This window comes from Pseudophaeobacter leonis (genome assembly GCF_002087335.1).
GTDB classification, from domain to species: Bacteria; Pseudomonadota; Alphaproteobacteria; order Rhodobacterales; family Rhodobacteraceae; genus Pseudophaeobacter; species Pseudophaeobacter leonis.
This window is the reverse complement of sequence record NZ_MWVJ01000113.1, coordinates 57,672-102,902: the sequence shown is the minus strand read 5'-3', so window position 1 is coordinate 102,902 and position 45,231 is coordinate 57,672. Positions and strand designations below refer to the sequence as shown.

33 protein-coding genes and 9 pseudogenes (1 of these 42 cut by a window edge) are annotated in these 45,231 nt (G+C 58.9%); 22 read left to right on the top strand and 20 right to left on the bottom strand.

Annotated elements, in window-relative coordinates:
* Window positions 1-1,296 (bottom strand): DEAD/DEAH box helicase (locus B4968_RS21280; protein WP_083101226.1); only part of this gene is annotated, 1,296 nt, incomplete at its 3' end.
* A gap of 390 nt (window positions 1,297-1,686) precedes the next feature.
* Between B4968_RS21280 and B4968_RS21275 the strand changes: the two are divergent.
* The 3 genes and pseudogenes from B4968_RS21275 to eno all read left to right on the top strand — a co-directional run bounded on the left by B4968_RS21275 (window position 1,687) and on the right by eno (window position 4,764).
* Window positions 1,687-2,156: pseudogene (locus B4968_RS21275) on the top strand (Fur family transcriptional regulator).
* Between the two features lie 211 nt (window positions 2,157-2,367).
* A pseudogene (locus B4968_RS21270) lies at window positions 2,368-3,252 on the top strand (DMT family transporter).
* Between the two features lie 234 nt (window positions 3,253-3,486).
* Window positions 3,487-4,764, top strand: a complete 1,278-nt coding sequence (gene eno, locus B4968_RS21265) for a phosphopyruvate hydratase (RefSeq protein ID WP_083101218.1) — start codon at window positions 3,487-3,489, stop codon at window positions 4,762-4,764.
* Window positions 4,765-4,991: 227 nt separating this feature from the next.
* Here eno and B4968_RS21260 read toward each other — a convergent pair whose 3' ends face one another.
* The 3 genes from B4968_RS21260 to mazG form a co-directional block, all read right to left on the bottom strand.
* Entirely contained in the window at window positions 4,992-5,441 is a 450-nt protein-coding gene (locus tag B4968_RS21260; RefSeq protein WP_083101217.1) for a GNAT family N-acetyltransferase, read from the bottom strand.
* Window positions 5,438-6,388 (bottom strand): nucleoside hydrolase, encoded by a 951-nt coding sequence (locus tag B4968_RS21255; protein ID WP_083101216.1) that lies wholly within the window; start codon window positions 6,386-6,388, stop codon window positions 5,438-5,440. Before B4968_RS21255 ends, B4968_RS21260 begins: the two co-directional genes overlap by 4 nt.
* Window positions 6,389-6,503: 115 nt before the next feature.
* Window positions 6,504-7,349: a nucleoside triphosphate pyrophosphohydrolase gene (gene mazG, locus B4968_RS21250; protein ID WP_083101215.1), complete on the bottom strand. Its 846-nt coding sequence runs from the start codon at window positions 7,347-7,349 to the stop codon at window positions 6,504-6,506.
* Between the two features lie 63 nt (window positions 7,350-7,412).
* On the opposite strand from mazG, the pseudogene B4968_RS21245 reads away from it, so the two are divergent.
* From B4968_RS21245 to B4968_RS21230, 4 genes and pseudogenes are all read left to right on the top strand, one after another.
* Window positions 7,413-8,576, top strand: a pseudogene (locus B4968_RS21245) (M20 aminoacylase family protein).
* A gap of 150 nt (window positions 8,577-8,726) precedes the next feature.
* Window positions 8,727-9,695 (top strand): agmatinase, encoded by a 969-nt coding sequence (gene speB / locus B4968_RS21240; protein ID WP_083101214.1) that lies wholly within the window; start codon window positions 8,727-8,729, stop codon window positions 9,693-9,695.
* Window positions 9,688-10,631 (top strand): annotated as a pseudogene (gene speB / locus B4968_RS21235) (agmatinase). The gene speB (B4968_RS21240) and the pseudogene speB (B4968_RS21235) overlap by 8 nt, the downstream one beginning before the upstream one ends.
* Window positions 10,632-10,693: 62 nt before the next feature.
* On the top strand, window positions 10,694-11,116 hold the full coding sequence (locus tag B4968_RS21230) for a DUF1499 domain-containing protein (RefSeq protein ID WP_083101213.1): 423 nt from the start codon (window positions 10,694-10,696) through the stop codon (window positions 11,114-11,116).
* Between the two features lie 113 nt (window positions 11,117-11,229).
* On the opposite strand, the gene B4968_RS21225 is transcribed toward B4968_RS21230, so the two are convergent.
* On the bottom strand, window positions 11,230-11,547 hold the full coding sequence (locus tag B4968_RS21225) for a hypothetical protein (RefSeq protein WP_139792959.1): 318 nt from the start codon (window positions 11,545-11,547) through the stop codon (window positions 11,230-11,232).
* Between the two features lie 72 nt (window positions 11,548-11,619).
* On the opposite strand from B4968_RS21225, the gene prfA reads away from it, so the two are divergent.
* The 3 genes from prfA (at window position 11,620) to B4968_RS21210 (ending at window position 14,573) form a co-directional block, all read left to right on the top strand.
* A complete protein-coding gene (gene prfA / locus B4968_RS21220; RefSeq protein WP_083101211.1) occupies window positions 11,620-12,675 on the top strand; it encodes a peptide chain release factor 1 in 1,056 nt (351 codons plus the stop codon).
* Between the two features lie 44 nt (window positions 12,676-12,719).
* A complete protein-coding gene (gene prmC / locus B4968_RS21215; RefSeq protein WP_173907561.1) occupies window positions 12,720-13,535 on the top strand; it encodes a peptide chain release factor N(5)-glutamine methyltransferase in 816 nt (271 codons plus the stop codon).
* 237 nt (window positions 13,536-13,772) lie between these two features.
* Window positions 13,773-14,573: a DUF4167 domain-containing protein gene (locus B4968_RS21210; RefSeq protein WP_083101209.1), complete on the top strand. Its 801-nt coding sequence runs from the start codon at window positions 13,773-13,775 to the stop codon at window positions 14,571-14,573.
* A 176-nt stretch (window positions 14,574-14,749) separates the two neighbouring features.
* Here the strand turns inward: B4968_RS21210 and rsmA are convergent, their stop codons facing one another.
* The 6 genes and pseudogenes from rsmA to lptF form a co-directional block, all read right to left on the bottom strand.
* Window positions 14,750-15,595, bottom strand: a complete 846-nt coding sequence (gene rsmA / locus B4968_RS21205) for a 16S rRNA (adenine(1518)-N(6)/adenine(1519)-N(6))-dimethyltransferase RsmA (RefSeq protein ID WP_083101208.1) — start codon at window positions 15,593-15,595, stop codon at window positions 14,750-14,752.
* An 84-nt stretch (window positions 15,596-15,679) separates the two neighbouring features.
* Window positions 15,680-16,677 (bottom strand): annotated as a pseudogene (gene pdxA / locus B4968_RS21200) (4-hydroxythreonine-4-phosphate dehydrogenase PdxA).
* Entirely contained in the window at window positions 16,674-17,933 is a 1,260-nt protein-coding gene (locus tag B4968_RS21195) for a peptidylprolyl isomerase (protein WP_083101207.1), read from the bottom strand. The pseudogene pdxA and the gene B4968_RS21195 overlap by 4 nt, the downstream one beginning before the upstream one ends.
* Window positions 17,918-20,080 (bottom strand): annotated as a pseudogene (locus B4968_RS21190) (LPS-assembly protein LptD). Before B4968_RS21190 ends, B4968_RS21195 begins: the two are co-directional and overlap by 16 nt.
* Before the next feature lies 1 nt (window position 20,081).
* Entirely contained in the window at window positions 20,082-21,185 is a 1,104-nt protein-coding gene (lptG, locus tag B4968_RS21185) for an LPS export ABC transporter permease LptG (RefSeq protein ID WP_083101206.1), read from the bottom strand.
* Entirely contained in the window at window positions 21,182-22,333 is a 1,152-nt protein-coding gene (lptF, locus tag B4968_RS21180) for an LPS export ABC transporter permease LptF (protein WP_083101205.1), read from the bottom strand. The genes lptG and lptF overlap by 4 nt, the downstream gene beginning before the upstream one ends.
* A gap of 214 nt (window positions 22,334-22,547) precedes the next feature.
* On the opposite strand from lptF, the gene B4968_RS21175 reads away from it, so the two are divergent.
* Window positions 22,548-24,023: a leucyl aminopeptidase gene (locus B4968_RS21175; RefSeq protein WP_083101204.1), complete on the top strand. Its 1,476-nt coding sequence runs from the start codon at window positions 22,548-22,550 to the stop codon at window positions 24,021-24,023.
* A gap of 7 nt (window positions 24,024-24,030) precedes the next feature.
* Window positions 24,031-24,489, top strand: a complete 459-nt coding sequence (locus tag B4968_RS21170; protein WP_083101203.1) for a DNA polymerase III subunit chi — start codon at window positions 24,031-24,033, stop codon at window positions 24,487-24,489.
* A gap of 100 nt (window positions 24,490-24,589) precedes the next feature.
* On the opposite strand, the gene B4968_RS21165 is transcribed toward B4968_RS21170, so the two are convergent.
* From B4968_RS21165 to B4968_RS21155, 3 genes are read right to left on the bottom strand one after another with little or no spacing between them, the layout of a single operon-like run.
* On the bottom strand, window positions 24,590-25,171 hold the full coding sequence (locus B4968_RS21165; RefSeq protein ID WP_083101202.1) for a retropepsin-like aspartic protease family protein: 582 nt from the start codon (window positions 25,169-25,171) through the stop codon (window positions 24,590-24,592).
* Between the two features lie 45 nt (window positions 25,172-25,216).
* The gene (locus B4968_RS21160; protein ID WP_083101201.1) at window positions 25,217-25,840 is read right to left on the bottom strand and encodes a MarC family protein; all 624 of its coding nucleotides are present in this window, start codon (window positions 25,838-25,840) and stop codon (window positions 25,217-25,219) included.
* Window positions 25,837-27,699, bottom strand: coding sequence for an ABC-F family ATP-binding cassette domain-containing protein (locus tag B4968_RS21155; protein ID WP_083101200.1), 1,863 nt, complete (start codon window positions 27,697-27,699; stop codon window positions 25,837-25,839). The genes B4968_RS21160 and B4968_RS21155 overlap by 4 nt, the downstream gene beginning before the upstream one ends.
* A 263-nt stretch (window positions 27,700-27,962) precedes the next feature.
* Between B4968_RS21155 and B4968_RS21150 the strand changes: the two genes are divergently transcribed.
* On the top strand, window positions 27,963-29,162 hold the full coding sequence (locus tag B4968_RS21150) for a Bcr/CflA family efflux MFS transporter (protein ID WP_083101199.1): 1,200 nt from the start codon (window positions 27,963-27,965) through the stop codon (window positions 29,160-29,162).
* A gap of 135 nt (window positions 29,163-29,297) precedes the next feature.
* Window positions 29,298-29,720 carry a nucleoside-diphosphate kinase gene (gene ndk, locus B4968_RS21145; protein WP_009812004.1) on the top strand — a complete coding sequence of 141 codons (423 nt, stop codon included), beginning with the start codon at window positions 29,298-29,300 and terminating at the stop codon, window positions 29,718-29,720.
* A 145-nt stretch (window positions 29,721-29,865) separates the two neighbouring features.
* Here ndk and B4968_RS21140 read toward each other — a convergent pair whose 3' ends face one another.
* Complete coding sequence (locus B4968_RS21140) at window positions 29,866-30,204, bottom strand: TfoX/Sxy family protein (protein ID WP_083101225.1); 339 nt, start codon at window positions 30,202-30,204, stop codon at window positions 29,866-29,868.
* A gap of 134 nt (window positions 30,205-30,338) precedes the next feature.
* Here B4968_RS21140 and B4968_RS21135 point away from each other — a divergent pair.
* Window positions 30,339-31,601 (top strand): annotated as a pseudogene (locus B4968_RS21135) (cytochrome P450).
* 88 nt (window positions 31,602-31,689) lie between these two features.
* Here the strand turns inward: B4968_RS21135 and B4968_RS21130 are convergent.
* A pseudogene (locus B4968_RS21130) lies at window positions 31,690-32,303 on the bottom strand (response regulator transcription factor).
* Window positions 32,304-32,681: 378 nt separating this feature from the next.
* Here B4968_RS21130 and B4968_RS21125 point away from each other — a divergent pair.
* The 5 genes and pseudogenes from B4968_RS21125 to rpsU all read left to right on the top strand — a co-directional run bounded on the left by B4968_RS21125 (window position 32,682) and on the right by rpsU (window position 36,256).
* Window positions 32,682-33,233, top strand: a complete 552-nt coding sequence (locus B4968_RS21125; RefSeq protein ID WP_241525907.1) for a putative pterin-binding protein — start codon at window positions 32,682-32,684, stop codon at window positions 33,231-33,233.
* Window positions 33,230-34,852: pseudogene (locus B4968_RS25945) on the top strand (PAS domain S-box protein); the annotation flags it as partial. The gene B4968_RS21125 and the pseudogene B4968_RS25945, both read left to right, overlap by 4 nt.
* Before the next feature lie 68 nt (window positions 34,853-34,920).
* Entirely contained in the window at window positions 34,921-35,409 is a 489-nt protein-coding gene (locus B4968_RS25425) for a response regulator (protein WP_338153326.1), read from the top strand.
* Window positions 35,298-35,837, top strand: coding sequence for a response regulator (locus B4968_RS24945; protein WP_241525906.1), 540 nt, complete (start codon window positions 35,298-35,300; stop codon window positions 35,835-35,837). Before B4968_RS25425 ends, B4968_RS24945 begins: the two co-directional genes overlap by 112 nt.
* Window positions 35,838-36,055: 218 nt before the next feature.
* Window positions 36,056-36,256: a 30S ribosomal protein S21 gene (gene rpsU, locus B4968_RS21115; protein WP_083101223.1), complete on the top strand. Its 201-nt coding sequence runs from the start codon at window positions 36,056-36,058 to the stop codon at window positions 36,254-36,256.
* A 254-nt stretch (window positions 36,257-36,510) separates the two neighbouring features.
* Here rpsU and B4968_RS21110 read toward each other — a convergent pair whose 3' ends face one another.
* Both B4968_RS21110 and B4968_RS21105 read right to left on the bottom strand, forming a co-directional pair.
* Window positions 36,511-37,206 carry a YoaK family protein gene (locus B4968_RS21110; RefSeq protein WP_083101198.1) on the bottom strand — a complete coding sequence of 232 codons (696 nt, stop codon included), beginning with the start codon at window positions 37,204-37,206 and terminating at the stop codon, window positions 36,511-36,513.
* A 266-nt stretch (window positions 37,207-37,472) separates the two neighbouring features.
* Window positions 37,473-38,444 (bottom strand): zinc transporter ZntB, encoded by a 972-nt coding sequence (locus tag B4968_RS21105; protein WP_083101197.1) that lies wholly within the window; start codon window positions 38,442-38,444, stop codon window positions 37,473-37,475.
* Between the two features lie 387 nt (window positions 38,445-38,831).
* Here B4968_RS21105 and B4968_RS21100 point away from each other — a divergent pair, with 387 nt between their 5' ends.
* Entirely contained in the window at window positions 38,832-39,566 is a 735-nt protein-coding gene (locus B4968_RS21100; RefSeq protein ID WP_083101222.1) for an NYN domain-containing protein, read from the top strand.
* A 361-nt stretch (window positions 39,567-39,927) separates the two neighbouring features.
* Entirely contained in the window at window positions 39,928-40,449 is a 522-nt protein-coding gene (locus B4968_RS21095) for a hypothetical protein (RefSeq protein WP_083101196.1), read from the top strand.
* Between the two features lie 295 nt (window positions 40,450-40,744).
* Here the strand turns inward: B4968_RS21095 and B4968_RS21090 are convergent, their stop codons facing one another.
* A complete protein-coding gene (locus B4968_RS21090; RefSeq protein WP_083101195.1) occupies window positions 40,745-41,989 on the bottom strand; it encodes a class I SAM-dependent methyltransferase in 1,245 nt (414 codons plus the stop codon).
* A gap of 1,094 nt (window positions 41,990-43,083) precedes the next feature.
* Window positions 43,084-45,231: the 3' portion of a cadherin-like domain-containing protein gene (locus B4968_RS21075; protein WP_083101193.1), read on the bottom strand. It continues 612 nt past the right edge of the window; 2,148 of the gene's 2,760 nt are visible here — the last part of the coding sequence; the start codon falls outside the window, past its right edge — the gene reads right to left on this strand; its stop codon occupies window positions 43,084-43,086.

Genomic DNA, 45,231 nt, shown 5'->3' with positions numbered 1-45,231 from the left:
ACGCTGGCCACCGCCGGGTTTGCCGCCCGAACGCGCGCCGCCGCCACCCTGTGACTGGCCACGACCCCCACCGCCGCCGCCACGACGCCGGTTGCCACCACCGGGCTTGCCGCCAGGTTTGCCACCAGGTCGTCCACCGCGTGGTGCACTTGCGCCGGGCATTGGCTCCCAGGGCGTGCCCGAGGCTGTTGGAATAGTGATCTTCATCACCTTCTGGATCGCCTTCAGCTCGTCCATCTCGTCTGGTGCGCAAAAGGCCACGGCCTGGCCTTCTTTCCCGGCGCGGGCCGTCCGGCCGATCCGGTGCACATAGGCATCCGCCACATTGGGCAGCTCGTAGTTGTAGACGTATTTCACATCCGGGATATCCAGGCCACGGGCCGCAACATCCGTTGCCACCAGAACCTTGATCTGACCGGATTTGAAGGCCGCAAGGGCGCGTTCGCGCTGTCCCTGGCTTTTGTTGCCATGGATCGCTGCGGCGGCAAAACCGGATTTCTCCAGCACCTTCATCAGCTTTTCCATACCGTGTTTGGTACGGCCAAAGACCAGCGTGCGCTCGTCTTTATGGGCGCCCAAAAGCTCTTTCAGCAGGCTCAGCTTTTCGCCTTTGGCGATGAAATGCACCGACTGCGTCACCTTGGCGGCGGGCTTGCCCGGAGGGGTCACTTCAATACGCACAGGGCGTTTGAGGTAGGAGTTGGCGATTTCGTTCATCTGCTTTGGCATCGTCGCCGAGAACAGCATGGTCTGGCGCTCAACGGGCAGCAGGGCGGAAATCTTGCGCAGGGCATGGATAAAGCCGAGGTCCAGCATCTGGTCGGCCTCATCCAGCACCAGAAAGTCGCAGGAGCCAAGATCGAGCGCGTTGCGGTCCAGAATGTCGAGCAGACGGCCAGGGGTGGCCACCAGAATATCGGTGCCGCGCGAGATCCGCTGGATCTGCGGGTTGATCGACACACCCCCAACCACCAGACCGATTTTCATCGGGGTGCTTTCGGTCAGATCCTTTAGGGTCGCTGCGATCTGGTTGGCCAGCTCGCGGGTTGGGGCCAGAACCAGACCCCGCACAGTATGCGCCGCAGGCTTGCGGCCATACTCCAGCATACGGGCGATCAGAGGCACGCCAAAGGCGGCCGTTTTACCGGTGCCGGTCTGGGCCAGACCCAGTACATCTTCGCCGTTCAGGGCGTGGGGAATGGCGCGCGCCTGGATTGGGGTTGGGTCATTGAGACCCATATCAGCCAAACGGGCCAGCAAAATTTCGGGCAGGCCCATTGTTGAAAATTCAGTCACGTATCGTCCTTTCGCGGCTCTGTGCCAGAGGCAAAAGCCGTGTGAGCCAGTCGCACAACGCGCTGGCTTTTGGTGGGGCAAAGCCCTCAAACGGGCGCTGGCGAATGCCAGGCCGCTGGGTTTTGCGAGTGCCCCACGCGTGATTTTGGGAACCTTGGCACTTCACTAGACATCGGAGTGTATCGCACGATCATGGTGCGTCCGGGCTGTCTCTGCTCACGCGGCAGGGAAGTATGCCTAGCCTTCACATGGGGGTAACTTTGCCTAAAGTCAATGAGCAGATCGCGGCGAATTTTGGTTTTCGTCGGCGGTTTGTTTGATTACACAGGGAACCCAGACCAGTGAACCCAGACCGGTGAATCCAGGCCAGTGAACGGAAAGCAAAACGCAATGACGATTATCGCCCGATGTGAGGCCAAGGGCCTGCGGATGACCGGCCAGCGCCGGGTGATTGCCCGTGCTCTGCAGGACAGCGCTGATCCCCCTGACGTCGAAGAGCTCTATGCCCGCGCCAGCGCGCTGGATGCCGGGATCTCGCTTGCTACCGTCTATCGTACGGTTAAGCTGTTTGAAGAAGCCGGCATACTGGAAAGGCTGGAGTTTGGCGATGGTCGGGCCCGCTATGAGGATGCGGATCGCGATCACCATGATCACCTGATTGATATCAATACCGGTGAGGTGATCGAGTTCTGCGACCCCGATATCGAGGCGCTCCAGGAACGAATTGCCGCAAAACTTGCTATCAGCTCAAGGGGCATAAGCTGGAACTCTACGGTGTGCCGCTGAACAAGAAGGCTCCTGTGGATAAGGAACTAGTGGATGAGGATCCCGCCGATAAGGCTCCGGTCGAGAAGGGCTAGCTGCGCGCATGTGTCGCTAAGGGGGGCAGCACCGGGGTGTTTGGCATAGGCGCTGCCCCCACCCATCAATTTCCGTGATGTTTAAGCGAACAAGTTGTGGTGTGCTGTGTCGCAAAGAGACTTGCAGCACGGCGAGCAAGGTCGCATCCCGTAGACAAGGCTTCCCTTTGTCACTGAAGGCAACAGGGGCATTTTTGCTGGAGGCACGCGCGTGAACAATCTCAATGGAATTCTCTTTGTTATCGTGTCGATGGCGGCCTTCACCCTGGAAGACATGTTCATCAAGCGCCTGTCGGGGGAGATGCCGGTTGGGCAAATTCTGATTCTGTTGGGCATTGGCTCCGGGGCGGTGTTTGCCGCGGTGGCGCTCTACAGGGGCGACAAACTCTTTGCACCAGCCGCCTGGCGCGGTGTGGTCTTGCTGCGCACGGTGGCCGAAGGCCTGGCGGCTATGGCCTTTGCCACGGCGCTGTCACTGGTGGATATTTCGACTGTGGCGGCGGTATTTCAGGCGTTGCCGCTGGTGATCACAATGGGGGCGGCTCTGTTTCTGGGCGAGCAGGTTGGCTGGCGGCGCTGGAGCGCGATCTGCGTGGGTTTTGTTGGGGTTTGCTGATTGTGCGCCCCGGTTTTGAAGGCTTTGACCCGTCGGTATTTCTGGTCCTCTTTGCGGTTCTCATGGTGGCGGCGCGTGATCTTTTGACCCGGCTGGTTGATACGGCAGTCTCCTCGGCGGTGGTCAGTTTTCAGGCCTTTGCCTCGATGATTGTGGCCGGGGCACTGTTGCTGGTCTTTACCTCGGGTGAGGCCACGGCCGTGGATCGGTCGCAGGCGCTGATGATGCTGGGGGGCATCGTTTTCGGCGTCGTGGGGTACTATGCCATCGTGCTGGCAACCCGTATTGGCGATGCTGCGGCGATCACACCCTTTCGCTACAGCCGCTTGCTGTTTTCCATCCTGGTCGGGGTCCTGGTCTTTGGCGAGCGGCCGGATGCGCTGACACTCGGAGGGGCTGCGCTGATTATTGGCTCTGGTCTTTTACACCTTTGTGCGCGAACGCCGCCTGGCCCGCCTGGAAATGCCGTCTTGCGCATGAGGCCAAAGGCCTGGGGGCAGAAGCCTGCTAACCCAACAGCGGCTTGGGGTGGTTGTGGGCAGCCTGGGGGCGGCCTGGGGGCGGATTTCGGCATCGATACCGTTGGCGCAAACAGTGAAATGTTAGCCCTAACCGTTGTGAAATATGTGCTGTTAGCGATAACAAGGCCTGTTTACATTTCGCCCTTGGCTGCTATGACGCAGACATCTTTTGTTACAGTCAGGGACCGTCCAAATGAGCACGATAATCGACATTCACGCCCGCGAAATCCTCGACAGCCGGGGCAACCCGACGGTTGAGGTCGACGTGATCCTTGAAGACGGCACCATGGGCCGCGCTGCTGTGCCCTCTGGTGCCTCTACCGGTGCCCATGAGGCGGTGGAGCGCCGCGATGGCGACAAGGACCGCTACCTTGGCAAGGGCGTGCTGGAAGCCGTGGCCGCCGTAAACGGCGAGATCGCCGAAGAGCTGGTGGGTTTTGACGCCACCGAGCAGGTTGCCATTGATGGCGCCATGATCGAGCTGGACGGAACGCCAAACAAGGCCCGTCTTGGGGCAAACGCGATTCTGGGTGTGTCGCTGGCGGTGGCCAAGGCGGCTGCCGATTTCACCACGCAGCCGCTGTTTCGCTATGTGGGCGGCACCTCGGCGCGCATGCTGCCAGTGCCGATGATGAACATCATCAATGGCGGTGAGCACGCAGATAACCCCATCGACATCCAGGAATTCATGATCATGCCGGTCGCGGCTGACAATATTCGTGATGCGGTCCGCATGGGTGCTGAGGTCTTCCACACGCTGAAAAAAGAGCTCTCGGCGGCAGGTTTGTCTACTGGTATTGGCGACGAAGGCGGCTTTGCGCCCAACATTGCCTCGACCCGCGAAGCGCTTGATTTCATTCTGAAGTCGATTGAAAAGGCAGGCTATCGCCCCGGCGAGGAAATCTATCTGGCGCTGGATTGCGCCGCGACCGAATACTACAAGGACGGCAAATATGTGCTTTCAGGCGAGGGTAAGGTTCTGTCGTCTGGCGAGAATGTCGACTATCTCGCCGCGCTGGTGAACGACTACCCGATCATCTCGATCGAGGACGGCATGGGCGAAGACGACTGGGACGGCTGGAAGGCGCTGACCGACGCCATCGGCGACAAGGTGCAGCTGGTGGGCGATGATCTCTTTGTCACCAACCCGGCGCGTCTGGCCGAAGGCATCAAGCGCGGCAGTGCCAACTCTATGCTGGTGAAAGTGAACCAGATCGGCACCCTGACCGAGACGCTGCAAGCGGTTGATATGGCGCATCGCGCCGGTTTCACCAATGTGATGTCGCACCGCTCGGGCGAGACCGAGGATGCTACCATTGCCGATCTCGCGGTTGCGACCAACTGCGGTCAGATCAAAACCGGCTCTCTGGCGCGCTCTGACCGTCTGGCGAAATACAACCAACTGATCCGTATCGAAGAAGTGCTTGGTGAAGTGGCGGAATACGCCGGCCGCTCTATCCTCAAGGGATAAGAGAGCAGGCATAAAGAATTTTGCAAGGGGGCAGTCCAGCGCGGGCTGCCCCTGTTTTTTTGTGCTGTGGCTGCGCAGCCAGATGTTTTTTGGGCGAGGCGGGTTTCTTGAAATCAGCCGCCTTTGAAATCAGCCCCCTTTGAAATCAGCCTGCTGTAAAACCAGCCCCCCGTAAAATCAGACACAGGGGCGGCCTTTGCTGCTTTGCGCTGAGAAAACTCAGCTGCCTACAGGTTCTTCGTCATCAGCATATATCTGTCGCGGGGCTCAAACCGCGCCCGCTGGTACAGCCTTTGCGCCTGCGCATTGTCGCGGTCGACCTCGAGATGCAGTGCCTTGATGCCAGCCTGGGCTGGGGTCTTTGGCAGCTCGATCAAGACTTCGGAGGCAAGGCCGCGGCCCCGGACGGGGGGACGGATGTAGATCTCATCCACAAAGCCATCCATGCCGCCAAATTCCACGGACCAGCCAAAGGTCACCACGATATAGCCAATTGGTGCCCGTGTCGGGCCAATGATATAGACCGCGCCATAGGGGATGCCCTGCAGCAGCGGCTCTATTCCGGCACGGCGATGCTCAGCGCTGGTCTCCAGGCCTTGCTCTAGGTGAAAGGCCTCAACCAGGGTGAGCAGCTTGTCCAGATGCTCGGGGCGGGCCAGATGCAGGGCAGCTGTCATAGCCGGGCCAGACGTTGGGTGATGAGGGTGAAGAAACCATCAGCGTCAATATCTGCCATAAACAGCGCATTTGCCGCCCGGTCGGTGACCCCCCACCAATCGGCCACGGTCATGCCAAGGGTCAGCTCAGACCGGGTCTCTACCTCGACGTTGATATGGCGCCCCGCGAACAGCTCGGGCTGGATCAGATAGGCGATGACACAGGGGTCATGCAGGGGGCCGCCGTCGGAGCCATATTTCGCCATGTCAAAGCGCTCAAAGAAATCGAGCATCTCGGCAGTGAAAGGTCCGGCACGGTTGTTCAGCGCCCGCAAGGCCTCGATGCGCGGTCTGGTGGTCAGCGCCTTATGGGTGACATCCAGCGGCATCATGGTGATTTTGATACCGGATTTCAGTACAATATCAGCGGCTTCCGGATCAACGTAGATGTTGAACTCGGCAGCGGGTGTGATGTTGCCGACCTCAAAATAGGCGCCCCCCATTAAAACGATCTCTTGCACCCGTTCTATGATATCAGGGGCGGCCTGAAAGGCAGCGGCGATATTGCTAAGGGGGCCTAGCGGGCACAGGGTGACGGTGCCGGGTGCTTCAGTGCGCAGAGTGTCGATGATGAAATCAACACCGTTTTGCGGCTGTAGCAGTATTGCGGGCTCAAACAATTCCGGCCCGTCCAGCCCGGTCTTGCCATGGACCTGTTCGGCCGTAACCAGAGCGCGCGACAGGGGCGCGGCGCGGCCGGCAAAGACTTTGACATCGTTTCGGCCTGCGACCTCGCAGATGATGCGGGCGTTTGCCTCGGTGCGCGACAGCGGCACGTTGCCGGCCACGCAGGTGATCCCCAGCAGGTCGATCTCTTCCGGGCTGGCCAGCGCCAGCAGGATGGCGACGGCATCATCCTGGCCGGGGTCGGTGTCGATGATCACTTTGCGGGCAGTCGGGTAGGTCATTGGGCGTCCTAAAGTTTCAAGAGACAAGCCTTGCAGTCTCGTCAGGGATTGTCCAGCAGGCGAGGCGCGCCGTGTTGAGATCCGGCATGAGCGGGCAAGGGGGGAGAGCTGGCGGCTAGCTCTGGCCGCGCTCGTCGCGTTTGACCTCATCCCAAAGCGCATCCATCTCGGCGAGATCACTGTCTTGTGGACGTTTTCCCCGCGCACCCAGCTTGGCCTCAACGCCTTCAAAGCGGCGGATGAATTTTGCATTGGCCTGACGCAGGGCGGCTTCGGGCTCAATCCCCAGATGGCGGCCGAGATTGGCCATGACAAACATCAGATCGCCAAATTCCTCCTCGACCTCAACCTGGGTCAGCGTGTTGCGGGCCTCGACCAGCTCGGCACTTTCCTCGGCGATCTTGGCAATGACCTCGTCAACCACTGGCCAATCAAAGCCAACGCGGGCGGCGCGCTTTTGCAATTTATAAGCGCGCAACAGCGCGGGCAAGCCAACCGCCACGCCATCCAGCGTGCCTGTTTCCTGTTTATCTGCGCGTTCGGCGGCCTTGATCGCCTCCCAATCTGCGGTCTGCTGCTCAGAACTTTTGTTGCGGCTCTCATCGCCAAAAACATGGGGATGACGCGAGACCATCTTGTTGGACATGGTGGTGACCACATCCTGAAAGGTGAAATGCCCGGCCTCGGCCGCCATCTGAGCGTGAAAGACCGACTGAAACAGCAGATCCCCCAGCTCGCCTTTTAACTCGTCCCAGGCGTGGCGCTCAATGGCATCGGCGACCTCATAGGCCTCTTCAATGGTATAGGGCGCGATGGTGCTGAAATCCTGTTCGATATCCCAGGGGCAGCCGTGTTCCGGATCCCGCAGGGCTTGCATGATCTCCAAAAGGCGTTCAATTCCAGCGTGTTCATCATGGATCAGCGCAGGGTTAAAAGGGGGCGTCGGGGGTGTGTCAGGCATTGCAGCGGCTCTTGTTCCAGTGTCAGATGCATCAATCCCGAGTCTGATACAGGAGTCCACCCCATGCCGGTTGTGAACCGCATTACTGATTACGCCACCGAGATGAAGACCTGGCGTCAGCATCTGCACCAAATCCCCGAACTGGCGCTCGATCTGCCCAAGACATCCGCCTATGTGGCGGAGCGCCTGCGCGAGATGGGTGTTGATGAGCTGCACGAAGGCATTGCCACCAGCGGCATGGTTGCGATCATCAACGGGCAGGCCGAGGGGCCAACCATAGGGCTGCGCGCCGATATGGATGCGCTGCCAATTCCCGAAGAAACCGGCGTCGACTATGCCTCGCAACATGCGGGGAACATGCATGCCTGCGGCCATGACGGCCACACCACAATGTTGCTGGGGGCGGCGAAATACCTGGCAGAGACGCGCAATTTCTCGGGTCGGGTGGCGTTGATCTTTCAGCCCGCCGAAGAGGCGATAGGTGGTGCGCGCATCATGGTCGAAGAGGGGATCATGGAGCAGTTTGATCTCTCGCAGGTCTATGCGCTGCACAACTCACCGGGCCTGCCGGTTGGCGCCTTTTTGACCTCTCCGGGGGCATTGATGGCGGCTGTGGATACGTTTCACATTCATATTCAGGGGGTTGGCGGGCATGGCGCGATGCCGCATGCGACCCGTGATCCGGTGATGGCCGCCTGTGGCATTGCCCAGGCGATCCAGACCATCATCAGCCGCAACCACCACACGCTCGAAGATCTGGTGGTCCCGGTGACGCAGATCCACACCGGCACGGGGGACAATGTGATCCCGGAGACCGCCTATATCAACGGCACGGTGCGCACCTTTAATCCTGAGGTGCAGGCCATGGTGATGCGCCGGATGCAAGAGATCATAGCGGGGCAGGCGGCCAGCTATGGCGTCACCGCAAATCTTGACTATGAGATCGGGCTATCCTGCAACCATCAATGACGCAGAGAATCTGGGTTTGCGGTTGATGTGGCGGGTGAGATTTCGGGACCAGAAAATGTTGAGGCAGATGGCGGGCGTGAAATGGGCGCCGAAGATTTCTCTTATATGCTGAACGCGCGTCCCGGTGCCTATCTGTTTTTGGGGCAGGGCGAGAGCGCCGGGCTGCATCACCCAAAATACAATTTCAACGATGACATCTCTCCCATTGGTGCCTCGTTTTTTGCCCGCCTCGTGGAACGGGCGCAGCCGCTGGCCTAAAGGAAGGTGACAAGAGGCCTCAGTAGGGTCTATTCCCTGCGGCAATAATATGATCATATTGTCAGATTGGTGGCCCGGCGATGGGCCGCCACACATGTAAAGCCGGGCGTTGATACAAGCGCGGCTTGGGCAAAAGGGAAAGAGGCTAGCATGGCACTGGAAGACGCAAAAACGCAGGTCGATCACGCCTTCACGCGAAAGGATCTTACGGGGCACAGTTTTGAAAATACCTTTGGCGGTGCGATGTCCTTTTTGCGTCGGCGCTATAGTAAAGACCTGACACATGCAGATATTGCCGGCACCGGCGTGCGCTTTGATCAGGCTGTCACCAACCGACCCGGCACCCGTCTTGGGCCACGGGCCATCCGCGAGGCCTCAGCTCTGCAAAGCCCCGACGCCCCCTATGGCTGGGGATATGACCCCTTGAGCGAGCTGGCGATCGTGGATTACGGCGACCTGGCCTTTGACTATGCCAATATCCCGGCCTTTCCCGACACACTTCGTGATCATATTCGCGGCATTCTGGCCACGGACACGGCCTCGGTCACGCTGGGTGGTGACCACTATATCAGCTTTCCGATCCTCAAGGCCTATGCCGAAAAATACGGCCCGATTTCGCTTCTGCAGTTTGATGCCCATACGGATACCTGGCAGGATGACGACTTTAGCCGCGTTGATCACGGCACCATGTTCTATAAGGCGGTGAAGTCGGGTATTGTTGACCCTGCCACCTCGGTGCAGGTCGGCATTCGCACCAGCAATGACGACACGCTGGGCGTCAATATCATTGATGCCGCCACCGTGCATGAAATCGGCGCAGCCGAGACCGCGCGGCGCATCACATCAATCCTGGGAGATCGCCCCACCTACCTCACCTTTGACATCGACGGATTGGACCCGGCCTACGCACCCGGAACCGGCACACCGGTCTGGGGCGGGCTCACCTCAGCGCAGGCCGCTCGCATCTTGCGCGACATCAAAGGTATCAATATCAAGGGCGGTGACGTGGTGGAGGTATCGCCTCCCTTTGACACCACAGGTGCAACCGCAATTGCAGGCGCGCATGTGGCAATGGAAATTATCTGCCTTCTGGGCTGGAATATGAGAGACAATGGCTGAGTTCAATCAACCGATTAGTGGCAATGATCTGGCCCGGTTTTCCGGCCCAAACACTTTTATGCGCCTGCCGCAGGCAACCTCCCTTGAGGGGCTGGATGTGGCCCTTGGCATACCGATGGATATCGGCACATCCTGGCGTTCGGGCACGCGTTTTGGCCCGAAACAGATCCGGTCCGAAAGCGCCATGCTGCGGCCGTATAATATGGCAACCGGAGCGGCGCCGTTTGACAGCCTGAATGCCGGCGATATTGGTGATCTGGCGATCAACACCTTTTCGCTCAAGGAATCACTGCGCATTATCGAGGAGAGCTATCAGGCGATCCTGTCGGGTGGCGTGATCCCTATGGCGATGGGCGGGGACCATTCGATCACCCTGCCGATCCTGCGCGCAATCGCCGCCAAATACGGCCCGGTCGCACTGGTTCATGTGGATGCGCATGCGGATGTGAATGACGACATGTTTGGCGAAAAAGAAACACGGGGCACCGTGTTTCGTCGCGCCTATGAAGAGGGTCTGCTGGTCGCCGACAAGACCTATCAGGTTGGCATTCGCGGCACCGGCTACGGGGCTGATGATTTCACCGAGGCCCAGGGCTGGGGCTTTCAGCATTTCCCTGCACAGGAACTCTGGGGACGGTCTCTGCACAATATGGGCGCTGAAATCCGCCGCGATATCGGCAACCGGCCGGTCTATATTTCCTATGATATCGACAGTCTGGACCCAGCCTATGCGCCCGGTACTGGCACGGCAGAGATTGGCGGGCTTACCACACCGCAGGCGCTGGAGTTGATCCGTGCATGAAGGGGCTGAATATCGTCGGATGTGATCTCGTCGAGGTGTCTCCGCCTTATGACACCTCAGGCAACACCGCCCTGACTGCGGCTGATTTACTATATGAGATGTTGTGCGTTCTTCCCGGCGTTAAGTCACGCTAAGCTCATGTTAGGGGGCATCCGGCAGGCTGGCCCCATCTGAGCAGGCAGAGGGCAGATCAAAAATGGGGAAAGTCATGGTTTTTGTTTGGGTCCTGCTGGCCGCATGTGTTGTTGTTGTTGGCTTTATCAGACTGGCGCCTGTGGATCCCTTTGACTGGAACACCCAGCCAGAACTGTCCGAGGACAAAGCGTTCCGCGGCGGCGTGTTCAAAGTTGTGCGCGCGGGGCCGGAGGCGCTGCGCCAGGTTGACCAGATTGCCACCTCCGCGCCGCGTACCAAGCTGCTGGCCGGCTCCGTTGAGGATGGCATGGCGACCTATGTGACCCGGACCAAGGTGGTTGGCTTTCCCGACTACACCACTGCGCGTCAGGATGGCGATCTGCTAAAGGTCTATGCGCGGCTGCGCTTTGGCCGCTCTGATCTTGGCGTCAACAAGGCGCGTATTGACCGCTGGCTGTCGCAGATGCCCAAAGCGCCTGAATAATGCCTGCGTGCCTGAGCCACAGGCGCAATGGCTGGCATTGGCCTCCAGGTCTGACCACTGTTCACGTCACCTAAAGTACGCTCGCCAGAGATCTGCGGGGAGATGGGGGGGCGTCAGAGCGCAGGGAGTTGCAGTGGGGCCTCTGTGAGGTCAAGGCTGGCTGACAGGCAATTCGCCTGCACCTCGCGCCACATCGGCACGTTGAGCGACATTTGGCACTGTGCCATGAACTGTCGCCCATCAACGTCCAGGCAGCGCAGCTCTCCCAGCTCGACCCGTGTGCCGGTTTTGTCGGTGCAGTAGCAATCAATCACCTTACCGCCAGGGCCGACCACATCGGCCAGGGCAGTCCAGCCCGTACTGCTGGCTGTGGCGACCAACACGAATGTGATAAGGGCTCTGGCTTGTCTAAGGACTCTGGCATGTTGCATAGAGCTAGCATATCACAGACGCAATGAGCTGCCAAAGCGGCAGAGTGACACCCTAAAACCGATGAGGCACTGATGATCCCCGAAGAGCGGTTAGAACAGATCCTGCAGCGTTTCCAGTATCTTGAAGCTGCAATGGCTGAGGGGGTAAGCGGTGGTGAGATCGCCGATCTGGCGCGGGAATATTCCGAGATCAAACCTGTCGCTGACCAGATCAGCGCCTACAGGCAGTTGTTGCGCGACCTTGCGGAAGCCGAGGCGCTGCTGGCGGACCCGGATATGAAAGAGCTGGCAGAGGAAGAAATCCCGGCCTTGAAGGCGGCTTTACCAGAGGCTGAACAGGCGCTGCAACTGGCGCTTTTGCCCAAGGATGCCGCTGATACCCGTCCCGCAATTCTTGAGATCCGCCCCGGCACCGGTGGCGATGAGGCGGCTTTGTTTGCTGGTGATCTGTTGCGGATGTATCAGCGCTATGCCGAGGCGCGCGGCTGGAAATTCGAGATCATCGAAGAGCAGGCAACCGAGCTTGGCGGCATCAAGGAAGTGGTCGCCCATATCAAGGGCGACAACGTCTTTGCCCGCATGAAATATGAGAGCGGTGTGCACCGGGTGCAGCGGGTTCCCGTCACCGAGAGCGGCGGGCGTATTCACACATCGGCCGCCACCGTGGCGGTTCTTCCCGAAGCGCAGGACGTGGATATCAAGATCGACCCCTCAGATATTCGCATTGATACCATGCGCGCCTCAGGCGCTGGTGGCCAGCACGTGAACACCACAGATTCGGCGGTGCGCATCACCCATATTCCCACCGGGGTCATGGTGGTCAGTGCTGAGAAATCGCAGCACCGCAACCGAGAAATCGCCATGCAGGTTCTGCGCAGCCGGCTGTATGATCTTGAACGTCAGCGCATTGATGGCGAGCGCTCGGCTGATCGCGCCAGTCAGGTGGGCTCTGGGGATCGCTCGGAACGCATCCGCACTTACAACTTTCCGCAGGGCAGGATGTCGGATCACCGGATAAACCTGACGCTCTATAAGCTGGATCAAATTCTGCAAGGCGATCTGGATGAGACCATCGACGCGCTGACTGCGGACAACCAGGCCCGGCTGTTGGCCGAGATGGGACAATGAGCCAGGGCCCTGTCAGCCCCCCAGCGGGGACTGCGGCAATGGCCATGGCCTCAGCAGCGGCGCGGCTGCGGGCCGCCGGTGTTGCCGATCCCGCCCGGGACGCCCGTGTTCTGCTGGCGCATGCTGCTCGCATCGAGGCCAGTCGCGTCACGCTGATAGCCCCCGAGGATCTGGAGCCGGAGGTGGCTGAGCGCTATGAACAACTGATCTCCCTGCGCTCGGTTCGGGTGCCGGTGTCACATCTGATCGGAGAGCGGGAGTTTTATGGCCGCCGTTTTAAAGTGTCCAAAGATGTGCTGGATCCCCGCCCGGAAACAGAAACCCTGATCGAGGCCGCCCTGTCGCAGCCCTTTGAGCGCGTTCTGGATCTTGGCCTTGGCTCCGGCTGCATTTTGGTAACCCTGCTGGCAGAGACGCCAAATGCCACGGGGCTGGGCGTCGATCTGAGCGAGGCTGCCTGCCTGCAGGCCAGTGCCAATGCGGTTTTGCACCGGGTCGAGGCCCGCATCGATATTCAGAAATCCGACTGGTTTTCAAACGTCACGGGACAATTTGATCTGATCACGGCCAACCCTCCCTATATTGCCCTGGCGGAAATGCAGGGGCTGGCCCCTGAGGTGCGCAGCCATGAGCCGAGCATGGCGCTGACCGATGGTGCAGATGGCCTAAGCGCATATCGCGCAATTGCCGCCGGGGGCGCGGCGCCTTTGCGGCCGCAGGGGCGCCTGTGCCTTGAGATCGGCCCGACGCAGGGGCAGGCGGTGAGCGCGCTGCTGCAGGAGGCGGGACTGAAAGACATTCGTGTTTTGCAGGACCTTGATGGTCGTGATCGCGTTGTTTTGGCCCATTCCCTATCCTGAAAGATCAAAATGAAGCCAGATTCTGGCAAATATTTTTGTTTTTGAAAGAAAAAATGGCAAATATGAAATGTGCCCCTTGTCTGGGGGCATAGAAAATGGTTACTCAAAAGGGTCGCTCACGACAGGCGAGGTTTCTCTACCTCCCAGCGACATTAAGCCCAAAATAGTCGATCATCCGGCGCAAGGATGCGCTGAATTGGATCCATGACACATGAAATTAAGGCTGACGTTAGGCATATGAGATCGTCAAAATCACGTTCGCGTTCCAAGTCGAACCGGAACCGCCCCAATGGGGTCAATGTTGTTAATCGCGCGTTCGATAGCTCCGGCCCAGAGGGCAAGGTGCGCGGCACGCCGCAACAAATCATTGATAAATATAACCAGCTGACGCGAGATGCGCAGCTGAGCAATGACCGTGTGGCTGCGGAAAACTTCCAGCAGCACGCTGAGCATTATCTGCGGTTGCTGAACGAAGCACAGCGCGAAATCGATGCGCGCCGTGAGGATCAGGAACGGCAAAACCGCGAACGTCAGGCAGATCGCGACCGCGAACGCTCTGAGCGTCAGGAGCGTGAGGTGTCCTCCAATCAGGCCGCTTCACAGGGTGGATCACAGTCAGGTTCACAGGCGGGATCATCAGGGCAGCGGGGCTCGTCCCACTCTGAACAGCCTCAGCCGTCTCCGCATCAGACCTCGCATGCGGCACCGCAACAGGATCTGGCCAATGCGCCGCAACCTGAGGTGCTTGACCCACGCGATGCGACGAGCGCAACACCCCCCGAGGGAAGTGGTCTGGTTGAAACCCCTGAAAGCAACGGCCAGGAGCCCGCGCATCAGGCGAAAAAGCCGGTTTCCCGTAAACCCCGCCCGCGTAAACCCGCAGCGAAGCCCGCAGAGGGCGGCGCCGTGTTGCCCGCTGAGGCGGCAGGGGCTCCTTATGCAACAGATGCGCCGAAAGAGGCAAAACCCAAGCGCGCCCCGCGCGCGCGCGCGAAGCCAAAGCCAAAAGCCGAAGGTGCGCCAGAGGCCGCTGAATAAGGGCTTTTGGGAAAGATCAGACTGGAAAACCCGGCGCCATTTGACGCCGGGTTTTTTGTGTCGCTCTCTGTGTAACTGGCCAGTGCAATTGGTCCGTGCAATTGGCCAGTACTATTGGCCTGTGCTGCTGGGGCAGGGACGCGCAGCGATCGCTTTGGGCGTAAAAACGCCGCAGACTACTCCAGTGGTTTGCTGCTGCGGGCAAGCGCGCAGAATTGTTCCAGGCTGACCCGTTCGGCGCGCTCTGTTGGCGCAATGCCTGCAGCCTTGAGATGGTCCTCGATCCCCGGTGCAACCCCTTTGAGGCTGGCACGCAGCATCTTGCGCCGCTGATTGAAACCGGCGGCGACAACGCGGGACAGGGTGGCCGCATCCGCAGGAAAGCGCGGTTCTGCCAGTGCGGTCAGATGAACCACCGCACTGTGGACTTTTGGCGGCGGGCTAAAGGCTTCGGGGGGCAGGGACAGCACGATATTGGCTTCGGCGCGCCACTGGGCCAGCAGCGCCAGGCGGCCATAGGCTTTGCTCCCTGGCTGCGCCACGATTCGCTCGGCCACCTCGCGCTGAAACATCAATGTGAGGCTTTGCCAGAAGGGGGGCCATTCTTTTGGCGTGAGCCAGCGCACCAACAGTTCTGTGCCGACATTATAGGGCAGGTTGGCCGCCACCCGTACAGGCGGGGTCAGATGCGCCAGCACATCGACCTCCAGCGCGTCGCCATTGATCAGCTCAAGGCGGCCGGGATAGGCCTCGGCGATTTCGGCCAGGGCAGGCATGCAGCGGCTGTCTTTTTCCACTGCCAGCACGCGGCGTGCGCCCTCGGCCAGCAGGCCGCGGGTAAGGCCACCGGGGCCGGGGCCAATTTCCAGAACATCGCATTCGGTGAGATCGCCTGCCTGGCGGGCGATCTTGGAGGTGAGGTTCAGGTCCAGCAGAAAGTTCTGGCCCAGGGATTTGCGGGCCAAAAGCTGGTGGGTCTCGATCACTTCACGCAGGGGAGGCAGGCTGTCGATGGCGCTCATGTCGTTGTGTTCCTGGGCGCGCGACCAGATGGGGCGCCGGTCAAAGAAAAGGTTGAGCCGGGATAGGATCCGGGAGGGTCTGGGTCAAGGGGCAGAAACCGCGCTTTTGGCCGTGTCCTGCGCCATACGTTGCGCCAGCTTCAAAGCCTCGATCAGGCTGGAAGGGTTGGCGCGGTCGGCACCGGCGATATCAAAGGCGGTGCCGTGGTCTGGCGACGTGCGGATAAAGGGCAGCCCCAGGGTCACGTTGACACCATGATCAAAATCCAGCGTCTTGATCGGGATCAGCGCCTGGTCGTGATACATACAGATGGCGGCATCATAGCGCGCCCGGGCTGCCGCGTGAAACAAGGTGTCTGCCGGATGCGGCCCGGTGAGCGTGAGATCCGCAGCCTGCCATCCAGAGACAAGATCATTGATCCAGAGCAGTTCTTCCTGCCCCATGGCGCCGCCTTCGCCGGCATGCGGATTAAGCCCGGCCACTGCAATACGCGGATGCGAGATGCCAAATTGACGGCGCAGACCCTCAGCCGTGATCTCGATGACCTCTGTGAGCAATTCCGGCGTCAGAACACGCGGCACATCGGCCAGCGGAATATGGATGGTGGCGGGCACCACGCGCAATGCCGGGCTGGCCAGCATCATCACCACGCGGGATTTTCCTGCCAGATGCGCGAGGAACTCGGTATGTCCCGGAAAGGCAAACTGTGCGCCGTCAATCAGCGCTTTCTTGTGGATCGGAGCGGTACAGATCGCCGAAGCCTGCCCGGATTTCACCAACTCCACACCGCGCGTAATTGCTTTGATAACTCCGGGGGCATTGGCGGGATCGGCGCTGCCTTTTACTGTGTTGCCAGCAAACTCCAGCGGCAAAACCGGCAGGGCGCGCGCGCAGAGCTGCTGCACCTCTGTCGGGGGTTTGATCAGGGCCGTTGGCAGCCCCGCCGCAGATGACGCGGGTCACCGATCCAAAAAAACGGGCAGCTCTCTTTCAAGAGCTGCCATGCCTTAGCGGCAATTTCTGGTCCGATCCCGGCGGGCTCTCCACAGCTGAGGGCAATGGGCCGGACGACAGAGGTCATTTTTCGATGATTTGGGCGTCGGCCCGCAGTTGTTCGAGGTAGCTGTCCGAAAAGGAGGCAAGACGCTGCTGCGTCAGGGCATTGGCCACTGTTTCCCGACTCTCGCCTTCGCCCAGCTCGGCAGTCCGCCCACAGAGCATCAGCAGCATCAGGGTCTGGCCCTGATTGCGTGTCAGGGTGAGGGAGGTCTCATTCGGATCCAGTTTGGCCAGCTCAATCGCGATATCCTGCGGGATCTCGGCGGGCACCAGGCTCTTGCGGTCAAGAACCGCTTGGTCCTGCCCCTTGGCCAGCCCATACAGATCATCACAGCTGTCCAGCGTGCTGGCGATGCGGCGCCCTTCGGCCAGAGCCTCGGCACTGCGGCCACCGGGGATGTAATAGGACGCATATTCAATCGCGGCAAACCGCTGGCTGCTGCCGGTGACTTCGCGCACGCCCCGCATCTGGAACATGGCCACGGCCCCCTGCAGCGGCAGCGGCTCGGTGATCTCACCGGGATCCAGCGCCAGGACAACGGGCTGCAACTGTGGCGGCAGCTTTGTCAGGTTCATCCAGGCCAGCCGCCCGCCCTGGGTGCGGCTGTCAGAGGCAGAGTACTGTGTTGCTGCCGCAGAAAAAGCATCATAGCTGCGCAGCTGTCCCACCTGATCGGTAAGCTGCTGTACCTGTTCGACGTTTTGTTCATTGATGGGCACGATCAGCTCGGATAGCAGAACCTGCACCCCGCCAGAGCCTGCCTGACCCATAGCGCGGTCAATTTCGGATTCGGTTGGCCGGGCCCGTGCCAGAAACCGTGCGCTCACATACTCGCGCCAGCCAAGGCCAACCCGGGTGAAATCGCGGACTGTTTCAGGCTCGATGCCGTTTTGCTTGAGCACCGTCAGAAATTCATTGAGCGACAGGTTGGCGCGCCCGGCAAGCTCGGTCATGCCGGTGGTGATGTCTTCATCGCTTGGGTTGATCCCGACTTTGGCCAGGGCTGCAAGCTTGAGACGATCCTTGATCAGCTCTTCGCGCGCCATAACCTCTGGGTTGCCGGGGGTGCGCAGGACGCCCATGAACAGGGCGCGCTGTTGCAGCTCGTAATTGGTGATCGCGGCACTATCGACGGTCACGGCCGGCGAAAACAACCCCTGGGCTGCCAGCGGCGTCGCCGTCGAAGACAGGGCAAAGGCCAGCGTCGCGGCCACGGCCGTTGTGGAGAGGCTCCGGGTCAGGAAAGCGGAGAAGGCTTGGGTCAAGATTGTCTGCATGATCGCCTGTACTGTTTGCTGCCGTTGTTTACGGAAAACCCGTTCATGGAGATGGTAAAGCCAAAATCCGTTGAAGGTTCAACGCTTGTTGTTGAGGTATAGCGACGGTTTACCGAAAGGTCGACCGTCACGCATTCGTTGCTGTAGGCTAGGCCAAGACCCGCCCGTGTGGCGCGTGCATCCGAGATATCATAGCGCAGATTGGCGCTGGCTTTCCAGCTCGCAGACAGCTCGTAAGAGCCGTCGAACCAGATCTCAGAGGTTTCTTCGCTGCGGTTTTCGTCAGGATCGGTGCCAAGCCAGAGATAGCTGCCGGAAACGGCGACCTGATCGCGGTACCAGTCGCCCCGCACCTCCGCTTTGGAAAAGTTCAGAGAATCGTTGAGCAACCCACGGGCCGTGAGCGCCATGCCGTCGCCAAATTTCAGCTGGCCCGCCAGCAGCAGGTCCGAGGATGTCCCGCCCAAACCAGAGCTTTTGGTGAAACGGCTGTCGGCATTCTGGCGCAACACCTGGCCGACCGTGGCATAGGCCTGCCAGCCGGTTTTTGTATAGCGGGCCCAGTTAAAGCCGTAGGCCAGGCTCAGCCCGTCTTCGCGCGCGTCCGAGGCCGGAAACCGCGAGAGTGACAGCAGGTTACCCTGGTCAAATTCGACAAAATTGCTTTCGTCGCGGGCGGCGTCATCACCGATCACATTGCTCCAGCCCAGCTGCACCAGGGGTTCGAAAAACTGGGTGGCGCCACTGCTGTCGAACTTTGACATCGGCAGGTTCAGCGTGAGCGCCGAGCGCGGAGTCAGACGTGAGCTGCGCTGTGAATAGTAGGAATCGTCATAGGTGCTAAAGCCGTCAACCGCAGCGCCAAGTTCCCATTTGATCTGTAGCCCACTTGCCATGCGCCAGCTGCGCCGCCAGTCAAGGTCTGCCGTGAGCCGCCCTTGGTCGCGGCCATTGGCAGTGGTCTGATTGCCCTCAACGCCAGAGGTGCGGTTATGGCCATGCGCCTCAAGAGTCATGCGGGTCTCGCCGCCAACCGAGGTGGGGAAATAGCGTTTCTGGTAGTAGACCTCGCCGATGTTCGACGGGATCAGATCCTGCTGTTCGCTGTCGCGCAGGGTTTTGAAGTTGGTCAAAGCGGCGCGCAACAGGCTGTCGCGCGCGGCTTTGGTCAGGGTCACTTCTGAACGCAGACGGTCAAGGTCGGGCAGGCTGTAGTCGGCGATATAGGCATTGTCCGAGACCGTTTTTATGTCGAACTCGAGCTGAAAATCGCGTCCCAGATCAAACTGCCCTTCTGCAAACAGATATCCGCGGTCCTCATCTGGCTGCAAATCATCCCGGGTAAATGCGCCATTCAGCTCAATATCCCCATGGCGAAAGGCCTGGCGAAACCGGGCGTCTAGCGTGCGGGTGCTGCCGGAAATCTAGGGGGCAAGCGTGAGGTCGCGGCTCTCTCCGAGGGTAAAGAAATAGGGGACCTTAACGCCGGTTGCCAGGTTTGAGGTGGTCCGGGTTGAGGGCACCAAAAAGCCACTTGTGCGGTTCAGAGTGGGGTCGGGCAGCCGCACGGCCGGAAAATAAAACACCGGCACGTCCAGGATCCTGACCTGGGCGTTCTCAAAATAGAGCTGTTGCTCTACCTGGTCGTGAATGACGCGTTCGGCCCGGATTTGCCAGAGCGGCGGCTTGCCCTCTTCGCAGACATGGCGGGAGGTAAAGGAGGTTTTATACAGCTGCGTGTAGCGTCCCCCCACCCGGGTCAATTGCAGTGAAGCCAGTTGCAATTGCTGCTGGAAGACCATGCGCGCGCCCGTCAACAGGCCGTCACTAAGGGTCCGGTCCATTTCCGCCGCATTGGCAAGAATGGTGATCTCACCGCCCTGATCAATGCGGATGGGGCCTTCGATTTGTAGCTGGCCGCTGCTTTGCTCAAAGGTGATTTTTTCCGCCTGCAGACGCACATCACCGTGAAAGGCTTCGACATTGCCCTGGGCGATGAGACGACGGTCGGGGGTGATCAAGAGCTGATCGGCCACCAGAACGGCAGGCTGCTCGGCCCCAGGGGAAGCTGGCACCTCTTGTGCGACGAGCGGGCTGGCGAGGCTCAGCCAGGGCAGAGCCACTGATAAAAGGAGCGCGCGGCGCATGTTATCCGTCCTCGGCATGTAAGAGCAGTCCCATGGTCAGCAGAATGGAGGCGGCAGGCGGTGCCAAGTCCGCGAAAGGGACAGGAATTTGGCCGTTCTCTCCCAAGATTTGCGCAAAGTTTCGCATAAAGTACAGCCCAAAGCCCAGCAAAACGGCGGTCAACACAGCAAGCCCTGTGCCGCCAAACCGGGCATGGCGCATGGTGAAGGCGGCACCGACAAGCACCATGGCAATCAGGAACAATGGCCGGGCCAGCTCTGCCTGATACCAGACCTGATAACGTTTGGTGGAAAACCCAGCTTCGGCGAGATCGCGGATTGTGGTGGGCAGATCATAGATTGAAATACCATCAGCCGAGCCAAGCCGGTCTCGGATGCGGTCCTGCGTAAGCGTTGTGGGCAGGCGCAGGCTGTCGTGGAACGCGGCGGATTTCTCAGGGTTGAGGCCGGCTGTCAGATGCCAGGCCTTGGCCCTGTGCAACAGCCACTCCTCTCCGTCCAGTTTCGCGCTTTCAGCAATAATGCGACGGATAGGCCCGCCGTCCGGAGCATAGGTCAAAATGGTCACGTCATAGAGGGTAATGTCATCGCGCCCGCCGCCATAGGACGCGGCGTGAATAACCGCCTGCCCGCTTGGCCTGCCCTGACGCAGCCACAGCCCTTCACCAGACAGCGACAGCGCCGAGGGCCCGCCAGTGCGGTAGGTCTCGGCAAGGGTCTTGTAGCGGTTTGTGGTGGCGGCAACGATCGGGTTCAGCGTGCTCACGGCCAGCAGGCCAATCAGCCCTGCCCTCAGCACCGGCGCCGCCAGCGCGCGGATGCCCGAGCGGCCAATCGCGCGGGTCACCACCAATTCACTGCTGCGCGCCAGGCCGACGAACAACACGATGGTGGTGAGGATCATGATCAGCGGCAAAAACTCGTTCAGCGCGGCGGGCGCGTTGAGCAGAGTCAACCCCACCAGCTGGCCTGCGCCGAGGTCAAAGGCATCAAAGCGGCGGATTTGCTCGTTGAGGTCGATCAGAATGACCAGTGTCATCAACACGCCGCAGATAATGGCAAACCATTGCAGGAAGCGACGGGCGTAATACAGATCAAGCGTCATGACCCGGCCTCCTGTTTAGGCTGTGCCACATCACGGGTGCGGCGCGCGCGCGCCACCGGTGGCCGGGCCGCAAGTTGCAAAAAACCAGCCGCAATGGCCAGACCGATCACCGCCGGCAGGTAGATGAGCGGCCAAAGATCAGGGTTGTTAAAGACCGGCTCTGTGACGACACCGCGCAGACCTTCGACCAGGATCAGCAGCAAAAAGGCCAGCAGGGCCTGACGCCAGACACCAAAGCGCGAATAAGACCCAAGCATCAGCGCCGAAAACCCGATCATGGCGACGGCGACACAGACCAGCGCCCGGGCAAAGCGCAGATGAAACTCTTCAGCCAGCGCTCCGGTGCTATATCCTTCGGTGGCGGTGATTTCGCTGCGGTTCAGGAGCAGCTCACGGCTTGAAATGGCGCGAATGTTGCGGCTGCTGGTTGTGGATTTGTTTGCCAGAGAGCTGATGTCATAGGAGAAATCGGAAAAATTGGTCGTCGACAAGCGGTTGGTCAGCTTGTCCAGACGCTGCGCCATGCCATTGACCATGATGAGATGGGTCTTCTCTTCGTCACGCACCAGAAACGCACGGGTGCCAGTGTAGGTCAGGCTGTGATTTGGGTCGCGCCGGTCCGACAAAAACACATCGTTCAGGGTGCCATCACTGTCGATCTGGCGGATGAAAAAGGTCACGCCCTTGGTGGGGTGCAGAAAATTGCCCTCGGTCAGCAATTTGGCGGTCAGATTGCGAGAGACTTCCTGCTCGCGCAGCGCCAGCTGACTGATCGAATTGGGCAGCAGAAAATGCGTGAGGGCGGACATCATCAGGGCGGCAATCACGCCAAAGGCAAGCGCGGGGCGCGCCATTTGCCAGGGGCTGGTGCCCGTCGCCCGCAAGACCGTCAGCTCACTTTCGCTCTGCAGCCGGTTGGTCACCCAGACGGCTGAGGCAAAGACAGCCACGGGCAAAACCATACGAATGAGGTTTGGCAGAGCGAGGGCGGTGAATTCGAGGAAGACAAAGGCAGACTGGCCGTCACCGATCAGTCGGTCAAACAGCACCACCGCCCGGTTCACCCAAAAGACGGCAACAAGAATAAGCGCAAAGAAGCCGAAAAACAGCAGATATTGCGACAGGACATATCTGTCGAAGCGTGACACCCGATCCCCCCAGACCCTGTCTATATTGTTTTTCCTGATCCTAGATGAATTGTTCACCGGGGAAAACTGCAATCTGTACTGTAAGCGCGATCAGGCTCAGGAATAGACCAAAGGAGTAAACCTGTGCTGTGCATGGGGACTAGCCATTGCGCGATCTGCAAGTTACCTGTTGACCAAACAGCACAATATTTGTCCCCGACAGGAGCCCTCAGACATGAGCACATTGCCCGCCATCCGCTTTGCCGACTACGATCCCAAGGAACTGTCCGGGATGACGGGCCATGTTGTGGTTCTGGTCACGCCTGAGGGCGTGATGGATCAGGCGGCGCGCAGCGCCAATCGCCTGACAAAGGGGGCTCTGGCGCGTCTGATAGCCGCGCCCGGATTTGAGGAGTCTAAACTGGGCACCGTGACGACCCTCAACTGGCCTGCGGGAATGGCGGCAGAGGCGCTGCATGTCCAGGTTCTGCCCCGCCGTATCACTCCGACAGAGGCACGCAAGGCGGGGGCGAAACTCGTGGTGGCTGCGGCTGGGAAATCTCTGACTGTGATGGCGGGCTCGATCCCAAAGGCGGCCGAACTGGCCATGGGCATCGCGCTGCGCAGCTATGGGTTCGACAACCATAAGACGGCGCAAAAAGACAAGCCCGCAGCCGAGATCACCATCGCCCATAAGGCGTTTGACGAGATGGCCGCAGCCTACGCGCCGCTGGCGGCGGTGGCCGAAGGCGTTCACATGACACGCGATCGGGTAAACGAGCCCGCCAATGTGCTGACCACCACTGAATTTGCCCGCCGCATTGAGGACATGTCAGCCATCGGTCTGGAGATCGAGATCCTGGACGAGCCCGCGCTCGAAGAGCTGGGCATGGGGGCGCTGCTTTGCGTGGGGCAGGGATCTGACAGCCCCTCAAAAGTTGCAATCATGCAGTGGAAGGGCGGAGCCGAGGGCGAGGCTCCTTTGGCTCTGGTTGGCAAGGGCGTGGTGTTTGATACCGGTGGCATCTCGCTGAAACCGGCGGCGGGCATGGAAGACATGACCATGGATATGGGCGGCGCCGGTGTTGTTGTTGGCACCATGAAAGCCCTGGCGCTGCGCAAGGCGCGTGCCAATGTGGTAGGGCTGGTTGGCCTGGTCGAAAACATGCCCTCGGGCAATGCCACCCGTCCGGGGGACGTGGTGAAATCCATGAAGGGCGACACCATCGAGGTGATCAACACCGATGCCGAGGGCCGGTTGGTGCTCTGCGATGTGATGTGGTACGCGCAGGAGCGGTTCAAACCCTGCGGCATGATTGATCTGGCCACTCTGACAGGCGCCATCATTATTGGCCTGGGCCATGAAAATGCCGGGGTCTTTTCCAACGAGGATGCCCTGTGCAATGGTTTCCTCAAAGCGGCCAAATCCGAGGATGAAGGCGCCTGGAGAATGCCGCTGGGACAGGCCTATGATGACCAGATCAAGTCTCGCATTGCGGATATGAAAAACACTGGCGGCCGCCCCGCGGGCTCGATCACGGCGGCACAGTTCCTCAAGCGCTTTGTCAAAGAAGACACGCCCTGGATCCATTTGGATATTGCTGGCGTGGCCTCGGTCAAATCCGCCACCTCTTATGCGCCCAAAGGCGCCACAGGCTGGGGCGTTATGGCCTTGAATCGTCTGGTGCAAGACAAGTTCGAGGCAGAGTAAATCCATCATGGGGGCTGCCTATTTCTACCACCTGACCCGTCGCCCTTTGCAAGAGACCCTGCCAACTCTTTTGGAAAAGGCGCGCGGTGCCGGCTGGCGCATTGCCGTGCGGGGGCAAGAGCCGGACCGCATGAGCTGGCTGGACGAGAGCCTTTGGCAGGGCAGGCCCGAGAGTTTTCTGGCCCATGGTCTGGCTGGTGGTCCCCATGATGCGCTGCAACCGGTTCTGCTGACCACCGGAGCGGAGGCCGCAAATGCGCCCGACTGCGTGATGACCGTGGACGGGGCAGGCATCACCGCTGAGGAGGTGCAGGCGCTGCAACGGGTCTGTATCTTGTTTGATGGCAACGATGCACAGGCGGTGCAGCAGGCAAGGGTGCAGTGGAAAAGCCTGACAGGGGCGGGTTGCTCGGCGCAATACTGGTCCGAAGAATCGGGGCGCTGGGAAAAAAAGGCCGAAGCCTGATCTGCCAGATCTGGGTCCATGGGCTGGTGCGGAGTGATTTAAAGCGACATTCTCTTCATGAGTGGCTGACCTCTTCAGGAGTGGCAGACATGTTGCGACCTTAGCGCGACAGAACCAGCGCCCCGTTGCGGATCTCGATATGGGACCAGCGCTGCAGGTATGTCATACCCAGCAGAGATTTTTCCATCTCACCTTCATTCACCCAGACCCGCAGGTTCGTGTCACGGATTTCTCCAAGCGCCAGTTCATCCACCCGAACCGAGGCGGTGCGCACTTCGCCATTTGCGGTATTGGCACGGCCAAGATAGGCGAGTTTTTCAGGGTCGATCCCGGCGCGGCGCGCATCATTTGCGGTCAGCACCACTTGGCTCGCCCCTGTGTCCACCAGGAAATCAACGGCAGCGCCATTTACCATAAGGGAGAGGTAATAGCGACCATCCGGCGCCCGTGGCACCACCACACGGCCTGCCTCTGCCATCACGGATTGTTGCGGCTTAAGCGTCTGGCGGATGTCCCCCCATAGCCCGTATCCGGCGATCACGCCGAGGAAAATGAAGCCCCAGACCGCCAGTTGCTGCACAGTCTTGTTGAGGCTCTGACGGTTTTGCAAAAAGACCCAGGATCCCACTGCACAAAGCAGCAGCAGCAGGTAAATCAGCTGGCCAAACTCTATATCTTCCAAATTGTCAGGCCTCCCCCGGGGCTGTTGCGGTGCCGGACGGTTTCGTTAGCTCGCAAATCCAAAGTCACGCAGCCCGTCCAAAACAAACTGCACCGACAAGGCCGCCAGCAGCATGCCTAGCAGCCGCGTCACCACGTTGATGCCAGTCTTGCCAAGGGCGCGCTCAAACAGGCCGGAGACCAGAAACATGCCCAGCATCAGCAGCAGCACGGCAATCACCACGCACATCACCAGCGCAAAGCCTTCCAGCCCCGGTTTTTGCCCGGCAAGCAGGATCACCGTGGCAATCGAGCCCGGACCGGCAATCAGTGGGATAGAGATAGGAAAGTTCGGGGGGTCTTCAACCTCGGTGGCCTCTTCGCCCTGATGTTCCCGCCGCTTGGTGCGTCGTTCAAACAACATATCAAGAGCCGTGAGGAACAGCAAAACACCACCCGCAACACGAAAGGCCGCCATGGAGATGCCGGCAAAGCCTAAGACAGCCTCGCCAAAGGCGGTAAAGAGCGCCAGCAAAAACATTGCTGTCAGGGCCGAACGCAGCGCGATAGATCGCCGTTCGCGCGTCGTGGCGCCCTGTGTCAGCGCCAGAAAGATCGGCGTGAGGCCAATGGGATCAATGATCACAAAAAGCGTCACAAAAGAGGTGATCAGAAAGGCGGTGTCGATCATGCGGCCTCGGCTTTTTCCAGTTTCTCAAGGGCGCGCATCCACAAAAGCTCTGCCCGTTCCAGCTCCGAGATCACTTCGGCATGTTTGCCTTGCCACACCCTGGCTTCGTCTTTGTTTTCAGGCTCGTAAAGCTCTGGATCTGCCAGCTTGATATCCAGCTTGTCTTTCATCTGGGTCAGCTTTGTGACGCGCTCTTCGGATTTGCGCGCCTCTTTGCGCAGGGCCTGAATGGCATCCCTTGAGGGGCGCGCAGCTTTTGGCTTTTCTTTTTTGGCAGCCTTGGCCTTGGGGGCAGGTTTGTCTTTTTCCAGCAGCAAGGCGCGATACGAGGCCAGATCGCCCTCGTAGTGCACAACCGTGCCATTTGACACCAGCCAAAGCCGGTCAGCAACCAGGCTCAACAGGTGCATGTCGTGGCTGACCAAAATCACCGCACCCGTATAGGCGGTGAGCGCCTCAACCAGGGCCTCGCGGCTCTCGATATCAAGGTGGTTGGTCGGCTCATCGAGGATCAGCAGATGTGGCGCATCCAGGGTGGCCAGCAGCAGCGACAGACGCGCCTTCTGGCCGCCCGACAGACGCCCCACGGCCGTATCCGCCTGATCCGCGCCAAGGCCAAAACCAGCCAGACGCGCCCGCAGACGGGGCTGGCCCTCGCTGGCGCGTTCCCGGATCAGGTGCTGCAGCGGTGTTTCATCAATATAGAGCTCATCGACCTGATGCTGGGCAAAAAAGCCGATGCGCAGCTTGCTGGACTGGCTCATCTTGCCGCCCATCGGGGCCAGACGCGCCGAGAGCATTTTGGACAGGGTTGATTTGCCCTCGCCGTTTTTACCCAAGAGCGCGATGCGGTCGTCCTGATCAATGCGCAGATCCAGATTGCCCAGGATCACCTTGCCGTCATAGCCAACCTTGACGCCTTCGGTGGCAATAATAGGCGGCGACAGCTCTTCTGGGGTCGGGAAGGTAAAGACGGTGCGGGCGGCATCTTCGGGCGCGCGGATCGTTTCCATCTTCTCCAGCATCTTGACCCGGCTCTGTGCCTGTTTGGCCTTGCTGGCCTTGGCCTTGAAGCGGTCGACAAAGCTTTGCAGGTGGGCGCGACGCAGGTCTTGCTTTTTCGCCTGTGCGGCCTGGTTGGCGCGGTTGGCGGCGCGTTGGCGGGCAAACTGGTCGTAGTTGCCGCCGTAATAGGTGACCTTACGGTCCTCCAAGTGCAAAATACCACCAACAGAACGGTTCAGCAGCTCACGGTCGTGGCTGATGATGATCACGGTATGGGGGTATTTGACCAGATAGGCCTCGAGCCACAGCGCCCCTTCAAGATCAAGGTAGTTGGTCGGCTCATCCAGCAGCAACAGGTCAGGTTCGGAAAACAACACGGCTGCCAGGGCAACCCGCATTCGCCAGCCGCCGGAGAAATCGGAACAGGGGCGCTGCTGCGCCTCCTCATCAAACCCCAGACCTTTAAGGATCGAGGCGGCGCGGGCTTCGGCGGACCAGGCGTCGATATCCGCCAGCCTGGTTTGCACCTCGGCAATGCGCGTCGGGTCTGTCGCGGTCTCGGCCTCGGCCATCAGCGCTGCGCGTTCGGTCGCGGCCTCAAGCACCGTGTCAATCAGCGACACGTTTGACGACGGCGCCTCCTGAGCGATGCCGCCGATCTGCGCCTTTGACGGCAGCGTGATCGAGCCGGTCTCAAGCGCCAGTTCGCCCCGGATGAGGCGAAACAAGGTCGTTTTGCCGGTGCCGTTGCGCCCCACAAGGCCCACTTTGTGGCCATTGGGAATGGTGGCACTGGCCTCTTCGAACAGAGGGCGGCCTTCAACCGAATAGGTGATGTCCTGAATACGTAGCATGGGCTGAGCACTGTCGCAGTGTTCCGGGCTTGTCAATGCGTATCAACGCCCTTTGCGGCTACAATTGAACACAGCACCGGGTGAATACCGGGTGAAGGCAGTGCCGCGGGCTTTGGCGATGCGGGCTTTGAGCAGGACTTGCGGCCCAGATTATCTCTGCCTGCGGGACATGAACGGGGTAAAAGACACGCCGCGTTCCGGCTGGTCCCCCGGTGATCTTGCTGCTAGCTGGGGCGCAAAGATATTCAACTTCGGGTGATTTCATGCGGGCTGCACAAACTGCTCCACATCTTGTGACGCTGGTTTTCAGCACGGCCCTGTCGGTTTTGTCGCTCAATATGTTTTTGCCTTCCATGGCGCATATCGCCGAGGACTTTGCGACCAGCTATGGGCTGGTGAACCTGGCGATTGCCGGATACCTGGGGATTTCGGCGGCGTTGCAGCTGGTCATGGGGCCGCTTTCGGATCGCTTTGGCCGCCGTCCCATTCTTCTGGCCTCGATGCTGGTCTTCACCCTTGCCTCGATAGGCTGCATGTTGGCGCAGTCGATCTGGGTGTTTCTGGGGTTTCGCATGCTGCAGGGCACAGTGGTGGCAGGGCAGGTGCTGTCCCGGGCGGCCATTCGCGACATGCACTCCACCAAAGAGGCCGCAAGCAAGCTGGGCTATGTCACCATGGCGATGGCGCTGGCCCCGATGCTGGGGCCGATGCTGGGGGGCGCTTTGGACATTCTGTTTGGCTGGCGCTCGGGCTTTGTGCTCTATGGCCTGTTGGGGCTGGGGATGCTGGCGCTGAGCTGGGGCGATTGGGGCGAGACCAATCACCAGCGCTCGGCCACCTTTGGGGCGCAGATGCGCACCTATCCTGATCTGTTGGTGTCGCGCCGGTTCTGGGGTTACTGCCTCTGTCTGGCTTTCTCTATTGGTGGCTTTTTCGCCTTTATCACCGGCGCCCCGCTGGTGGCTGCGGCCTGGTTTGATCTTAATCCGGCGTTGCTGGGGCTGGGCATCGGCATCATCAGCTGTGGCTTTATGTTTAACTTTGTCACCGGCCTGTTGGCCAACAGGGTGTCTTTGACCAATCTGATCCTGGTGGGACGTCTGGCGGCGGTGCTGGGGCCATTGATTGGACTGTGCTTGTTTTTGGCCGGGCAGGGATCCATTCAGGTGTTTTTTGGCTCGGCCATCGCGGTGGGCTTTGGCAATGGGTTGACCGTGGCCACGGCAAGTGCCGGGTTGATGTCGGTACGGCCGCATCTTGCAGGCAGTGCATCGGGGCTTTCGGGGGCCATCACGGTGGCGCTGGGAGCGGTGATGACCTCGGCGACCGGCTGGCTGGTCACGGTGCACAATGCCCCCTTTATGGTTCTGGCGATCATTCTGCTTTCGGGCATCGGGGCCCTGGCCGCAGCGCTCTATGTGCGTTGGCTTGATATCCATGACCCGCTGGAAGAAACCGCCTGAACCCACCAGAAACCGCCTGCAATTTCCGCCCAGAAGAAACTCACCCCTTCCCATGTGCGCACAGGCATGTTAGGCGGCGCGCAATATTATGGCACGGATTTTACCGACGCCGATCTTTCAAATGGAGAACGCCCGATGGCTCTGCAACGCACTTTCTCGATCATCAAACCCGATGCCACTCGTCGCAACCTGACCGGTGCGATCAACGCCAAGTTCGAAGAAGCTGGCCTGCGCATCGTCGCACAAAAACGCATCCACCTGACCAAAGCTCAGGCTGGCAAATTCTACGAAGTCCACGCTGAGCGTCCCTTCTATGACGAGCTGTGCGAATTCATGTCCTCCGAGCCTATCGTTTGCCAGGTTCTGGAAGGCGAAAACGCCATCGCGAAAAACCGCGAAATCATGGGCGCAACCAACCCAGCGGATGCAGCAGCCGGCACTATCCGTGCTGAATTTGCAGAATCGGTTGGCGAAAACTCGGTTCACGGCTCCGACGCTCCAGAAACCGCAGCTGTTGAAATCGCTTACTTCTTCTCCGGTCTTGAGCTGGTCGGCTAAGCCACCGCTTTTATCTGAGACAGACTTTGGGGGCTGCACGGAATATTCCGGTGCGGCCTTTTTTTGTTTCGGCTGTGTGTATGCGGGCTGACCTTACCGCAGCCGCTCAACTGAACAAGTCCAGAGCAGCAACCGGACGCCGCGATCACCGCTGCGCCGTTTTCTCAATCACGCCAATCTGGTTCAGGATGCTTTCAAATTCGGACCGCTCTGAGTCAAAACTGCTGGCCTTGATGGCATCAAACCGTTGCCGCAGCGCTTTCTTCTCTTCGCCTTTGCAGTCGTTCCACGGACGCCCCTGCAGCGCCATCACCAGCACATAATAGCCAATAAAATGTGGCTTGCTGCCAGCGGCCAGCAATCTGGCATAGCTGGCATCTGCCCCCAGTGTGCGCAGCTCTTCGGCGCTGTGAATGCCCGCGCGTTTGCAGGCGTCCTCATAGGCGGGACCAAGGTTGCGGATGGTGGAAATGGCTGTGGACATATGGCGAACATATCGCGCCCTGGGCGGCTTGTCACCTGTGGTGTTCTTGTTTGCGATACCTGGCATAGCTGGCATGTGGTTGACATATAAGCAGACTTCTCTGATCGTTGCGCGATGCATTGGGAGGTTCAGTTTTGCCGACAGCTTTAGAGAGCCAGCAGCCGCTCGATATCCTTGGCTTTGATCTGGCCGATCCGCCCGCGGGTTTTGTCGACAACCCCTTTCCGTTTTATGATGCGCTGCTGGCGCAGGCGCCGGTGCTGATGCAGCCAGATGGCTCTGTCTTGATATCTCGCCACGGGGATCTCGACCGGATCTATCGTGATACCGCCTTGTTTTCGTCCGACAAAAAGCGGGCGTTTGCGCCTAAGTTCGGGCAGGGCACACCCCTGTTTGAGCATCACACCCCTCCTCGCTGGTGTTCTCGGATCCGCCGCTGCACACGCGGGTGCGCCGGATCATGAGCTCGGCGCTGACCCCAAGGGCAATTGCCCGGATGGAGGCGGGGCTGATTGTGGCCGTAGATCACTTGCTTTATGAAATGCAGGCCCGCGACGAGGTGGATCTGATCGAAGATTTTGCCTCAGGCATTCCCATCCAGATTATCGGCAACCTGCTGGATATCCCCGAGCAAGGAGCGGGCACCCCTGCGGGACTGGTCCCTGGCGATCCTTGGCGCTCTGGAGCCTGCTTTGAGCGCGGATGCGCTGGCGCTGGGGCACCGGGCAGTGGAGGAGTTCAAGGCCTATCTCAGCGATCTGGTGGCGCGTCGCCGCGCCGCGCCTGGCGATCCTGAAACGGATGTGCTGACCCGGCTCATTGGCAATGAGGCGCGCAGCATCGGCGAGGAGGGGCTCAGCGAGATTGAGTTGATCCAGAACTGCATCTTTATCCTGAATGCCGGCCATGAGCCGACAACCAATCTGCTCGGCAATGGGTTGGCGCTGTTGCATGACCACCCTGATCAAAGGGCGCGCCTGCTGGCGCAGCCGGATCTGATAAAGCTCGCGGTTGAGGAGGTGCTTCGCTATCGCTCGCCCAACCAGCTGGGAAATCGCGAGACCACAGAGAGGGTTGAAATTGGCGGCGTGACAATCCCGAAGGGCAGCAACCTGCATCTGATGATCGGGGCGGCAAACCGGGATCCGGAGGTGTTCGCAGAGCCCGCAACCTTTGACATCTCGCGCAAGCCGAACCGCCACCTTGGTTTTGCCGGTGGCCCACATGTCTGCGTCGGGCTGACCCTGGCGCGGCTGGAGGGGAAAATCGCATTGGAACGCTTTCTGGCGCGTTTTCCGTCCTACCAAATTTTGCCGGGGCGGAGCGGCGGTGGGCGTATCAGGTTTCGTGGCTATTCCAGCCTTCCGGCCAGTCTTCGAGTCAGTTTGCAGGACTGATTAGGGATCGGCCCTGATTTCGCCCGGCTTGTGGCTGCGCCATTGCTGCCTGTGGGCGCGCCTGCTTAAAAGCGGCGGCTGCCTGTTCTCAGAACAGCCCGGCTTCTTTTGCGATCAAGGCCGCTTGGGTTCGGTTCTTGGCCTCCAGCTTGCGGCACAGGGTGCGTACATGCAGCTTGATGGTCACTTCCTGAAGGTCCAGCTCTCTGGCGATTTCTTTATTTGAAAACCCTTTGCACAGCCCGGCCAGCACCTGACCTTCGCGTGGGCTGAGCTTCTCAGCAAGGGGGTGGGCCGGAGGGGCGGCTTCTTCCCGCATCAGCTCAACCGGCACATAGATTTCTCCGGCAGACATGAAACGCACGGCATTCAGCAGGGACTGTGCGCCCATTGTTTTAGGAATAAACCCGACGGCGCCCAGTTTCAGGGCCTCGCGGGCGGTTTGCGACGGTGCATTGCCGGACAGAATGGCGACGCCGCCGCCCTCATTCGCCGCGATGGCCTTGCTCAGCCCTGCCAGCCCCTGCATACCGGGCATTTGGTAGTCCAGCAAAACAAGGTCAAAGGGGCCTTCGTCGCGGATCTTGTCCAATGCGCCTGCAAGATCGGTCGCAAAGACACAACCGCCTCTCCTTTGCTTTCAAGGTAGGCAGAGATGGTTTCGCGAACCATATCGTGATCGTCAGCTAACAAAATCCGCATGGATACCTGGATATATTTGAGTAGAACCGCCCCGAGCTTACAGTCAGAAGTATTTCAAATCCATCAAGATTTTTCCCACCCGGCGGGGTGCGCCGCAGGGGCAAACACCAGCTGTGCCAAATGCGCACCAAATTCAGAGGCTGATCCATATGGAAAAGGCATCAGGCGAGGGAGTTTTTGCACCCAGGGGCTTTGGTGCGTACCTGACCTTAGGCAGAGCCTGGCTAGATTGGGGAAAAGGCGAAGGTGTCCTATACGGAAGGATAGGAGACTATCCGCAGGCGCTGATGAGCGAGCAGCGCAGATGTGGCATGTTCCGAGGTTCTAAGCGAATCCATAGGTCGTTGAGATCTGCCTCGCATCAGGAGAGAAACAGGAATGACCCCTCTGAAGAACAAAATGATCCTGGCCGTCGCTGGTGCACTGATAGCGTTTGGTGGCGCCATGGCAGGCAGCGGCGCGCAGGCTGACTCGGCGTCGACGGCTGCAGCTACAGCGCAACCGGTTGAGGCGCAAGGCGAGGTTCTGCTCACTTTGGATCTCAATGGGGACGAAACTCATCTGACGCTGCAGGATTTAGAGGCGCTTGGCGCCGAGAGCTTTGAAACCGCGACGATTTGGACCACGGGGCCACAACAGTTTACCGGTGTTTCGCTGGCGACACTGGTTGCGGGGCTCTCTGTTTCCTCCGGGACGCTTGAGGCGCGGGCCGTCAACGAATACTCTGTGGAAATACCCCTGAGCGATGCGGTCCAGGGCGGTCCAATCGTCGCCTATCAGCGCAATGGCAAGACAATGTCTTTGCGCAGCAAGGGGCCTTTGTGGCTGGTCTACCCCTATGACAGCAATCCGGCCTATCGCACAGAAGCGGTCTATTCCCGCAGTATCTGGCAATTGGACAGCCTGACGTTGAAACCGGCGGCTGAATGATCCAAGACACGGCGCAGACCCAGAGCCGGGAAATGGCTGTTGAAGACGTCGCCGTGAAAAAACACGACCAGAGGTCCGGTGACGACCGCCGGAGCGGCCTGCGTGTCGGCAGTTTGCCGCGCCTTTTATCAATGCCGATGCTGGTTCTGGCCCTGATCATGCTGCCGCTTCTCACGCTGAAATCCGTGCAGATTGGCCATGAGGTTATTGACCGGCTTGAGGGGCTTTCGACGGCGGCCACGGATAATATGCAATGGGTGTTGTCGCAGGCTGAGGTTGACCACCTGAAGCTGCAGGCCGCCGTAGGCGCGGCGTCCGAGACCGGGGGTCTGCCTCGGCTGCGGCGTCAATTTGACATCTATTACAGTCGCATCGACACTTTTGTTGAGGGCCCCCTGTTTGCGGGTCTTCGGGCCTCTGGCTCGGGCGGACGCTTACTGAAGCGACTGCAGGAACGTCTGGAAACGCTGGTGGTGCTGATTGATGTCGATGACGCTCAACTGGTGAACAATCGCGACAAAATCCTGGCCGAGCTGCAGGTAAATGGCGAGGATGTACGGGAACTGGCGCTGCTGGGCGTGGTGATCCAGGTCGAAGACACCGAGAGCAAGCGCCTGGAGCTGTTCAATATTTTATGGCAGCTGGCCCTGGTGGTTCTGGCCTTGTTTGTCGCATTGGCGATCACGGCGTTGCTGATGGGCTGGATGTACCGCCTCGGGCGGATCATGGCCAAGGAGCGCAGCAAGGCGGCCTCACGTCTGGAGGCCATGATCTCGTCCTCGCTGGATGCCATTCTCATGGTGAATCAAGAGGGGCGTATTCTGGCCTTTAACGGCGCTGCCGAAGCGATTTTTGGCCACAGCCGCGAAGAGGCAATCGGGGCCACTATGGAAGAGCTGATCATACCGCCGCATCTGCGTGACGCGCACAGGGCCGGGATGCGGCGGTTCCTGAAAACCTCGGTCCCGCGGGTGGCGGGCCAGGGACGGATACAGCTAGAGGCGATGCGCAAATCGGGAGAGATCTTTCCGGTTGAGGTTTCCATTTCAATCAGCAGCAGCCAGACCGATCTGGGTTTTGTCGGCTTTATTCGCGACATCTCTGAACGGGTGGCTGCCGAAGAAGAGCTGCGCCGTGCCCGTGATGACGCGCTGGCGGGAGAGCGGGCCAAGGCAAATATGCTCACGGTGATGAGCCATGAAATGCGGACGCCTCTTACGGGCGTGCTGGGCGCAATTGACCTGTTGCAAAACACCGGTCCAAACGCCGAACAAAGCCGCTATCTGAATGCGATGCAGATCTCTGGAGATTTGCTGTTACACCATGTGAATGATGTGTTGCAGCTGTCCAGCCTTGAGGCGGGGATGGCGCCGGAGAACCTGCGCACGTTTAATCTGCGTGACCTGATGACCGGCCTGGTCGAAAGCCAGCAAGCGAATTCGAGAAGTCGTGGCAATGTTCTGACCCTGGAGTACAATATTCAGGGCTCGGACCTGGTTGCAGGCCGCCCGCGCGCGCTGCAACAAGCGCTGCTCAATCTGATCGGCAATGCGATTAAGTTTACCCGGGATGGGGCGGTTATGGTGGATGTCCTGCGCAGCTCCACGGCGGATCAGATCGAATTTCACGTCTCGGACACTGGCGAGGGCATTGATACCAAAGATCTAAAACGGATCTTGAGGATTTCATCACTCTGGATTCCAGTTTTGGCCGTGGCAGCGAAGGCACCGGTCTTGGCCTGGCCATCACCCGGCGCATCGTTGAGGCCCTGGGAGGCACCATCACCTGTGAAAGCGAGCTGGGGGACGGCAGTCTGTTCTCTCTCATCCTGCCACTGCCGACAGCCCAGGCCGCACCGACCTCGGTTTGTGCTGCTGAACCTGCGCTCATCCCGTCTGTCCGGCTCTTGGTGGTTGAAGACAACGATATCAACCGCGAACTGCTGCAGCAGATCTTGCAGCAGCAAGGCCATCAGGTCACGGTGGCCTCGGGCGGCGCCGAGGCGGTTGAAATCTGCAGGCAGCAGGCTTTTGATCTCATCCTGATGGATATCAGCAGACTGAAGTGGACGGAATCGAGGCAATCCGGCGCATTCGTTTGGCGGGTCTGGCCGAAGGGGGCGATATTGTCGCCCTCACGGCCCACACAGCACCCGAGGACCACGCGCGGATCCTGAAAGCCGGCTTTGCAGAGGTCGCCACCAAACCGATCACCGGCCACGAACTCGCGGCGCTGATCGCCCGCCGCGCCGGGACATCTGACACTGCGCAGGCTGCTGTGGAGGCCTTGGATATTGAGCAGTTTTTCGAAGCCCTCGGCGCCGAGCGCGCCTGCAGTTTCTTGCAGGCCTTTGTCAGCGAAGTAGATGGTTTTGTTATTGACCTGAAGGCAGCCTCGACGCTGACAGATGCGCATCGCAAAGAGGCGCATCGTCTTGCGGGCTCTGCTGCGGTTTTAGGTTTGACCGTACTGCGCCCGGCATTGATCGCGATTGAGGTCCAGCCCGAGACAGATGCGGTTTCTGCCCTGGCGCATCTTGAGGGGCATTGGCAGCGCGCCAGGGCGCTGGTTTTACGCCATATTTCGAAATCTAAAGTGAACTGAACCTGTGGGCTGGGGGCTGCGCGTCGCCTAGGACCACGGGGCAGGCGGCCAGTTTCGTGGTTCTGTGCATCCTTAAACCGCCCTGCCAGGTGCCCGGCAAAAAGGCTGCTTGCGTCATTTTCACGCTGCGGCGGACTCGACAAATCATCACCATCTTGTTACAGGGCGGGTTCAAGCAAATAATTGCACCTATTTCTGAGAAGGCTGGCGAAAACCATATGCAGGTTAGTGTTCGCGACAACAATGTCGATCAAGCCCTTCGGGCTTTGAAGAAAAAACTACAGCGCGAAGGCGTGTTTCGTGAAATGAAGCTTAAGCAACATTTCGAGAAACCCTCCGAGAAGAAAGCGCGTAACAAAGCTGAAGCGATCCGTCGCGCTCGCAAATTGGCGCGTAAAAAGCTCGAACGCGAAGGGTGATGTAAGCCTTCCCGGATGTAGGTTATTCCGGTTGCATCGACGCGTTTTGAAACCCCCTCGGCTCTTTGGCAGCGGGGGTTTTTTGCATTGTTTGGATCGTGGTAAGGCGATCATGTTGATAGCGATCTTGTTGAACCTGCCTGTGGCCCTCCGCATGGTTTCTGACCTTTCCCTGCAAGGCGCGACGGAAGATTTGCGCCCCAGCTTGCGTAGAGCCAACTTGCTCAGAGCCAGCTTGCTCAGAGCCAGCTTGCTCAGAGACGGTGCGCGCGATGTGCTTCGGGCAGGCTGATGAGCAGAAGCAGGGCTGCGGCAAGCACAAACAGCCAATACCCGACAAGCCCGTGCAACAGCGCGCCGCATATACCTCCAAATGCAAAGCAGGTGAGGGTGAGGCTATGAAGCCTGAGTTTCGGACGTGCCGCCTGGCGCACATCATGGTCTGCGAGTAGTGCCGCCAGCTCTATCCCGATGTCGGTCATGGCGACCGACACATGGGTCGTCCTCACCCGCGCCTGCGATATCATTGTGGTGACGGCATTCTGAAGCCCCATGACAAAACTCAGGACGATGACCAAATATGTCTCTTGGGGATGGTCAGGTGAGAAGGCGAGGGCCGCGCCCAACAGTAAAAGGATGATCGCCTCACCCGCGATTGCCAGCGCGTAGACAGACCGCACCTGTTTTCGTTCTCCGACCCGTATGGCAAGAGCAGCAATGGCTGCGCCTAAAATGAAGGCGACAACCAATCCAGCAAAGGAGAGCGCCACGAGAAACGCGCCATGTTCCAGGTGGTCCGCAAAGGCAGAAATGTTGCCGGTCATGTTTGCAGTAAAGGATCCGGCAATCAGGAACCCCACGGCGTTTAGCGCCCCTGCAATAGAGGACAGTAAACCTGCCAGAACAAGGTCAATACTTGCGGTGCGCTCATCGCCAACTCTGATCAGCATCTCCGGGCCTTTTTGGTGGTGTTTTGCGAAGGATACCTTTCCCGCAGAGGCTTCGCAAAGCCGTTTTCAACAGCTGTCCTACGGGTCGTTTGCGCAGGGTTCCAGCCGCTCTGTTCCAGGGCTGAAGCCGAAGGCCTGCGTGGAGCTTTAGGGGCAACTCTGCAGGAGAAGTCAGAAATAACCTGTTGATATACAGAGATTTTAGACGAGGAAGCCCAGTTTGCAAACTGGGCAACAGATACCTATTGCAAACGGCAGGCAGCAGGTCACAGCCATTTCAACTGCCTGAAGACGATGAACAATATGACCCCGATCAGAACCGAGCCAACTGAAACCGCCCAAAACCCGTAGTCGGCCTCGACGCCGGGCATACCGCCGACATTGATCCCGAACAAGCCGGTCAAAAAGCCAAGGGGCAGGAAGATCGCGGCGACGATGGACAGCACATAGCTGTTGCGGCCCAGTGCAGACATGTGCAGCATATCAAGGTGATCCTGCACCGCCTGCAGACGATCCGATGTCGCCTCAAGCTCTTCCATTACGCGAACGGTCTGGTTGGCTGTGTCGAGCAAGAGACTGGCAGAGTGCGGCTCCAGTGGCCAAACCTGCCCCCCCGCAAGTTCTGCAATCGCTTCGGTTTGAGGCCGCACGAAACGTCGCAATTTGATGACGCTCTGCCTGAGGCCAGCCAGCTCGGACGCCAGGGCCTTGCTGGGCGACAGGGCGTGTTCTTCAAAGGTGTCCGTCTCCTCGACCAGGGTAAGGGTGACTTTTGAGATCCGCTTGGTCGGCCCATGGGCAAGTTCAGCCATAAAAGCAGTGACAGTGCTGGGGCCTTTGCCCGTCAGCATTTTTTGCCTGATCGCATCGACGGCCCAAACTTTGCGAACGCGGGCGCTGATGATCAGCCCTTCGGTGATCCATAGCCGAACGGACACCATATCGTCAGCCTCTGCGCCGGGGTTCATATTCACCCCGCGTAGGTTTAGGATCAAACCCTCCTCTAAGGGGTCGCATCTTGGGCGTGTTTCTGACTCGATCAGCGCTTTGACAACGGTCATCGGCACCTGACGCGTCAACCAGGCCTCAAATTCAGGCTCGCCCACAGCAAAGTGCAGCCGAATGTATCTGTCAGGTTTTACGAGGCTTTGTAGGTCAGCCGGCAGTGTGATCGGCTGTGGGATGCCGTCGCTGGAGACAGCAAAGGCGCAGATTGGATTGGGGCCATCGTCCGGCATGTTATGTCCTTTGCAGGCAGGATCAACAGGGAGCAGTGCCTGATACCTACAGCATTTTCAGATCGTGAGCACAAGAAACGCATCGTACCCGCCTGCTTTTGGCGGATGTGAAGCGGCGGTCAAAACTGCGGGTGTCGACGCCGTTGTATTCAGCTTCATATGCCCTGTGGCAACTCACGTGGCAGCTCTCGTGGCACCTGTTTCTATGATGCCTATGCGTTCCAGATCAGCAAGAAAGGGCGACGCGCCCGGCCTTTCAGCTCAGCCTCTTGCGGCACCGCGCGTTTTTCACATAAACATAGCCGCAACACGCGCTCGTTATGTCGCGCGCGCTCCGGTATAGCGACCGGCGAAATCTCTGCCAAAAGAAAGTTTAGTGCCGTGGTCATGTCACCCAAACCGCCCCTTCTTGCTGTCCTGATCGACGCAGACAACATCTCTGCCAAACACGCTGAGGTCATGTTCGAAGAGATCGCGTCTCTGGGGGAGGCGAGCATTCGCCGCATCTATGGGGATTTCTCCGGCACGGGCGCGCAGGGCTGGACCAAGGAAAAGCTGGCGGCCCTCGCCATCGTCCCACACCAGCAGTTCGCCAATACCACTGGCAAGAATGCCTCGGATATTGCTCTGGTGATTGATGCTATGGATATTTTGCATTCCGGTCGCTTCGACGGCTTTGTGCTGATTTCGTCCGACAGTGATTTCACCCGTTTGGCCAGCCGCATACGGGAACAGGGGGTTGACGTTTTTGGCATGGGGATGCGCAAAACGCCGGCCGCTTTTGTAAAAGCCTGCAAGCGGTTCATCTATGTCGAGAACCTGATCTCGGAGCCGGTAAAAGCAAAACCGAAACCAAAGCGCCAAAAAGAAGAGCAAACGGTTGGAGCGCAAGACCAGTTGGAAGATCCAACCAAACTGGTGAAGCGCGCGATGGATTCGATCAATTCGGAGGACGAATGGTTCACGCTGGGGCAAATTGGTCAGTATATTGCTGCTGCGGTTCCCGACTTTGACACCCGCAGCTATGGCAAACGCAAACTGAGTGACCTGATCGCCTCGCTGAAAATCTTTGAAACGAAACAGGGGGAAGGCAACCAAATTCTGGTGCGCCGGATTGACTAGTTTCCGGACAGGCCCGTACCCAGACAGGCCCGTAACCAGACAGGCCAGTAACCAGACAGGCCCGTAACCAGACAGCCAATTAACCAGACAGGCCGACAACCAGACAGATCAGCGACCAAACTGACCTGTTGCTGGCCACGCGGCCCTTGTTCACGACGCCTTGCTGTGCCGCTAAAGGAGCGGCACCTCTGCTTGGTCGCCGCGGCAGGCGCGCTCCGTGCTGCAGTGGCAGGGCTCGCGGCGCTGCACAGGCGCGTTTAAGGCAAAATATCCGTGCTTGCTGACCTGAATTGCGCCATTCCCTCCCTGTCATTCCTCGCCGCATGGCTTAAAGGAAGGGGAACCTTAAGGAGACTGAACCATGGGACCTTCACTGAGCCTGCTTGAACGGGTTGCGACGGCGCAAGAAACGGCAAAGACGTCAGAGGCGCGCATTGCAGAGATTTTGCACCATATGGAGGGGCAGGATGCGTCCAGCGCCCTGACGCAGGAGCTGCGGGCCGCGACTGTGTCTCTTGAAACATTGGCGGCTGATACCTTCTCGGTGTTTGAATCGCGGATGCAGCATCATTTTAAGCGCGGCCCTTTTTCGCGAAAACTGAAGGCACGGCTTTTGGAGGCCCAAAAAACCGACCTCGCCGAGAGGGTTCATCACTATTACCTCGCGGTCAACGTGTTGAAGCATGGCAAAGGCGCCAGCTATCGCGAGTTGCTCAAGACACCGGAGGCTCCGTTTGTGGTGAAACCCTCTGAGGACACCATTACCGATGAGGCGGACAAAGCCGCAGGTCTTGTTGATGTCACTGTGCCGGGATTTTTTGACGGCTTGAGTGCAACGCTTCGTGAGGCCTATCACTTCCTGGAAGGTGAAAAATCCTCATAGGATTTGGATCTTGAAGGGGTGTTGTTTGGGGGTCTTGTTTTGCAGCTAAATCTTGAGCAGTCTCCACCCAGAGCAGCGGTTCAACTGACAGCTCTCTTTTGCGACTCTCTCTGCGTCTTTCGCTGCGATCTTGTTTTTGCCAGGGCAGTGGTGCCAGCTGCGTAGCCGTCTCCTCTACGCAGCGGTATTTCTCAGCCAGGCAAAGTGAACACCACCAAAAACGCCGCTTGGGTGAAGCAAGGCTTTTATGGTGGCGCGTCCTAGCCTGTCCTGTCCTGTCCTGGGCAGGCGGTTTCTAGTGATACGAATGAGGCCCGTTTGCGGCGGCCTGGGCCTCTGGGGAGCTCCAGACCGGGTCTGATGCAGGCGGCAGGCTGTCGTCATCCTGCAGCTGAGACGAACGCAGCTCCCACGCCGGGTTCACCCAGACAGGGGCGTGATCCGCACTCTCGGCACTGTCGGCGCGGGATGGGGTTTCGTGTACAGAGAGGCTCAGCTGCGACGCATCATGCTGCGCGGTAACTGTCAAACGATCGCCTGGTTTTGCTGCTTTTGGGCTGTCGAGCAGGAAGGCTGTACGACCCCAATGCCCGCCGGAATTCAATCCATTTGTCACCTGAATGCCGGGCGCCAGCACCATTGTGAAACTGACCAAGACCGCATGAATGCTGCCCGCGCCGGTACAGCTGAGGTCTGTTGTTGTGCGTGCCGGATTGATGTTTGGCCGGGTGAAATCAAACTGAAACAGCTCTGTTGCCGGGCCCAAAACCCGAAACGCACAGGCTTTGAAATCGTTCGGTGTCAACTGAGCGATGCCTGCAAAGCGATGAAAGGCACTCAGATCAAAGCCCTCCACCTCTTGTGGCCGCCACATATCCATCAGTTTGCCGCTTTCTACGGGGTGCGCCATCAGTGTGCCGCGTTCAGGGATCGCCCGGGCCTGCGGTTTGGCAAGCGCCGACATTGCATGGGTCAGGGTGGCAAGCGCACCTTCTCCGAGCAAAACGGTATCGACGATTTCTGAAATTACAACATCTGCCGCCTCGGGGATGTCGACGCCAACAACAATCGTATGCGACCATTTCGGGATGACGGTAATGCGGTCACTCAGACCGTTTTGCGCAATGACGCGCTCTGCCGCCTGCGCGATCAGGGGCTGCTGCTCGCAGGTGTAGACATGTTTTGCACCGGCGCGGGCCGCCAGCATTGCTGTCAAACCAGCGCCGCAACCGATATCGAGGACCACGTCACCGGGTTTTACCTTTGTTGCAATGGCCTCTGCGTAGGCGCTATTGCGGGCCCGGTCTGCGAGCATTGGGAAATGCCAGCGGGGCACGAATGTCTGATGCAGCCGCTCCTGCAACAACTGCGCTTCGTGGTGGTGGGGATCTATCGTCAGGGCGTCCGAGAGAAGCTGGGACGTTCGAATGCCGCCATCACCCAGGGGTTCGGATTTTGCCAGACAGACCAGCCTTTCTGCGTCCTGGGGGTCTTGCTGACGATGTTCTTGAGACAGAGCAGGCGATTGATTTTCAGGCAACTTTTAATTTCCCATATTTGAAGCAAATGCGATTGTTTGGCATATTCCTCATTCGCAGCTAATAAATGGTAAAGTCAGGCGTGGGCTATGGACTTTGGTTTGCGGGCTGTCTCTCTCGCGGCTGGTGTGCCGTAGCAGCGCAGACCTGCACTCTGTTCAATACGCTTAGCGCCACCCGACCGCCATTGCGGAAATGGTTGAGGCGGGCAGACCCCCGAATGGGGTGGATCTCGCGTTGGCAGCGCAGGCACAGGAGGCGTTTGAATTTCACCTCGCTGGATTTGATGAGGATGGGCAGGCATTGCCATTGCCAGGCTCCGCACCCGGTAAAAATCATTGCGGTGGCCACAAATATCCCGCAAGCGGTTCTCTTGGCGGCTAGCTTGCAAAGAGTGGAAAACAGCCAGCTCTGATAGTCAAGCCCGAGTGAAAACCGGGCTTTTCTTTGGCGTTTCCCTTTCTTGTTGAAGCGGGAAGGGGGCAACGGTCCAAAGCATGCGTAGTTGGGCTGACCCTGATTTGAGCTCGAGATCCCGATAAGACCACAGGCTGACTGTGAACAAGGGAGAACGACGATGGAATATTTGCCGGACTTGATGTGTCCTTGCGATCTTGTGAGCCATGCATTGCTGATACGCACGATGGCAGGATCGCAGATCAAATCGTGGCGGATGCGTTTAATGCGGACGAAAGGGTGACGCCGCGCGGTTGTCGCTGTTGCCAGAAAACTTGCTGTTCTGCTGCACCGCATGTGGACTGATGGCACTGAATTCCGTTCAGAGAAGGTGGGGGGCATAAGGTGGGGGCATAATGTAGCCACCCAACGCCCAAGCCCACACGCGACGTTTGCCCGACCAACATGCTTTGCACTTTGGCGCCACCCTATGCGACGTTCCGAGCCAGATGCGAAACATTTAGGCTCCCAGGTTCGTTTTGGCGGAGGGAGCAGAGGTGCGCAACCGGGGCGAGCAATTGATCAGACAGTCGATGATATCTGCACTCAGGGCTATTTCGGTTTCAGAAAAAGCTCATTTTGGCTCTGAACTGTTTGCCTGCGGCCGATGCCATTGCGTCGGCCGCAGGCAGGTTGAATGTTAGCTCAAAATCTCATCCAGGCCGCCAACGACCACGGTGACAGTGGCCTGATCAAAGCCACCGTTTCCATCGGAAATGGTATAGGAAAATGTGTCTTCCATAACCTCATTGGCCTCCAAGGCCTGAATGGCATCCGCCGCGGTTGGATCATAGGTGATCAAACCACTGTCTGCGTCATAGGAGAGGCTGGCGCCATTTTCGCTTACGGCGCCGTCCAGCGAGAAGACAAAGGCATCGCCATCAACATCCGTATCATTTGCCAACACCTCCGACGCCTGGAGCGTGGCAATACTATCCTCCATCGCAAAGGGCAGATCGACTGCTTCACCCGATAGTTCAAAAATCTGGGCCTTGACCTCGCGGGTGTCATTCTCATCAGTGTACCAATTGACGACGAAGCGGCCATCATTGAGGAGGGCAACAGAGCTTATGGTTTGAAAACCGTCCTCCCCCTCATTGACAACAATACTGTCCGTCACCGGGGTTCCATCCGCAGTGAAGACCTGAGCAAAGACGCCGCTTTTCGAGGAGTCCGCCCCTGTCCAGGTCACAACAAATTGGTCCGCAGACAACCAGGTTACATCACCATTGGCGGCAAAACCGGTGGTGCCTGTCACAACATGGTCCAGGAATGTGAATTCTTCTGAAGCTGCAGTGCCATCGGGGTTGAAAACCCTTCCGACCAAACTCAGTTCCGTGCCCAGACCAAGGGAGGTTTCTTGCCAAGTGACAACAAAGGATCCGTCTTCATTGGCAGAAACCTGGACATTCATCAGGTCCACCCAATTTCCATCTATCGTTCGCGAGGCGATTTCAAGATTGGTCACCACTTCTCTACCAGAATTGTCGAAAATTCCAGCCTGAACAATGGTTGTTTTTTGTCCTCCTTCAGTGGAACGCGTGGTCCAAAAGGTGATGAAGCCACCATTTTCGAGCGCCTCAACAGTTACGTCCTGCAGGTATCCTCCGGCGAGCAAGTCATCTCGCCCCATTGATATTGGCCTCCCGACCTGCACGCCCTGTGGGGAGTAAATCGTGCCGCCAATTTCGGAGTTCCCCTTGTAACTACCTGATGAGTATGTGCTGCCAAAAGACGTGACCAGGATATTGCCGTTGCTCAACCCGACGACTCTGAAGGTGGTAAAATCATTCCCCTCCCAATTCACCAGGGCGATTTCGTCGGTTCGGGGAGAGCCATCGGCATTGAAAATCCGCAATGTTGTATGAGTATCCAAACCGGGACGTTTCCAACCGTCCGTTAGCCAGGTGACAGCAAAACCGCCATCCTCAAGTTCGGTTAACTCAAAATTGTTCTGCGGTCCATATTCGTCTGAATTGGCGAAAAAAGGTGTGCGAACATCATTTCCATCCGCATCCACAATGCGAACCCTAATTCCAGAAAGGTGATCATCATACTCTTCCCAAGCGAAAATTGAGCCGCCGTCCTTGCGCGCGATAACCTTTGGATCATGAAGCAGAAAACTCGTCTCCTCATTTGAAATCGTGATCTCGCCGCTTCCCTCGATGGTGGCAAAGCCTGCGCGCGTCCCTGTCAAACGATCATCCTGTGCATTGGGGGCGGTGTTCGCAGCTTCGTCTGCGCCGCCGACCGTCAAAGTGACCGTTGCCGTGTCGGTGTTGCCTGCGGCATCTGTCAGAGTGTAGGTGAATGTGTCCTCAAGGCTGTCGCCCTGCGCCAGGGCCTGAATGTCATCCGCCGCCGTGGGATCATAGGTGACCAAACCGGTGTCTGCATCATAGGAGAGGCTGGCCCCATTGGCGCTTTGGTCCCCGTTGAGGGAGAAAACCAGGTTCTGTGCGTTAGTAAATTCATCATTTTCAAGGAGTTGCGCGACGTCAATTTCAACCCTATGGTCTTCGTCGGTGTCGTTGTCGCCAAAGGGGTGGCCCTCAAAATCATATATCCTCCCGGCGATATCACTGTCACTGGACCGTGTGCCATCCATCGATTCCCAGGTGATCATGAAGCTTTCATTATCCAGTACAACGATATCAACCGCATGCTGACTTTCAGCGATCTGCTCGTTTACCAGAAAGACTTCCGTAGCAGGGGTACCATCAGCATTGTAAATTCTGGCAAAGACATCATGGTAGTAAATGCCCTCGCCCGGGTAGTTGGTCCAGGC

Excerpts from the sequence above, each read along its gene's own strand:
- B4968_RS21160 (WP_083101201.1), bottom strand. The coding sequence starts at position 25,840 with ATGATCGACACCGCCTTTCTGATCACCTCTTTTGTGACGCTTTTTGTG.
- B4968_RS21125 (WP_241525907.1), top strand. The coding sequence starts at position 32,682 with ATGACCCCTCTGAAGAACAAAATGATCCTGGCCGTCGCTGGTGCACTG.
- B4968_RS21155 (WP_083101200.1), bottom strand. The coding sequence starts at position 27,699 with ATGCTACGTATTCAGGACATCACCTATTCGGTTGAAGGCCGCCCTCTG.
- ndk (WP_009812004.1), top strand. The coding sequence starts at position 29,298 with ATGGCTCTGCAACGCACTTTCTCGATCATCAAACCCGATGCCACTCGT.
- B4968_RS21195 (WP_083101207.1), bottom strand. The coding sequence starts at position 17,933 with ATGCAGACAATCTTGACCCAAGCCTTCTCCGCTTTCCTGACCCGGAGC.
- B4968_RS21095 (WP_083101196.1), top strand. The coding sequence starts at position 39,928 with ATGGGACCTTCACTGAGCCTGCTTGAACGGGTTGCGACGGCGCAAGAA.
- prfA (WP_083101211.1), top strand. The coding sequence starts at position 11,620 with ATGATCCCCGAAGAGCGGTTAGAACAGATCCTGCAGCGTTTCCAGTAT.
- lptG (WP_083101206.1), bottom strand. The coding sequence starts at position 21,185 with ATGACGCTTGATCTGTATTACGCCCGTCGCTTCCTGCAATGGTTTGCC.
- B4968_RS21110 (WP_083101198.1), bottom strand. The coding sequence starts at position 37,206 with ATGCTGATCAGAGTTGGCGATGAGCGCACCGCAAGTATTGACCTTGTT.
- speB (WP_083101214.1), top strand. The coding sequence starts at position 8,727 with ATGGCACTGGAAGACGCAAAAACGCAGGTCGATCACGCCTTCACGCGA.
- B4968_RS21230 (WP_083101213.1), top strand. The coding sequence starts at position 10,694 with ATGGGGAAAGTCATGGTTTTTGTTTGGGTCCTGCTGGCCGCATGTGTT.
- B4968_RS21140 (WP_083101225.1), bottom strand. The coding sequence starts at position 30,204 with ATGTCCACAGCCATTTCCACCATCCGCAACCTTGGTCCCGCCTATGAG.
- B4968_RS21100 (WP_083101222.1), top strand. The coding sequence starts at position 38,832 with ATGTCACCCAAACCGCCCCTTCTTGCTGTCCTGATCGACGCAGACAAC.
- rsmA (WP_083101208.1), bottom strand. The coding sequence starts at position 15,595 with ATGAGCGCCATCGACAGCCTGCCTCCCCTGCGTGAAGTGATCGAGACC.
- B4968_RS21105 (WP_083101197.1), bottom strand. The coding sequence starts at position 38,444 with ATGCCGGACGATGGCCCCAATCCAATCTGCGCCTTTGCTGTCTCCAGC.
- mazG (WP_083101215.1), bottom strand. The coding sequence starts at position 7,349 with ATGCCTGACACACCCCCGACGCCCCCTTTTAACCCTGCGCTGATCCAT.
- B4968_RS21150 (WP_083101199.1), top strand. The coding sequence starts at position 27,963 with ATGCGGGCTGCACAAACTGCTCCACATCTTGTGACGCTGGTTTTCAGC.
- B4968_RS21225 (WP_139792959.1), bottom strand. The coding sequence starts at position 11,547 with ATGCAACATGCCAGAGTCCTTAGACAAGCCAGAGCCCTTATCACATTC.
- B4968_RS21170 (WP_083101203.1), top strand. The coding sequence starts at position 24,031 with ATGGGGGCTGCCTATTTCTACCACCTGACCCGTCGCCCTTTGCAAGAG.
- B4968_RS21175 (WP_083101204.1), top strand. The coding sequence starts at position 22,548 with ATGAGCACATTGCCCGCCATCCGCTTTGCCGACTACGATCCCAAGGAA.
- B4968_RS21210 (WP_083101209.1), top strand. The coding sequence starts at position 13,773 with ATGAGATCGTCAAAATCACGTTCGCGTTCCAAGTCGAACCGGAACCGC.
- prmC (WP_173907561.1), top strand. The coding sequence starts at position 12,720 with ATGGCCTCAGCAGCGGCGCGGCTGCGGGCCGCCGGTGTTGCCGATCCC.
- B4968_RS21255 (WP_083101216.1), bottom strand. The coding sequence starts at position 6,388 with ATGACCTACCCGACTGCCCGCAAAGTGATCATCGACACCGACCCCGGC.
- eno (WP_083101218.1), top strand. The coding sequence starts at position 3,487 with ATGAGCACGATAATCGACATTCACGCCCGCGAAATCCTCGACAGCCGG.
- B4968_RS21260 (WP_083101217.1), bottom strand. The coding sequence starts at position 5,441 with ATGACAGCTGCCCTGCATCTGGCCCGCCCCGAGCATCTGGACAAGCTG.
- rpsU (WP_083101223.1), top strand. The coding sequence starts at position 36,056 with ATGCAGGTTAGTGTTCGCGACAACAATGTCGATCAAGCCCTTCGGGCT.